We start from the raw sequence: 57671 nt of genomic DNA, 5'->3' as shown, positions 1-57671 counted from the left end.
ATCACCTGCAAAAGGACATTGTAAATATCGGGATGCGCTTTTTCTATCTCATCAAGAAGGAGTACTGACGAAGGATTCTTCCTTATTGCTTCGGTTAAAATACCGCCTTCCTCGTAACCCACATAACCTGCAGGCGAGCCGATGAGTTTTGCTACCGCATGTTTTTCTCCATACTCACTCATATCAAAACGGACAAGTTTAACTCCAAGCTCCATCGCAAGGCGTTTTGCTATCTCGGTCTTACCTACACCTGTGGGCCCGACGAAAAGAAGACTCGCCAGCGGTTTATTCTCCTCGCCAAGACCTGCCTTTGAAAATTTGACGGCATTTACAACCTGTTTTACCGCTTCATCCTGGCCAAAGACCTTGCCCTTTAATCTGTCCTCAAGAGTTGCAAGTCCCGCCATGTCGTCAGTATCCACGGTTTCGATCGGCACACGGCAAATTTTTGTCAGTATCTCATTGATAACATCCTTTCCCACCTTCTGTTCATCCTTATCTGTGGGATGGAGCTTTCTGTAGGAGCCGGCTTCATCTATAATGTCGATTGCCTTATCGGGAAGAAATCTTTCATTTATATACTTGGCACTCATCTTAACGGCATATTCAAGTACGCCCTTGCCATATTTTACGCCGTGATACTTCTCGTATTTTTCCTTTAAGCCTTCAAGAATTTTAATGCTCTCTTCTTCTCCCGGCTCCTTTATTTCAACATTCTGAAAACGTCTTACCAGGCTCTTGTTTTTCTCAAAGTATTTTTTGTACTCCTCAAAGGTGGTGGCACCAATGAATCTGATATGACCATCTGTAAGGTACGGCTTTAGCATATTTGATGCGTCAAAGGATCCCTCACCCACAGCACCTGCTCCTGAAAGATTGTGGATTTCATCTATATAAATAATGGGGCGTTTTTCTTTTCCTATCTCTGAGAGAACTTTTTTGAAACGTTTTTCAAAGTCACCTCTGTACTGGGTTCCTGCGAGCATGCCGCCAAGATCAAGAGCAAAAACCTTTGCCCCCTTAATAGCATCCGGTACCTCGCCGCTTCTAAGACGTTCCACAAGTCCGTAGGTAATTGCAGTTTTGCCCACCCCGGGCTCTCCTATATGAAGTGGATTGTTTTTGTCCTTTCTGCACAGAATCTGAATGGTTCGCTCAAGCTCTACAGTTCTTCCAATAAGAGGATTTACATCCTCTAAGGTATCATTTAAACAGGGAGCAAAAATTTTAAGATTCCCGGTATCTTCCCTGGACTTTTCATAATTGCCTGTTGTAGCACTTCCACCATCAAGAGCACTCTCATCCTCAATGTTTGAAAGCTCCTGCAAAAAATCCGCCTCAGTAAGTCCGTCCTGCTCCATATAGTAAACGCCATAACTGTTATCAAGATTCCAGATAGCATGTATTATGTGCCTTATATAAACCTGTGCACAGCCGCTTCCAAAGGCACTCTGTCCCGCAAAATTAAGCATCTGCTGAGTCCCTGCAGATAAGATCGGGTCTCTGCCATCCACCTTCTCAACGTATTTTTCTATATATTTTTTCAGGCGCTTTTTAAGCGCTTTCTTATCGCCACCGCAGTTCTCGTATGCATCCACAAATGCCTGACTGTGCAGGAGCATAAGCAGAACCATCTCCGGTGTTACACATTCGTAATTTCTTTCGCTTGCATACTCTATTGCACTCTGAAGTACAAGCATTGCCTCTTTTGAAAGATTCATTTTATGCCTCCTCTACACTCATTCTGAATGGAAATCCTTCACTCTTCGCTCTCATAAGCGCTGTGTCCACCCTGGTTCTCGCTATGTCGTATGGATATTTACCGACCACAGCCTGACCGTTTTTATGTACCTTCATCATTATTGATTCGGCAGTAACTTCATCCTTATGAAAAATATCCACCAAAACATCCACCACAAAATCCATGGTGGTAAAGTCGTCGTTGAACATGATGACGTTAAATTGTCTCGGTTCCTTTATCATGTCTTTTGTAAGCTCTTTTGTTGCGCCTTTAGTTGCCATACTATTCTCCTCATCCCTACATTAAAAAGCGAAATATCCTTCTTCTATTTCTTCGATTCCGATTCTCCCCTCAGTCTTTTGGGTAAGTCCGTCGGTAATCCTTCCACAGTCTTCCATTTTTACGGTGATATCATACTCCACCTTATCAGTATAGACTTCATTTTCAAGAGGGATTTCCTCCTGCCTAAGGAAATACTGAATATTGTTTACCAGTGTATAGTCAGCAGTCAGGTGATATCTTTTCCCATATACCATCTCTCCTATATCCGCAGCTGCAAGTCCTGCCTGTGCTGCCTGGGTATAAGCCCTGACCAGTCCGCCGGTCCCCAGAAGTACTCCCCCGAAATACCTTGTTACTATTATAAGTACGTTTGTCACTCCGGATCCTTTTATCACTTCAAGGATTGGTTTTCCGGCAGTACCTGAGGGCTCCCCGTTATCGCTGCACCTTGTTGTCCCGAAATCTGAGCCGATCACAAATGCATAACAGTTATGCCTGGCATCCCAGTACTTTTTCTGAAAAGCGGCTATCTGTTCCTCTGCCTCCTGAACACTTGATACAGATAAAACATTCGCTATAAATCTTGATTTTTTTTCAACTATTTCATCGCATCCCGGCTTAAGGATGACCTTATAATTGTCTGTTTTTCCCATAAATGCTGTTCCAATCGCTTTATCTTAGTCTATTTTTTACTATTTATATTTGTTATAATAGCATGATATAAGCTCGGTTACTATCACTGAGCAATCATGATATTACTTCGTATATTATATGCGCAGGCATTGATATTCGCAGTAACAATATCTTTTCATATCGGAGGAAGTTATGAATTTTGGTAGAAAAGGTATCCGGGACCAGCAGCACAAGCTGACCTCAGGTACTACTAAATGGAGAAAGAAAATTTCCCTCATATCCTTTGAGCTGATACTCATGGCTTGTATCGGACTCTTGGTCATAGGAGTGTGTGCAGGTATCGGTGTATTCCGGGGTATCATTGATACCGCTCCTGACATAGGTAACATAAGTGTTACGCCGACAGGTTATTCCACCTTCGTCTATGACACGGAGGGCAACCAGACTGCAAAGCTTGTCTCCACGGATTCCAACCGTATCCCCGTAAGCTGGGATATGATTCCAGAGAATCTTGCCCACGCTTTCGTAGCTATCGAGGATGAACGTTTTTACACTCACAACGGTATCGATATTCAGGGTATTGTGAGAGCTGCTTTCGTCGGTATCACAAGAAAAGAACTCTCTCAGGGTGCAAGTACCATAACTCAGCAGCTTTTAAAGAACAACGTATTTACAGGATGGACCAGTGAGAATTCCGACATTGCCAAGATAAAACGTAAGATTCAGGAACAGTATCTGGCACTGCAGCTTGAGAAGACAATGACTAAGAACGATATTCTTCTTAATTATCTGAACACCATCAACCTCGGAAGCAATACCCTTGGTGTGCAGGCTGCATCGCTTCGTTATTTTAATAAGCCGGTTACCAATCTTACTCTTTCGGAATGCGCTGTTATCGCAGGCATCACACAGAACCCCAGCCGTTTCAACCCCATCACACACCCTGACAACAATGCGCAGCGTCGTGAGAAGGTTTTGAAAAACATGCTGAAGCAGGGCTACATTTCGCAGATAGAATATGATGAAGCCATTAACGACGATGTATATGCCAGAATCCAGGTCGTTGATGAAGAAACCTCAGATAACAGCGTCAACTCCTACTTTGTTGATGCACTCACAAACCAGCTGATCGATGATCTTATCGATGCAGGTTACAATGAAACTCAGGCCTATACGCTTTTATACAGTGGCGGTCTTAAGATTTATTCCACTCAGGATCCTCACATCCAGTCTATCTGTGATGAGATTTACTCTGATGAGTCCAATTATCCCGAGGGAACAAAGTACCTTCTTGATTACGCACTGACAACCGTTGATACAGAAGGTAACAAGACTAACTACAGTTCTGAGATGATGAAGAGTTATTTCCAGCAGCAGACTAAGAGCTTCAACATGCTGTTTAACTCACAGGAGGATGCACAGGCTGCGATTGATGAATATAAGGCTGCTGTCGTAGGGACAAACACAGTAGACGGTGAATCAATAAACCTCACTCCTCAGCCTCAGGTTTCACTAACCGTTGAGGATCACAAGCTTGGCTATGTAGTTGCTATGATTGGTGGACGCGGAAACAAGACAGCATCCAGAACTCTTAACCGCGCAACCGATACGGTACGTCAGCCCGGTTCCACCTTTAAGGTGCTTTCGACCTACGCTCCCGCTCTTGACAGTGCAGGACTTACACTTGCAACTATATTTAACGATGCACCCTTTAATTATCCTGACGGACGTCCTGTTAATAACTGGTACGGAGAATCCTACAGAGGTCTTACAAGCATCAGAACCGCTATAAAGGATTCCATGAATATCATTGCCGTTAAGACAATGACACTCATTACCCCCCAGCTAGCATTTGATTATCTTAAGAATTTCGGATTTACAACACTTGCCGAAAACGAAGAGATAAACGGTAAGATTTACACCGATGTACAGCTTCCCACAGCACTTGGCGGACTTACCCACGGTGTTACCAACATGGAACTTAACGCAGCTTATGCTGCAATTGCCAACGGAGGCCTTTACATAAAGCCAAAGCTTTATACCAAGGTAGTTGACCACGAAGGCAATACCATCCTCGACAACACCACAGCTGACTCTACAAGAATTCTTAAAGAGTCAACAGCTTATCTTCTTACAAGCGCTATGGAGGATGTAGTAACAAGCGGAACAGGTACAGCCGTTAATTTCGGAACCACGGCTATTGCAGGAAAGACAGGAACAACCTCAGATGAAAACGACGTTTGGTTCGCTGGATACTCAACCTATTACACAGCTACAACCTGGGCCGGATATGACAACAACGTGGATCTTACGACAAAGGATGAGCAGCGTCTTGCAAAAACCATGTGGCGTGCAGTCATGTCAAAAATACATGAAAATCTGCCTTCCACAACTTTTGAAAAGCCCTCATCAGTAATAACCGCAACTGTCTGCTCAAGATCCGGAAAGCTTCCGATCAGTGGCATTTGTGACAGCACTCACCTTTCTGAATACTTTGAAGAGGGAACGGTTCCAACTGACAGCTGTAATGTTCACTATGCAGGAACCATATGTCAGTCAGATCAGTATCCCGCATCAGAGCAGTGTCCGTTCAAGATTACCGGTGTATTTGAGCTTATTCCGCCGGAACCCACGACGCTTCAGGGACAGTCACATTCATCGACTACATCAAACGGATTTACAACCTCCATTGATGAAGCAGGTAATACAATTGTTACTCCTGCCACTACATGTCACCATACACCTGAGTTTATGGCGCAGCCAAACATTCAGGAAATACTTGCGCAGGAGACTGCTCTCATTCAGCAGGGTATTGTAAATACACAGTATCGTACAAACCAGGGCGCAGCACCTGCCGCACAACCTGCCGCTGAACAGCCTGCCGCACAACCCACTGCTGAACAGCCTGCCGCGCAACCCGCCGCAGAACAACCGGCCGCGCAACCCGCCGCAGAACAACCGGCCGCACAGCCCGCTGCCGAGCAGCCACAGCAGGAAGTTACACCGACTGAAACTCCTGCTCCCGAACAGCCTGCTGCACAGCCTGAAGAAGATGATGAAGAAGAGGACGATGAGTAAGAAGACATCAAATATATAATAAGGATTTATGGTATAATCCCCTTGAGTACTATGTACTTAAGGGGATTATTTTATCTTATGCAAATATCTTTTAATTCTTATGGAGCAAGAGAAAAAGCTGCTAAAAAATCCTCACACCAGAATAAACAAAGAAGGACCATTCACAATGAACAACATAAAGAAAAAAAACTTACATTCACCCTTAAAGATCGCATTATTTTACCTTATCTACACAATTATTTTTGCCACAATGTCAGCAGTTATCTATGGAATCTTTTTCAAAAACGGCAAAAACCTGATCTGTCAGGGTGACACCTGGAGACAGCATTTAAAGGCTGCAGCCTACTACTCCAAATGGCTGCGCGGCGTATTTTATCACATATTTCATGACCATAGCTTTTCTCTCCAGACCTTTTCTTTCGGAATAGGCTATGGAAGTGATATGTATCCAACGCTGCAATACTACGCCCTGGGTGACATTCTCAATCTTTTTTCAGCGTTTGTTAAAACAGAATATATTCATATCTATTTTCAGGTTGTAATGATATTGCGTGCATATATTGCCGGTATCACATTTTCAATTTATTCCCGCTATATAAGAAAGGACATATCAAACACTGCACTTTTTGCAGGTATGTTTACCTATAGCTTCGGTTCTTACTTTATGTACCTTGGACTCTGGCATCCTTTCTTTGCAAATCCGCTAATCTATTTTCCGCTGGTTCTTCTCGGCGCTGAAAAGATCCTTAAAGAAAAAAAGCCTGTATTCTTTGCAGTTGCAATATTCCTTGCAGGCACAAACAACTTTTACTTTTTCTATATAATCGTGCTCCTTACAATAGTTTACGTTCTTGTAAGGCTTTTGTTCATATACTTTGGAGACCATGAAAAAGGGATTTTTGGTACAATCCCTACCTTCTTTTTATATGGAATAATCGGAACTCTGATGAGTATGTTTATACTTCTTCCGGTTCTTCTTGCTTTCCCCAATAATCCCAGAGCTGCTTCGGGAATACAGATTCCTCTCCTCTACCCTGCGGATTATTACGAAGAGCTTATAAAAAATGTTTACACCTTTATTTATCATGGTCAAAGCGATACACAGCTTGGCTTTACTCCCATGTTCGTCATGGCTGTAATCTGCCTTGTATTAAGGTGCATCTATCACCTTATTCATTCAAAAAATGAATCTGAAGAAAAAAAAGAAGCACTGCTTCAGGAGGTCGTTATCCTCATCCTTCTTACAGCTTTTTTGTGCTTCCCTTATGTTGGTTACACCTTTGCTGCTTTTTCCTACGCCGTGAACAGATGGGCATTTGCCTGTGCTCTTTTTGCGGGAGTGATCACAGCTGAATTCGTCGACTTTGTTTCAAAGAAATGCTCAGCTTGTCTTTGTGGCAAAAATGTAAATCTGACCACATATATCGCAGAAATCTTCAGTGTTCTGCTCCTTATCGTCACTGTTGGAATGATCATCAAAAACGGTCGTTTAGCCTACTCACCCGAGGAAGGCAACATGATAAGAGACTATATGGACAGATGCTCTCCCGAAGAGATGTACAACCAGCTTCAGAGCACCGAGGTTCAGGTCGTCGAGGAAAATGCCGCACAGTCAGGCCTTGATCCCGCCAATGACTTTTATCGCTATTCAGGCCGTGACCTTGTATGGAATGCTGCGATGCTTGATGGAATCTCCTCTACTCAATTTTTCTTCAGCCTGGCTGATAAGAGCGTTTCCGAATACTTCAAACTCATGGCAAACAACGATCAGCAAAACTTTGCCTACTATGCTCTTGATGACAGAGCAATACTTAATTCCATCGCAGGTGTCCGCTACTATTCTCTTCGCTACAACACCCCCGATCAGCAGGCCTTTGTACCCTACGGATATGCACCATCCTACGAAAAATACAACTTCGGTATTTATGAAAATTCCGATGCCATGCCACTTGGATTTACTTATAAAAGTGCAATTTCAACATCCGAATTTGAAGGGCTGACTCCTATTCAAAGAGAAGAATCTCTTTTGTATGGCATAGTACTCTCCGATGAAGAGGCTGCAAAATATCCTGAGACAGAGACGACTTTCACTTCGGAAAGCATCCCCTATGAACTTTCTTTAGAAGGTGAAATAAAAGAAACAAAGACCGGTTTTAAGGCAAAAGCAGGCTCCTCCGTTCTCCTTACCTTTAGTGGAAACGAAGCTTCAGAAACACTGCTTTACCTTAAGAATCTGCATGTAAAAAGTAAAAACGATGTACCTTCAATTACCATTAGTTCGCAGCTTTCTGACCAAACCGGAATATGGAAAAATATCGATTACAAAACAGAAAACTCCTGGTATTATTCAGGATGGCATGACTACCTTGTAAACCTTGGTTATTCTGCGGATGCCAAAAACCAGATCAGAATTACCTTCAATGAGAAGGGGACCTATACCTTTGATGAGATGACTGTTTATTGCAGATCTCTTGCAACAATGCACGATCAGCTTACCGCATTAAAAGAGCACACTTTGACGAATGTGGATCTGCACAAAAATCCCATCTCCTATGCGACAAACCGTATAACAGGCAGCATTGATACAGATGATAATGAAATACTCTTCCTGTCAATTCCTTATACAAGCGGATGGAAAGCCTATGTAGACGGCAAAAAAGCAAAGCTTCTGCGCGCAGACACCATGTTTAGCGCACTATCTTTGGAAGCCGGACACCACGATATCAAACTGGTATATCATACTCCCGGCTTACTCGCAGGAGTTATTCTCAGTATAATCGGCCTTATTTTGCTGATATGCTTATCCAAACTACACAGAACCAAGGAGTAATTTGATGTATACACTTGCAGAACTTTGCGCAGAACTGTCGATCACACCTGCAACAGGCAGAAACTGGCTAAAGCTTGGAAAAATCAAACCGGAAGGAAAAAAAGGACGTTCCTATTACTTTTCGGATACCTATGTACGCTCATTAAAAGAAGACCTTGAAAGCGGGAAACTTAAATCCCTTCGCAGTAGGCGAAACAAGACCTACGTGTCAGGAAATCTGCTGTATGGCTCTTATATAACAGCTGACTCACCAAATCTTCCTCTTGTTCAAAAGCTGGTTGATGATATCGCCGCTGTAGATAACAATGATTTTCTCCTTCGGAGAGTCCTTAGCGGCTGTGCAGAAGGGATTTTAAAAAAGCGCATAAAGGAAGAAGACCGTGATGCCTACAAGCCCCTTATAGAAGCATTAAAGGGTGAAGAAACAACCGATTTTCATCCGTTTGACGTTGATCCTTTACAAAACCTTTCTGTTCCTTTTACAGCCTTTGAATATATTTCAGGTGAGGATACTCTGGGCCTTATTTATATATCCTTAAAGCATCTGCAATCACGTAAAAGTTCAGGTGCCTATTACACCCCGGGAATCATAGTACAAAGGCTACTTGGACATCTTTTTGAAGCATCCTTTCTTGCGGAAGGACAGGATAAAAAAATACTTGATCCGGGCTGCGGAAGCGGAAACTTTTTATTATGTCTCCCTCCCGGAATCCCTGCAGAGAATATCTATGGCTTCGATACCGATGAAGTAAGCGTACAGATTGCAAGACTGACACTTGCCTTAAAATACAAACTGCCGGATCCTGATTTCTGGGCAAAGCATATTTCATGTACCGATTTTCTTCATGCAGATAAAGGAAGCTCTGCCTTCGATGTAATATTGGGTAATCCCCCCTGGGGTTCTTCCTTTTCTCCCGAAGATAAGGAGTATATTCAGGAAAAATATGTTTGCGCCAGATCAAAGTCACCTGATTCCTATGACCTTTTTATTGAGCAGAGCCTAAATCTTTTAAAAGAGGGAGGTACGCTCTCCTACGTCCTTCCGGAGTCCGTACTGCTTGTAAAATCACATACGGAGATTCGCAAAAAGCTCATTGAAAAATCCACCCTCTCACACCTTGAATATCTGGGGGATGTTTTTGATCACGTTCAATGCCCATCAATTATTTTACAGGCAGAAAAAAATACCGCTCCTAAAAACAATGGCGATTTCCTTCAAAAGCACCCCGTTATCTACGATAGGAATGAATTTTTCAGAATCATGGAAAACAGACATATATCTGAGGAGGGCTTTGATTTTCTGATGTCTGATGAAGAATACCTACTTTTACAGAAATTGTCTTCAGTTCCGGGCGTCAGAACACTTAAAGACAATGCCGAATTCGCTCTCGGAATTGTAACCGGTGCCAATAAAGAAATGCTAAAATCCAGAAAAAGCCCAAAGAACGAAATCATCCTCAAGGGATCCGATATTTTCAAATATGCATTTCACATTCCAAAATGCTACATAACCTTCGTGCCTGAAAAATGCCAGCAGGTAGCACCTCTGCAATTTTACAGAGCACCCGAAAAACTCCTTTACAGATTTATAGGAGGCCGTCTTATATTTGCTTACGACAATAAACAGACCCTCTCTTTAAATAGTTGTAATATCGTAATTCCGAACATTAATGATATGAATATCAAGTACATTTTGGCAGTGTTAAACAGCAGTGTTTCAGAGTACTTTTTCAGGAAAAAATTCCGCTCCGTAAAGGTACTCAGATCCCATATAGAACAGCTCCCCATTCCCTTTGCAAATGAAACTGTTCAAAACGAAATCGTTTCGAAAATAGACAGAATTTTAGTGCTTTGTGATAATAATTCTCCAAATAGCATTTCCTCAAAAAACAATGCTGCTACAGAGGTAAAACAACAGTATGATGAGATAGATAATATCCTATTTAAACTGTATGAATTATCCGAAAAAGATATAGCTCTGATAAAACAAAATTTCAATGATGAAAACCTCTTCCTTCCGGTATAGCATTTACGGAATTTCGTGTTATAATTGATACAATCTTTCTGTAAATATAGAATTGTAATTTTTTAATTTTATATGAGGTTCTTAATGAGTAATAAAAACGAAAAGTTAAAAACCATATCACTGGAAGAACATGCCGACCAGTTATTTGATAAGATTGTTAACACGACTCAGGATTGCATTTTCTGGAAGGATACCGAGCGCAGATTCGTAGGTGTCAATCAGGCCTTTCTGGATTTCTTCGGTTTTGATTCCGTAGACTGCGTTCTCGGAAAGACGGATGAAGATATGAACTGGCACCCCGATCCTCAGCCCTATATGGATGATGAACTGCGGGTTCTTCAGGGTGAGAGTACTCACAACGTTCATGGACAATGCATTATAAAGGGCGAAGTCCGGGAGATTATCGCTTCTAAAACTCCTATATATGACGACGGCGTGATCATCGGCTTTGTCGGCTCATTCATGGATGTTACCGAGGAACAGGAGCGCATAGCAAAAATCGAACGCCTGAACAAAATGAATGATCAGCTCCTTGAAAACGAAAAACGTGCCAATAGGCGAATGTCCGAGTTTCTATCCAGAATGAGTAATGAGATTAAAAATCCCATGAAAGCAATTTCTGCTCTCTCCTATCTTGGCATGAATCAGGAAAACATCGAAGTTTTAAGAAGCGATATGAGGAAAATCTACACCTCCAGTCATTATCTCTCCAGACTGATGAGTGATATTCTGGACATCAATCGTATTGATGGAGGGAACCTTAATCTTGAACCCGAAAGAACTTCTCTTGACGACATTGTGGATGGCATCGAGAATATCACCAAAGCATTTGCGGGAGAAAAGAACATCGATGTTATGGTCAACAGAAATTACAGAGCAAATCCTCAGGTCATCTGTGACCTTGGGCGAACACAGCAGATGGTTACCAACCTGACTTCAAATGCTGTTAAATTCAGTGACAGGGGATCTCTGGTTGAGATAACCGTCACCGCCAAGCGCAAGGATGACGGTTATCATATAAACTTTGTTGTAAAGGATGAAGGCTGCGGTATCGGAGAATCCTTCATGCCCAGTCTGTTCAGAACCTTTTCCCAGGAAAAGAGAAATCCAAGTAAATACGGAAATGGTACGGGCCTTGGACTCTCGGTTGCAAAACGTCTGGCCTGCCTCATGAAAGGTGATATTACCGTAGAAAGCGAAGAAGGACTTGGCAGCGTATTCACAGCAAGCATACAGCTAAATGCCGCGCCCTTGGATTATCAAATATAAATGTAGAAAAATAAAGCAGCAACTACCGATCTTTAAAGAAACTTTTAAAATCAGGCAATTGCTGCTTTTACTTTTAGAGTGGCTTCTTGAATATCCGAAGAAATTCAGGAATTCAAATTTGAAAGAAACTTCTTTGTACGCTCCTCTCGAGGATTATTTATAACCTGCTCGGCAGGACCCTTCTCAAGAATTACTCCGGAGTCCATAAAGATGACTTCATCAGCAACATCTCTTGCAAACGCCATCTCATGGGTAACAATTATCATTGTCGTCTTCTTATCCGCAAGATCCTTTATTACCTTAAGAACCTCGCCCGTAAGCTCTGGATCAAGTGCTGAAGTCGGCTCGTCAAAGCAGAGGATATCCGGCTTAAGAGCAAGTGCCCTGGCGATTGCAACTCTCTGCTGCTGTCCTCCGGAGAGCTGATGCGGATAATTATCCGTTCTGTCCGCAAGTCCCATCTGATCAAGAAGCTCCATCCCCATCGTATGGATCTCCAGATCAGTTTTATCTGTGTGAAGGAGCTTTGGTGCAAGAGTTACATTCTCAAGAGCAGTATACTGCGGAAACAGATTAAACTGCTGGAAAACCATTCCGAAATGTAGTCTTTTCTCACGCAGCTGATCCGGTTTTTCCGGCGGAAGTGATGCATCAAAAAGCTTCTCTCCCCGAACAGTAATCGTTCCTTCATCCGGTCTCTCAAGGAAATTCAGACACCTTAAAAATGTGGTCTTGCCGCTTCCCGATGAGCCTATTATCGAAACAGTCTGCCCCTCTTCCATGCTGAAGGATATTCCCTTAAGAATTTCAGTATTTTCAAATTTCTTTTTTATATTATTAACTTCTAAAATCGGCATAGTTCCTACCCTTATCGTCAAATGTTATCTGAAGTAGCTCAGTTTTTTCTCAATGTAACCAAACAGAAGCGTCAATAATCCGCTAAACAGAAGGTAAAACGCACCCGTATAGAACAAAGGCCAGATAATTCCGCTACTCTTTATAAACGCCTGTCCATTCCAGATAATCTCGTAAACCGCAATTACTCTGGCAAGAGAAGTATCCTTTACAAGAGTAATTACTTCGTTTGAAATCGGAGGAACAATACGCTTAATAACCTGAAGCAATATAACCTTAAAGAAAATCTGCTGCCTTGTAAGTCCGAGAACCTTACCCGCTTCATACTGTCCGACAGGTATGGACTGAATTCCGCCTCTGAATATTTCAGAAAAATAGCAGGCATAGTTGAACACAAAGGCAACGAGCGCAGCAAGAAATCTTCCGTTTCCGCCGGAGCCCCATATATTAAGGCCAAGGAAAATCCCGGGTCCGTAATATATTATAAGGAGCTGCAGCATAAGCGGTGTACCGCGCACTACCCAGATCACGAATCTGATAGGAATACGCACCAGTTTTGTCCTTGTCATGGAGCCAATACTTATGAGAAGTCCCAATGGCAATGAAAACAAAAGTGTCAGTATAAAAAGTTTAAGCGTTCCAAGAAACCCTTCAAGCAGGGAAATAGTTACTGTTAAAAACATAAATGTGAATTCCTTAATCTAATTCAGTAAGTTTAGTCTTATTTCTGGTCAATTACAGCATCCTGAACACCATATGTGCCGGCAATCTCAAGAAGACTTCCGTCATCGTACATAGCCTTAAGCTGGTCATTGATATATGCTGCAAGATCTGAACCCTTTCTGCAGCCAATGCCATATTCCTCTGTTGTGAGTTCAACTGTGTGTGTAAGATCGGGATAGCTTGTACCTTCACCGATCATTGCTCCTGCCATAAGAAGATCGATAATGCATGCACCTGATGTTCCTGCCTGAACCTCCATAAGCGCATCTGCCTGTGAAGTAACTGATATGAAATCAAATCCCTTCTCTGTTGCAACCTGCTCACCTGCAGAGCCTGCTTCAACGGCATAGCTAAGTCCTGCTGCATCTTCTTCAGTCTTAACAGAATCTGCCTGATCTGCAGATACAACAACAACCTGTGCGTTATTAAGATAAGGCTTTGTGCACTCCATTGAATTAGTAACTTCATTGGTAAGTGTCATACCGTTCCAGACAACATCGATTGACTTATTATCAAGCTCAAGAATCTTGTTATCCCAGTCAATTTCAACAAACTCAGCCTCAACACCAAGTGATTCAGCTACCTTCTTTGCAAGATCGGCATCGTATCCAATCCACTCACCGTTATCATCCTTGTAATCCATGGGAGCAAAATCAGTAATACCAACAATGAGCTTCCCCTTATTCTTAATGTATTCAACATCTGAATCTGCTGCAGCTTCTTCTGATGAAGCTTCCTCTGCGTTATCATCTGCTGCCTCTGTTGTCTCAGCAGCTTCTTCAGGAGCTGTTGTTTCTGCATTCTCAGCTGCCCTCTGTCCGCACGCTGTCATCGAAACTGTCATCATCGCTGCAAGAATACCTGCCATAATCTTTTTTTTCATAAATTTTTCCTCCTCGAATTTTTGTTGTTATAAATCTTTTCGTAAATCACAATTTTTATCAAAACGGATATTATATTTTTATCCTTTAACACTTTATCACACTAAACTATTTTGTGCAAATCTTAATATTAATGATATTATTTAAACAAAACAGGAAACGTTGTCCTTTTGCAAATAGGGAAAATCAATGAATAACGAAGAGAAAACCATAAAAAAATATGAATCCATTACAAAGCTTCTTATAAAAAAGAAGCTAACAATAACCACTATGGAAAGCTGCACAGCCGGCATGATAGCGAACCTTTTAACCGATACCGAAGGTTCCTCTGCTATCTTAAAGGGTGCATTTATAACCTATAGTAACGAAGCCAAAATACTTCAGGGTGTTCCTTCAGATATAATAGAAAAGCATGGTGTCTATTCTATCGAGACGGCATCTCATATGGCACTTTCCTGTAAAAAAACCTACACCGCAGATATAGGCATAGGCGTAACAGGCACCATGGGTAACATTGATCCGGCAAATTCAGACAGCATTCCTGGTGAAATATATGCTGCCATAGTAACAGATAATAATATAGAACCCCTTAGTTTTAAGATTACAGAACCTATGCCCACAAGGCACGACTATAAGATTTTTGTGGCAGATAAAATCGCGGATGCAATCCTGCAGATAATTGATACTATCCTATAATACGCAATTTGTTTTTTTATGTTAAAATGTATTTATACATAACTAATTACACCAAAATAAGAAAGGAGCATCCGTTTTTCGGAATAATTTGTAATGACAACAGCCAATATTTTTGAGATCATCGGTTACATCGGTTCCGCTCTGGTTCTGATTTCTTTTATGATGGTATCCGTTTTCAAGCTTCGTATTGTAAACACTTTGGGAAGCCTTTTCTGCGTAGTATATGGATTTCTGATACATGCATATCCCACCGTCATAATGAATATAGCTCTGGTTGCGATAAATGTTTACTATCTGGTAAAAATGATGCGTATCCAAACTGACAATGATTACGATCTGGTCAAGGTTTCCGGTGATGACGGACTCACCAAATACATTATCGACCTGTATAAAGATGACATAGCCAAATATTTTCCCGGAATATCGATGGATTTTAGTACTTCCAATTCAGCTTTTGTCGTTTGCCACAGTGGCAAGCCTGTCGGTATCATGCTTGGAAATCTCAAAGATCACGTTCTTGATATCAAGCTGGACTACTCCATCCCCGAATATCGTGACTTCTCAATCGGAGAATTCCTCATGGGCAACCTTATCCATGAAGACATAGATAAGCTGGTCTACAGAGGAACAGATGAAAACCATAAAGCTTATCTTAAGAAAACAGGATTCGTCAACAAGGGTGATCGCTACGAGAGAACCCTGTGATTATCTCCTTTCTATTGCTGCAAAAGGCTCTCTTATGAGAGCCTTTTGTACGTCATGAAAACAGCATAAATACTGCTTAATACGCTTCCTATAAGTTTTTCTTATGCGAAAAACCGTTGTTTTTATTTGCCTAAAAAAGAAAAGTGGTATATCATACTCACATAAAGAAGCCGAACGAAAAAGGCTATCTTGGAGGAGGAAATAATTATGAGAAGAAAGTTATTAACAAGTATTGTATTATCAACTGCATTGACATTTAGTGCACTTACAGGCTGCGGTTCAACAGGAACAGAAACAGCTACCGAAGCTTCATCAGAAACAGCTGAGACTAGTGAAGAAGCAACTGACAGTGCTGAAACAGCAGAAAGCACTGAAGAGGCTACCGAAGCTGAAAGCACTGAAGAAGCTACAGATGCAGTTACTGCTCCCGCTGACGGAGACAACAAAATTACAGTAGGTGCAACACCCGTACCTCACGCAGAAATTCTTGATAACATCGTTAAGGAAGTTCTTGCAAAAGACGGTTGGGAACTTGAGACCGTTGTTTTCAACGATTACGTTCTTCCCAATACTTCACTTGAAGAGGGCGAGCTTGACGCTAATTACTTCCAGACACTTGGTTACATGAACCAGCAGAACTCTGATGCAGGTCTTCATCTCACAGCCGTAGCAGGTGTTCACATTGAGCCCATGGGCATCTACTCTGAGAAGTATACATCACTTGATGAAATTCCGGACGGTGCTTCAATCGGTATCCCGAACGATCCCGACAACGCTGAGCGTGGAATTGACCTTCTTGTTCAGAAGGGACTTCTCACATCAAAGGGTGACTATGGCACAGACGCTAACTACACAGAGGATTCTCTTTCAAAGGATACAGAAGCTAACCCTCACGGTTATGTGATCACACCTCTTGAGGCTGCTTCACTTCCTCTTTCACTCCCTGATCTTGATGCAGCAACAATCAATGGTAACTATGCTCTTGAAGCAGATCTTCCTAATACACATCCTGCACTTGATATCGAGGAGTTCGATGATGAGACAACTCTTAAGAGAACAAACTTCCTTGTAGTAAAGGAAGGCTCAGAGTCTTCTGACAAGATCAAGGCTCTCGTAAATGCTCTCCAGTCTGACGAAGTTAAGGCTTACATCGAAGACACCTACAAAGGTGCTGTTATCCCTTCTTTCACAGACGCACAGTAATTACTAAAAACGCTTGCAAAGTCCTCCGGATTTCCGGGGGACTTTTTTTATCCAAAACTCACCACTTACCTTGTCATGCTTCACATTCCCGTATGGAAACAGGCTATTTTACTGTGGATAAAAGAACGTATTTATTGTAAAATGTGTAAGTATGCTAAATACACGGTTTTCGGAATTCATGTAATAATTCTGAATCTGAATATAAAAAAATAAGGACATTTTTTCATATGATAAAAATTGATAACGTAACAAAATCCTTTAAGAATACGGATGTACTTAAAGGTGTTTCCATGGAAATCGAAAACCATGAAATTTTCGGTATAATCGGCCAGAGCGGTGCCGGAAAATCTACTCTTCTGCGCTGCATCAACGGACTTGAATCCTATGATTCGGGATATATTACAGTTGATGATCAGGAAGTCAATATTAAGGATAAGAAAGCTCTTCGTCTTATGCAGAAGAAAATGGGAATGATCTTCCAGAGCTTCAACCTTCTTGAGAGACTCGATGTATATCAGAACGTAGCGCTTCCAATGAAATTCTGGGGCATGAAAACAAACACTCCCGAAGCCAAGGAGAAAATTCTTAAACTCATAAAGCTTGTAGGCCTTGAGGAAAAAGTCCATGCAAAGCCAAGAGAACTTTCCGGCGGTCAGAAACAGCGTGTTGCCATAGCAAGAGCTCTGGTCCTAGATCCCGAAATCCTACTCTGTGACGAAGCAACAAGTGCCCTCGATCCCGAGATCACAAAAGGAATCCTTGCTCTTCTTCAGAAGATCAATAAGGAAATGGGCATAACCATAATCATCGTCACTCACCAGATGGAGGTTGTTAAGCAGATCTGCAAAAAGGTTGCTTTTTTGAGCAATGGACAGGTACTCTCCGTAGGTCAGCCCGAGAAGCTTTTCGTATGGCCTAAGGAAAAGGAAATCAGAGATTTCCTTAGAGAAGAAAGTGATAAGCTTCCCAAAACCGGCCTTAATATCAAGCTATTCTTCTACGGTGAGGGCAATCAGCGTCCCATCGTCACCATGATGTCCAGGGAACTTCAGGCGGATTTCAATATCTGCTGGGCCAAGCTTGAAGACTTCAGAGAGGATGTTTACGGCAGCCTTGTTCTTAATATAAATGAAAAAGATTTAGACAGGGTTTGCGCTTTTCTTGATAAAAAAGATGTAACATGGGAGGTTATTAAGTAATGACAGATATCATATTAAAAGCTTTTAACCAGACCCTGTATATGGTTTTCTGGTCCACAATCTTTTCTGTGGTACTTGGTTTTATCCCTGCGATAATCCTTACACTTACTGCACCTGACGGATTAAAGCCAAACAAACTTGTTTATGAGATACTTAGTTTTATAGTGAACGTATTCAGAAGCTTTCCTTTTATCATTTTGCTGGTTATCCTGATTCCGTTTACAAGAATGGTTGTCGGAAAATCAATCGGAACAACTGCTTCAATTGTTCCTCTGACCATTTCCGCAATTCCTTTCATTGCAAGAGTTTTTGAATCAGCTCTTCGTGAGACCAACCCCGGAGTAATCGAAGCCGCAAGGTCATTTGGCGCTTCCAATTTCCAGATTCTCCTCAGAGTCTATGTAAAGGAATCAATTCCGAGAATGCTAAACGGTATAGTCCTTCTTATAATCTCACTTATAGGCTACTCCGCAATGGCTGGAACGGTCGGCGGCGGCGGTATCGGTGACATCGCAATACGTTACGGATATCAGCAGTACAAAACAGACTACCTCATCGTTTGCTCAATCATTCTGATTGCTTTTGTACAGCTTATCCAGATGCTGGGCAACCATTTATATAAAAAAATGTCATAAAACCACTACTTCCCGGGTATATAAGTTTAGCTTAAATCCGATTGCCAAAAGGGCATGACAGATTGAGATTAAACACATATACCCGGTTTTTTTGACTGTATATCAGGTTTACTTTACCGTTAAATTCTCATATAATTTTATTTCGAGGGGAAAAAGTTTTATAAGGGGAAAAGGGGAACTCTATAATGAAGAAAAAATTTAAATCTCGCTTTAGGCTATTATTTTGTATAATAGCTGTCTTTAGTTTGTCTTGCCTGTTTATTCCTAAAACAGCAAAAGCAGCCAATAACGAAAGAACCATCTATTGCATTGATTCAACCGAAACAAGTATCACTGTAGACTGGTCAAGTGCTGCAAATTATTTACTGCAACAGAAAAACAAGGAATGGAAAAACAGCTATTTTGAATACTTCCAGGTAAGTATCTATGATTCAGAGGATAATACATCCCATCCTGTCTCAGGTCCCGGTGGCCCACCTCAAATAAGCGGTTCAACAAGGAGGTATACATTTACGGGGCTCGATCCCGAGAAATCCTATAACGTCTATGTCGGCTACTCTATCACCTCAAGTTCATCAGGCGGATGGAGAAGCTCCAGCTATTTGACGGGAGTAAGATTTTGTCCTGCTTCAAAAACATCCACCATGCCTGTTCTTGGTGTCAGCGGAACCACAGCTACAGTGGATTACAGGAATCTCTTAAAGGAAATAAAAAATGACTATAAGGATTATTCAAGCCTGAACATATCATGTTACCTTGGCTATGCTGATGAGGCTGACGGCAAGGATGCTGCTCTGCAAAAAGCAAAGGATATGATTGGTAAAAAAGAGCTTAAGCTAAACAAATCGCAGGCCAATTACATGTTCCGAGGTCTATCTTCGGACCACTCCTACACCGCTGTAATAGGTGCCAATATACAATATCATGATGGCCAAAAAACAAAATATAAATTCAGGTACTTCATAGCAACAGGAATTAAACCTGAAGGCATTGATGACTCCGCTACCTTCCAAAAGGCTGCGCAATTTGTACCTGCCGACACATCAACAATAGACAAAACCATGCAGGGTAAATACTTTGTTAACGGGCAGTACACGAATTCTGAGCTTTATATTAAGGCTGATTCTACAACAGACTCAATAACAATAGACTGGGGAACTCAGAAAAGCACAACAAAAAAAATCACTCCTGCAAAAGATGAAAGCACTATTGAGCTTATGCTTGTTGAGAATAAGCAATATAACCCGGAATCTGACAAAAGACAATACGGGTATTCCTATAACTACGGCCCCAATCTCAGAGAGGCTGTTAAAAGGATTGACTCATCACCGATAAAAGTAAAGAGTGGTGATACAAGCTACACCTTCAATAATCTTAAAAAGGATTGCAGCTATGGTATAGTGATGAAATGCGGGTATTCGGATACCGACAAATCAAAAGATCTTGTTTATGCCTATCTCAGAGATACAAAGACCTCAGACGGAACAGAAGGCAAGAAGCAAAGCACATACTCAAAGATCACTTCAGAGCTTCAGGGTGCATACATGTTTGATATGAATGTGCTAAGAAACGGAAGCATAGCAATTCTTGACTGGAGCAGCGCTCTGGAAAACTTTTATAATCAGGATGCGTTAAAAGATTTCAATCCACAAAACGGCTATTACTCAAATGATTATGAAAATCTTTTCACAATAGGCTATGCTGAGCTTCCGGAAAGTTGCAGCCAGCCTGACCTTGTTGCAAGCTACAATAAAGCAATAAAAATGGCAGAAGGAACTTCAGGCTATGATGCTCTTTCAGTTGAAAATTCCTATCGGAATTTCAGACTGTATGGCCTTAATCCTGATAAAAAATATATTTTTATCGTTGCCTTTAATCCAATCTGCTACAACTATGGTGACTCCATAAGTCTGTCTCGCCAGACCTTCTGCTATGATGAGAGCGGAATGAATTACTATAAAGCACAAAAGACAGGTGTTTCCTATTACGGATCAGAGCCAAAACCTTCCGGAACCACAAAGGATAAACCTTCGGGATCAAGTGATACCGGTAAGACAGATCCGTCCATGAATCCCGCCCCTTCCGATAAGTCACAGGATTCTACAACTAATAAGAATAACAGCCAAGACTCATCAAATGGTTCCGGCACTTCATCAGCTTCAGGCATACCTGTAAACAGCTGGCCCGGTGACAAAGGCTCAAATGCTGAAACCGAAATTGCCGTGAACAAAAAGGTTCCCGGCAAAGCCTGGATATCTCAGGATAAGGATACAATTGCCGCCTCAACGCTTAAGAAAAAAACACAAACAGTTACACTTACCATAAATAATTCAAAGGGTAAGATTTCTGTTAAGGACATTTCCAAAAAAGGTCTTTTGAAGAATGCTACTGTAAAAATAAAGGGCCGCAAAGTAACTATCAAGTTCAAAAAAGGCAGCAAAAAAGGTACTTACAAATTCAAAGTAACTGTCGGTGCTAAAGGAAAGATCAAAAAAACAACCGAAACAGTAAAAATAAAAGTCAAATAAACAAGCAGCAAAAAGGCACATAGTCTAGGGTAATACCAAAGACTATGTGCCTTTCATTTATAAGCAATTATGATCACTTCAATAATTCCATTATTTCATCATAAGAACTATATGGAATTTTCTCTGTTTCGGTAAGATCCAGATAACCATTATCCAGGCTAACCTTATATCTGACCATATCAGGTGCATCTTGGGCAGCAGAAAGCATAATCATCTCTTCTTCAGGAAAAGCTGCCTTAAGCATCTTAAGGTATTCCTCCTCAGATACCTCTTTGTCATCAACTATGCTATGCACAACCTCATTGTCCTCTTCATCAATCATTTCAAATTGTTCGGCAGCTAAAAACTGAACCGGTTTTGAGTCTACAATTTTGTATAAAACATATCTGTCACCCATTGGTGCACCGGTCTGAACAATAACGTTTTTCTTCTCAAAATAAGAAACAGCATGTCCCTCCATTCCGGGACCGATATCACTTGCAAGAAGAATTGCGTCCTTTCCGTCCGTGGTATATAAAAATACCTGATCTTCATCCCACGAACCTTCAGAATCTACCGCTGCAAGCTCGGGAACACTATCCTCATCCACATTTATAAGTGCAAACATATCTGCCTTTTTTTCGGAAGACAATTCATCAATCAGCTTGGAATAAACTTCCTTGTAGGATGCATCATCATTCTTTTCTGAATTTTCGGTTGTTGTATTAGCTTTGCTTAATATCTTATCTTCTGATTTAGCGGCTACACTTGCAACATTAACAAAGTCATTTTCACTACTGTTTTTCTCACCGCACGCACACAAAGCCATAAGCGCTACACACGCACCGATTAAATAAACTAATCTATTTTTCATATCCTTATTCTCCTTCAAACAATTCTAATAATAAAATCATTTTATGGTAAGCTTTGAAGTCAGCTTTTTGCCCTTTGTTTTTACGATAAAAACATAGCACAGGTATAATGTCTGTCCTTCCGTAAGAGTAATTTTCCCTGTTCTTTTTGGTATAAGATTGGAACCTTGCTTCTTATGAGCAAGCTGAAGTACTGTATTTGTGCCACCTTTTGTCTGAATTTCAACATGCTTAATACTATCTGTACCATCACCTACTTCCATCTCTGTCTGAACACCTCCATATACCTGCTCATTGCCTTTGCATTTAAGATCGCTTAGCGTAATGGTGTAGGTTTTTGTTTTAGGCGCAACAAACTTAAGATAGCCATAATATACACCACCATTTTTTTTCAAGGAAACCTTATATGTTCCGGTTTTCGGAATTGTTGTAGCTACTGTGTTGATATAGGATACATACGGGTCTGATATATCTGCGTGCTTTAAATTTAGTGTTTTGATCTTGGCTGAAACACATACAGGATCAGCCAAAAGAATTACCATTGCTAAAGCAAGCATCATTGACAACAGTTTACGTGTAATCTGCACTACTCTCCTATTCATCTTTTTCCCTCCATAAGAATATAAAAACCAAAACGCTACTCACTGTTAACTTAACATATCTTTTAAAATAAAAATATGCAAAACAGCCTATTTTGTGAAACTAAAATTCACAAAAATAGGCTGTTTATTATGTGCATTTTTATAGGGAGATCATTATTGATTATCCCGATTATTTATTTAAACGTAGCATAAGTACAGAGCATGCAGGAATCTTTACTGTTATACCACTTTCAGTCTTACTGTAGTCCTTGAATGATTCCTCTTTCACCACATCACCGTTCTCAAAGGTATTGTGATCCGCCATCTTACCTGTTACCACAGCTGCCTCTGATACAGTATAGGAAGGTCCATCCTTTGTGAAGGCAATCTCAACATCCTCTGCTGCCTCAAGTGAGTTGTTTGTAAGAGTTATTGTCACATTACCATTTTCATCCTCAGATACAGATTCGAAAATCTTAGGAAGCTCATTCTTATCCTGACCTACTGTACTGTTGTTAACAAGAACACTGTCAAGGAGAGTTGCATTCTGATGATATCTGAACATCTTGAATACATAGTAGGTAGGTGTCTTTATCATCTTCTCACCCTCAGTAAGGATTACGGACTGAAGTACGTTAACCATCTGAGCGATACATGCCATCTTCACACGGTCTGAATGCTTATTGAAAATATTAAGGTTCATACCGGCAACAAGAGCATCACGCATAGTATTCTGCTGATACAGGAAACCGGGATTTGTTCCGGGCTCAACATCAGTCCAAATACCCCATTCATCAACCATAAGGCCAATGCTCTTAGCAGGATCATACTGATCCATTATTGCTCCATGCTTGTTTATAAGCTCTTCCATAAATGCACTTCTCTTAAGTGTCTGATAGAATACTTCCTCAGTAAAATCTGTTGCAGAGCCCTTGAAGTTCCAATCATTCTCTGTCTCGGGAAGTGTATAGTAATGGAGTGAAAGCCCGTCCATAAAGCCATGGAACTGTGAAGGTGTATGGTCAAAACAGGTCTCAAGCACTTTTTGTGTCCAGTTGTAATCATCAACATTTGGTCCACAGCAAATCTTCTTAATAGGCTTAGAACCATCATAATTTCTTACATAAGTCTGATATCTTCTGTACTCGTCGGCATAGTGGGTGGGTCTCATATTTCCGCCGCAGCCCCAGTTTTCATTGCCAACACCAAGATAATCTACTGTCCAGGGCTCCTCATGTCCGTTCTCTTTTCTAAGATCAGCCATAGGTGAAACACCGTTGAAGGTCATATATTCAACCCATTCGCTCATCTCTCTTACTGTGCCTGAGCCGAGGTTAGCATTTACATAAGTCTTACATCCAAGCTGCTTTGTAAGTTCAAAAAATTCGTGTGTACCAAAGCTGTTGTCCTCGATTACTCCGCCCCAGTGGGTGTTGATCATCTTCTTTCTCTTCTCCTTTGGACCAATACCATCCATCCAATGATATTCATCCGCAAAGCATCCGCCGGGCCAGCGAAGGACCGGAATCTTCATTTCCTTAAGTGCCTCCACAACGTCGCTTCTCATACCGTTAACATTGGGAATATCAGAGTTCTCGCCTACATAAAGTCCCTCGTAAATACATCTTCCGAGATGCTCTGAAAAATGTCCGTAAATTTCCGGTGCTATTTTGGATTTCTTGTTTTCATTGTTGATAATAAGCTTTGCCAATGTGTACTCCTCCTCTGTTATTATTAAAAGTTTTTCTTACCACTTCTTTTTGGGACAATGAGCGTTTATACCAAGTGCCCTGAGCTCTACGTAACACCCGCACGCCCCGCAGGTTCCGCTGCTAAGCTTGTCACATTTTGTGCAGACAGACAGCCTGTCCTCGTAGACAGCATCAGATACCCTGTCCTCAGGTTCAATGGCATCTTTGTACTTTTGAATCATTTTCTTCTCTTCGCCTTCAATATCCCTCAGAAGACAATGTCTGCAAACTCTGGTATCCATTATCCGAATCTCTCAATGTGTATTTTAGATATTTCTAAACTATTTTATGATATTATCACATCAAAATCATTTCATCAACCCTTAAATATTACATAAACATATATATCATATTTTTGTGTTGATGGAATATTTTCGATAACACCCTCATCCGTCAGCTAAAGCTGACACCTTCCCCCTTGAAGGGGGGAAGGCTTTAGTATAGGGTTTACCCAGCATTAGTATAGGGGGGGTATCCAGAGGGGAGGGAAGGCTCTAGTATACAATTGAAAAATAGGACAATAAAACACTGCCCCCTGTGTCAAAATGACACAGGGGGCAGCCCCAAGAATAATTATACCAATGTCCACTTAACGCCTTCGCGTGTATCCTTTATCTCCACTCCCTTTGCAAGAAGTTCATCTCTGATCGCATCTGCTGTAGCAAAATCCTTTGCCTTCTTTGCAGCAGCCCTGCGCTCAATAGCATCCTTAATATATGCCTCAAGCTCGGGATCTACATCAGCAGAATCATCTGCCAGCGCATGCCCTATTAAATCAAGTGACAGCACCTTATCAAAGCTGTCCACAACAGCAAGCTTTGTAGCTGCGTTCGTATCTGCCTTAAGTATATCGTAAAGAAGAGTCACTGCCATTGAAGTATTGAGGTCGTTTGAAATAGCATCTGCAAATTTCTCCTCAAATTCCTTTTTAACATTCTCATCGATATCAGCACTACTGTTAACTGCCTCAAGGAACCTTGCAAAGCTCTCTGCATTTCTGTCAGTAATACCTGCACCAGCATTCTCGCTCTTATACTTCTCAGCTGCTGCCTTAATAGCCTCATCTGAGCCGATAAGTGCTTCAACCTTCTTAACCAGGTTATTGTAAGCAGTCACTGTGTTATCAAGTACTTCAAATGAAAATTCAAGCGGCTTTCTGTAATGTGACTGCAGGCAGAAGAATCTGTAAACAAGCGGATCATAGCCCTTCTCCTGAAGCACGGATACTGTGAGAACAGCACCCTTGGATTTGGACATTTTACCGGCTCTGTCATTTAAGTGATTTGAATGGAACCAGTATTTGCACCATCTGTGACCCAGATAACTCTCAGACTGTGCGATCTCGTTTGTGTGGTGCGGGAAAATATTATCAACACCGCCGCAGTGGATGTCTATATATTCCCCAAGATGCTTCATGGAAATGCATGAGCACTCAATGTGCCAGCCGGGATATCCGACTCCCCATGGGCTGTCCCACTTAAGCGCCTGATCTTCAAATTTTGACTTCGTAAACCAGAGAACAAAATCCGTCTTGTTTTTCTTGGCTGTATCCTCTTCCACATCATCACGAACACCAACTGCGAGCTGCTCTTTTTCTATAGCGGATGAAAAAACATAGTAGTCATCAAGCTTGCTGGTATCGAAATACACGTTACCTCCTGCAACATATGCAAAGCCCTTTTCCAGAAGAGTCTCTACCATATGAATAAACTCAGGTATGCAATTGGTTGCAGGCTCAGTGATATCTGGGCGCTTGTTGCCGACAGCATCAAAATCCTTAAAGAATGCCTTTGTATAAAAATCCGCAATCTCCATTACTGTCTTGTGCTCACGCTTAGCACCTGCAAGCATCTTATCTTCGCCTGTATCAGCATCTGATGAAAGGTGTCCCACATCAGTGATATTCATAACACGCTTAACATCGTAGCCACAGTATTCAAGTGCCTTGATAAGAGCATCCTGCATGATGTAGGTTCTGATATTTCCTATATGTGCGAAGTGATAAACAGTAGGTCCACAGGTATACATGGAAACCTTACCCTCTTCGTTTGGTTTAAACTCTTCAATTGTTCTTGAAAGAGTATTATAAAAGCTGAATTTATGTGCCATTTTTGAACTCCTTGATATCTATCGATGTTTCATATAATTACGCATCAAAGCAAATTATATCAGATAAAATGTGTTTTTTACAGTATTTGCATGGTTTGGATATTCAAATTTACTTTCTGAATACCACCCAGTTATGTGACCAGGGCACAGGAAGTCCGAAAAGTGTCCTTACTTTGCCGGTAGCCTTTCTGTACCAGGAATAGTTCCAGCCCGCACCCATGTCCATATACACCGCATTGGTGACTCCAAGCCTTTTAAGCTCAGCCATGAACTCATCAAAATGCGTCATCTTGACCGAATCTATTACACATAGATTTCCGTTCAGTTCAGCAAGAGTTCTATAGCATCTGGCTCTCGGTCTGTCAAAATCCATTACCGCCTTTTTATTATCGATCATTGCAAGCTGCATGAAGCCGTCACCGCCTGCCTCTGCTGCCTTCTTAATTGCCTCCGTCTTATCCTTGAACTCGTATCCGAATTTGCCGTCCGCAAAATAGAAAGCTCCGTCTGCATCCCTGTCATAAGGACTGTCAAAAAATTCTCCGTGGGATGCGTGATCGCCTTCGATGTTATCCTGGGAAAAAGTCAGCTCCACTGCATGCTGAAAAGCCCCTCCGCAGCACCAGGTTATTGACTCATCATTTTTTGAGGGACGTTTTCCGCACTCCATCTCAACGGTTTTATATTCCGGGAAAAACACATAAACCTTATCCGTCTTATAAACAGTAGTCTCATCTCCCGGCAGGATTTCCTCCACTGCCATGTTTCTCGCATCTATGCTCTCAGGAATATCAACATGATACTGGGATATCAGTCCCATGAAAATAAAAATAAATGCCGGAAGTACAAGAAACGAGGTCATATAGCACAGATGATAAACAAGCTTAAAGGGCTTAAACTTTAGCTTTTCAGGGCCCCACAAATAGGTTATGAGCGCTATACTCTGAAAAACAGGAAGCGTCCAGTAAACAATATAGGGTGCTGACATCTGCGCAACAAAGAAGGTCGTATATGCTCCAAAGGAAAGAAGTGCCATGGACATAAGCCACATGCCAGACAAACGTTTTTTAATACTCATCTGTTTTTCCTCCCCTCTCTCTTCTGTTTCAGCAGTTCCTGTCTAAGAACCTTAAAGGAATCAAGCTGGGATTCGATACTGACAATAAGAAGAAGTATGGCAATATCCGTCAGATACCTTAGTCCGTTTTCCCAAAGTATCGATTTTGCAAAATCCAGATTACTGTTTGCTATTATCAGAATAACGTATACCACAAGTTTATAGATTATGGCGATGCGGTTTAAAACAACATTTCCGGGATTGCCGTTTTTGGCATAATTTATTATAAAATGATTGATCGTGATGATGATTGTCATAAGAAAAGACATTCCGGCTGCTGCCAGATAAATACTGCCCTGAACGCCGATGACCAGATATGTATCAAAATCCTCTTCCCCCCAGAGCTGCCCAAGGACCATGTAGGCTTCCTGATACATCAGACAAAACAATACTCCGCCCATCATTCCTTTTGCAACATCCCAGCTGTACTTCTTGTATGCCAGGTACATACAGACTATCGTAACGAGCTTTAACATAACTTCAAACATTGCAAATTTATCATCCTGTGAACGGATAAGAATAGCTGTAATAATGCTGGTTATAACAGCAAACAGACAGGCTGCGAGCATCAGATATTCGTTTAAAAAAATAGACTCTTTTTCTTTTTCTTTTTCCATTTATTCCCCCAAACATCAACCTAAGTATTTATATATTCAATCATCTTCTTCGGGATTATCATACTCCGTTTTTTCTTCCTTAACGATCAGCTTCATAATCCTGCTATGATGAATAACAAACACTCCCGCCAGAAGGAAAATATGCGTATAAAATGCCCCGACTATGTAGTAATTCCTTTCAAGCAAAAATCCCATTCCAAACCCGAAGAAGCACATTCCGCCGCAGAGAATCATGCATAATAAAAGAAGCGGCATCCTTAAAAAAGCATTTTTTATCGCTACAAGAAAATCCATAAATGAGGCATCAAAGTAGACAAATCTACCAACCATAAGTCCAAGGTAATACATCATAACAGGGCTGTACTCACTCTCGTCTCCGATAACATTCAGATAGAGCAGGATAATGATAACGTAGAACATTCCGAGCATCCTGATAGATGCCTTTTCATCCTTGGAAATACGACCAAGAGGAATGACAAGTTTATCAAGAAGTGTATTAAGCACGCAGGATAAGCATATTAAAAGAAGCAAAACAAAATCTTTCCCATCACTCCAGGCACGATAGAACAATCCTGATATCGGTCCTAAGTGACCTGCTCCATCCTGCATCAACACAAAAACATGATTAAACACAACATAAGAACAGGCAAAAGACATAACCGAAGTGCCTGAAATAATCATCTCATAAAAAAGCTGAGTGTATTTATGAAACTTTTCAGGAACTGCATATTTTCTCTCACTCCTTGGCAAAAAGGATACAGAAACCTCCGCTCCTCCCAGCAAAACAAAATTGCAGACAAGGACTCCCAGTAATCCCACAGCAAAAAATAAAAGCTTTTGAATCCAGGTAAAATCAGGATTTAAATATGCATCTATTGTCATATACATGTATCTCCTTTGAAATTTCTTTTCATAAAAGCATATCACATTTTGAAATAAATTATGAATTTTTTACGGTGAGTTAATTGATTATTCATTTTGCGGGTCTTAAGTTAATTATAGTCGGATGAAACACTAACCAAGTTTCTTATGTGTGAGGGAAATGTATTATGAAGAAAAGAAAAGAGAAAAAAGGAAACACCAGGTTACTGAAATTTTTATCCTTATATCTGGTACTGACATTACTAATGACCGGTATAACCTTTATCCCCGGAAATTATGCGATTGCTGTAAAAGCCGCGCGCAGACATCCAACAGGAGACATAGCTCAGGCTACTGTACCAAAAATAAATGAGCCCATTATCTTAGAGGGTAAAGAAGCGAAAAAGCTGCAAAAGCAGCTCCTTGCAAGTCCTGCCTACAAGCTGGGTGAATATGCAAATCTTCTTAGTGATTTTGAGAAGGATCTATACAAGCTTTATGTAAAGACAATCTTCAATGCAGCTCCAAACGGCACAACAGAAAAGGTTGCCAAAGAAAAGTACACTTCTGTTGTAGAAGTTTCTGCAGCTTCTTACAACGCTCTTATGAAAATAATTGATAATGACGATAATTGGGATGTTGAATATCAGCATATATGGGAAGCATCCTATGCTGATTACATCGACAAAGTTGAACCCATAATCTGTGATATTGAAGGAGGTATAACTCCTATTTCCGCAAATGGTAAATACTATTTCCAGGCCTACGGAGTCACAAATTATGCCGCAAACCCGGATACCCTGAATGCAAAGCTGGAAAATGCAGCTAACAGATTCCTTGCAAGTATCAAAAACGGAACATCCGATGCGGAGACGGAATTGCTGATCCATGATGCACTTATCGATAATATTACCTACGATGACGCCGGAGCTAAAGACGGGCTTCTTTGCCACACCGCATATGCTGCCCTTGTGGAGGGGCTTGCTGTATGCGATGGTTACTCCTCAGCCCTTTCATATTTACTTAAGAAAAAAAATATTGATTCCCTTGTTATGTCCGGCATGGCAGGCGGAGGCGGACATGCCTGGAACAGAGTAAAGCTCGGCTCTGACTGGTATGAAGTTGATCTTACCTGGGATGATAGCGATGACCCTAATGCTACAGAGGAAGCCCGTCATGAATTCTTCAATATAACAACCTCTAAGATTGAAAATCTGGGAGACAAGTATAGTCACCTCCGTAAATCACCATATATTGGCGAGCTGATGGATTCTCCCGAAGCAACAGGAACAACCTACAACTATGAATACATGAAGGAGCACTATCCGTATTCATCAGTTAAGGCTACCAAAATTACTACAGATATTACATCAAAAACATTAAAGGTTGGTGAATCAGTTACAGCTACAGCCACTCTTACTCCTTCCGATGCTACAAACAAATATGTAAAGTGGCTGACTTCCGACTCCTCCGTCGCTGATGTTGACGGCGGCGTGATAACAGGAATACATTCAGGTACTGCAACAATAACTGCTGTCGCAGGATCAGATAATAAAGTAATAGCGCCCATACAGATAACCGTTTATCAGCCTGTTACAGGCTTAACGCTTGATAAGACAAATCTTTCATTAAGAGTTGGAGAAACGGCACCCTTAACATCAACAATCATTCCTGCGGATGCAGATGACAAAACTGTTACATGGTCTTCGTCAGATGAAGCCGTTGCTACTGTAGCAAATGGCACTATCACCGCAGTAAAAACCGGAACAGCCACAATTACTGCTACTTCACACTACGATAATTCAATAACCGCTACCTGTAAGGTTACAGTAATTATCCCCGTAGCAGGACTTACGCTCGATAAGAATGCCCTTTCGCTGAAGGTTGGCGAAGCAGCAATCCTGACACCTACTATCACGCCTGAAAACGCAGATGACAAGACCATTATATGGACATCATCAAACGAAGCTGTTGCCACAGTAGCAAACGGAACAGTAACCGCAATCGGCTCAGGTACAGCTGTCATAAAAGCTACATCAAACGAAAACAGTTCTATAGCTGCTACATGCTCTGTTACCGTTTCCAAGGCAGCCGGCGCTGACATAACCACAGGAACCGATAAATCAGCCAACACCTTCAAGGTTATTTCAGGAAGCGATAATAATGTTTCCTATACCGGAAATGGAAATAAGAAGGCTACATCACTAAGCATCCCTTCAACTGTATCCGATGAAAACGGTATCACCTACACTGTAACCGAGATAGGTGCAAAAGCACTTAAGGGCCGCTCAAAGCTTAAGAAGCTCACAATCCCTGCAACCGTTACAACAATCAGATCAAAGGCATTCTCCGGATGCAAAAAGCTTGAAAAAATTACCATTAACGGCAACAACCTTAAGACCATAGAAAGCGGTGCCTTTAGCGGCATTTCGAAAAATGCAAAATTCACAATAAAGACTTCCAGCAAGTCAGCCTATAAGACTCTCGTAAAGAGAATCAAGAAGTGCGGCGGTAAAAACGCCACATTCAAGTGGAAGAAGTCGTAAAAAATAAATTTTTAGCAAGGCATGACTTCTTGAACGCAAAACATTACAATGCGTTCGGAAATCTATAGAATAAAGGGATGTCACTTTAGCAATTTACTAAAGTGCATCCCTTTTTTCAAAATTCTTGTTTGAACTTATTTTACTTTTATTTTTACTGTCTCGGTGGTCTTCTTTATCTTTCCTTTTCCTCCGACAGTAATCCTGAATTTATATGTGCCCTTAGGAGCACCCTTCTTTAGCTTTACTGTAACAATTCTTCCCTTGATTTTTATTGAAGAATTGTGCTTACATTTTCCTGATGAAACATCAACAGCTTTTATCTTGCCCTTTGAATTCTCAATCTTAAACTGAACTTTCTGAGCTTTTTTCTTTAAGTCAGAAGCTGATATTTTGCTGCTATCGCAAAGAATCCATGCCTTGTTCTTCTTTTGCTTATTAACAGCCTTCCATTTATCCAAAGAGCCGGATCAACATTTATGGCATTTTTCATGGCATCATCGGCAGTGCATGGCATTTCACAATATCCAAGCTGGAAGGTTTTAAAATACAGATTATTACAACCTTCTTCCTTATACTCCCTTCTTAAATCATTTACAGCATCTGACCAGTCGATCGTTACTGAATCCTGCGTAGCATCAATTTGATAGATAGTACTGTTGTACGCTTTAACCGTGATTGATTTGCCAAGAACATGCAGACAAAAGATAGCCATTACACAAAGCAACAGCCTTTGAAGATTTTTCCCCATTTTAATTCTCCCTCTTTATTTTTTTCCCCTCAAAAAAGACTCCAGCCATAATGTTGGCCAGAGTCTTTATTATATCGCATTTTAATTTTTTAGAAATAAATTTCAACCAGAACCTCACTCAGTTCTGAATCTGTAGATTCTCGTCTCATAAGGTCTGTACATTCCATGTCTTACAGCATAGGTGCACAGTTCGCTTCTCATAAGGTCATGGAACATATTGTCCTTTCCCGTTTCATTGGGATAATCATGATCAGTTTTTCGGAGCAGGTTCTTGGTGTCAATAATATGCTGGTTTGCAAGTCCCTTTGTTACTGCAGAATTATAAAATTCATTAAACCCTTCCTCATAACTCATGTACTGCTTTCTGTCAGGATAATTGCACAGCATAAGCTGTCCCTTTTTACCGATGTATTTTTCGGGAATACTGACCTTTACCGGAAATCGTGCAAAAGAGCATACAATCAGATAGCTGACCTTTCCGTAAGTTCTCTCATACATGTAAATATTGGGGTCGTTTGGGTAATATTCCTTGTAATCTCCATAAAGCAATGCCTTGGAATTCTTCCTTAGCTCAAGGCATTTCCTGTAAAAGTTGAGAATGCTGAAATCATCCTTTTCCTCAGCAGCCACGTTTATCTTCCTGTAATTGGGATTAACATAAAACCACGGTTTTGCTTTAGAAAAACCTGCATATTTTGAGTCATCCCACTGCACAGGAGTGCGTGCGGAATCTCTGCTGGACAAATGAATTCTCCTAAGTCTCTTCTCCACAGAATCCTTTAAATGATAGGTGTGGTAATTGGTCTTACTGGATACATCCACATACTTGTCGATAGAATTCAGGCGTATATTGGTCATCCCAATCTCCTGCCCCTGATAGATAAAAGGGGTGCCCTGTAAAAAGAGGTAGCTCGCAGCAAGCATCGTACCGCTCTCTCTGTGATAGTGCTCGCTTCCGTAGCGGCTTATGATCCTTGGATGATCATGATTTTCAAGATAAAGTGAATTCCATGCTTTTCCTGAAAGAGCAGTCTGCCATTTGGTAAATGCCTTCTTTAATTTCACAAGAGAAAAAGGTCTGTGAATGTACTCAGTGTATATACAGTCTGCCATCATATGGTCAAAGGAAATCATCATATCAAGTGATTTATTTTCGCCTGTCAGATACTTAAGGGCAGAATTAACGGTTGTCATCGGGCCTTCGCCTATCTGAAAGCAGTCATATTCTTTACATACCTCCCTGAATTCGGCAAGATATTCATGGATATGCGGACCGTCCTTGTAATAGGGCATTCCGTTTACAGCGGGCAAAAAAGGAATTCCGTTCGGAAGTCCTTCCTTTTTCGATATGAAATTTATGACATCCTCTCTAAAGCCATCAACTCCCATATCAAGCCAAAATCGCATTATGGACTTTACCTCCTCACGTACCTTTGGATTGTCCATATTAAGATCAGGCTGCTTTTTTGCAAAAATATGAAGGTAATACTGTCCGCGAAGCTCATCATATTCCCATGCTTTTCCCTCAAAAAGGCTATCCCAGTTATTGGGTTTGTCACGCCAGATATAGTAATCACTGTAGGGATTATCCTTACCTTTACGGGACTCCTTAAACCATGGATGCTCATCTGAAGTATGATTAACAACCAGATCCATGATTACCTTAAGCCCCAGTTTGTGAGCCTTATGAAGTACCTTCTTAAACTGATCCAGTGTTCCGTAATCCGGATGGATATCCTTATAATCAGAAATATCATACCCAAAATCCGCATTCGGAGAAGGGTATAAGGGTGAAAACCAAATACCGTCAACGCCAAGAGCTTTCACATATTCAAGCTTGTCATACACGCCGTAGAGGTCACCTATTCCGTCACCGTTCCCATCCGCAAAGCTTCGAACCCAGATCTGGTAAAAAGCCATTTTCCTGTACCAGTCTTTTTCTCTTACATTTTCATTACCCATATCTGCCCCTTTTAAAATTTATCATATAAGCATAATCGCATTATGACCTTTTGGCACTATCTGTAACTGATGATACGAATTGCTCCGTTTCTTCGAAACTCGCGCAATTCTAAAACATATAAGAGTAACCGGCTGAAAATTCAGCCGGTTACCTGGAAGTCTATATATATTATAACATTATTCAAAACGATAAGAGTCAAAAGTAGATTTTTTTGCCTCCGTTATTTAAAGTTTTTAAGAGGTACAAACTTAACCTCAACGTCACCTTCTGCCTCCATATTGGAAAGGTCCATATTATAATCTTCTTCTGTAATCTCTTCCCAGTTTTCTGCAGCGTCATCGTAGCTGACTGACCACTTATGCTCAGCTGTGTCTGTCTCGTCAAGCTTTATTGCATACTGAGGTATAAACTCAGTTGTATTGCTTGAAAGAATAGATGATTTGATAACACTAACACCTGCGCTTTCAAGAATGTACTCTCTTACTCCGTAGCCGTTCGCCTTGAAATAATCTCTGAAATTTCCTGAAACAACATGAGCGGGCTTTCCGTCCACACTGGCAAACATATCATATATCTGTCCGGTCTCTATATCACCTACAAACATTTCATCCACGCCGTTACTGTTACTGTCGAAGTAAGCAATTCCCATTGTTTCCATAGGATCCTTTGCATCATCCCCCTGAGTTACAGCATAGTATACGGGGCTTAAATCAGCTGCTTCAAGCTCATTTGCATCCTTGGCATTCTCAATTATCCCGACTATTTCTTTTGCTTTATCTGCGAAAATAGTCTCACCCTTTGTGCCTGCACCGTCAACATATTCTCCGCCCTGATCAGGCTCAAGTGTTGCAACTATATCTCTTGCGCCTTCATATAAAGCTCTGTAGGCTTCTGGCATTTCGTCGTTTTTCTCATAATCCCACTGCACATCTGAAGGATACTCTATAAGAACGTTATAAACCTGGCCGTCTTTGTCTGTAAGTTCGCCAATCTTTGTTCTCATTCCGCCGTAATCTTCAAAGCTTGTGGTCACATATATACCAAAACAGAACCCGCCGAATTTAGCATCATAGCTTTCCTTTTCGTAGACATTTATTTCACCGTCCTTGCAGAATGCAATGTATTTTCCCTCAAGCTCCGCAGGCATCGTGATAGACATAAAGCCATTTGAAATCTTGCCATTGGCATCAGGAGCGGTCTCCTCTCCGATAGTAAACTCATCCACAAATCCATCGCCTTCTGCCCCGGCATCTTCTGTATTTTCCTCAGTGCTCTCTGAATCGGTTGCCGTATCCTCTGTTTCTTCAGCGCTTTCCGCATCAGCAGTCTCTGATGCGCTTTCCGTAGCTGCAGGCTCCGCTCCGTTTTCAGCCGGTGTAGTCGCACCCACGCTGCCGCAACCTGCCATAACCAACATGCATCCCATTACCAATACTAAAACTCTGTTCTTCATTTTTCCCTCCTCGCAGAAAAAAACATATTTACAGGCTCTGTTTTCAAAAGCCTCTGCATACATATTTAGTACAGTATCATCCTAACAGTAAAAGTCCAACAAATGTCCAACAATACCGGAATAAATCAGTCTATTTCATTCCATTAATACTGTTGTCCAATCCTTCAAGGACACTTTTTCCGGCAAATTCCATACTCTTAATAACACCGTTCTTAGTCTTTTGGGTCAGTTCCTTTGCATTTTCCGAAAGCTCCTTCACACTTTCGGGGAGTTTTTCCTTGATCTCCTCAAGGTTCTCCTTAACATCCTCCTTGAAGTCATCAAAGTTTTCCTTCATACCTTCATAAAGGTTTCTCGGAATATCAAAAATATGCTCTGTTCCCTTAACGATCAAGGATGCTGATTCAAGGAAATAATCTGAACTCTGCTTTTTCTTTTTCAAAAGAGAACCGTCCCTTACTCTTTCACAGATTATTCCATAGCGTTCATATGCTTCATGAACAGCATCATCCCAGGATATATAGATTTCGTCCATTGCATGCTGTCCAACATCATGTACAGCATCAAGATCTGCCGACACCTCTTTTAAAAGCGCTGCCATTGATTCGGCATTCTCCTCAATGAGATATCCGTTCCTGCCATGAGTTATTCCCTCTGCTGCGCAGGACCCTTTTATCAGTACACTTCCAAGTCCGCAGGCTGCTGCCTCTCTGACAACAATTCCGTTGGTATCGTATACAGACGGAAACAGGAAAAGATCCGCTCTTGTATTCCATGCACGAAGCACATCTCTGTCGTGAATCGGGCCTGTAAAAATAATTTTGCCGGGAGTGCTTCCTTCTGTAATCTGTCCATCCTCAGTAACCATGGAAATGCCATACTCTCTGATCTTATCCTTCATTTCCTCAAGGTCGGCTCCGCCTCCGACAAATACCATTCGGTAATCGGTGCCTCCAACAGACAGCTTTTTCATAGCATCTATAATGATCGGAAGTCCCTTGTACTTCATCATTCTTCCTACAAACAGGAACATGGGAACAGCTTCCGGAAGGTCATATCCTTTTGTTACTTCCATAACCTTATCTTCCGCAACTCTGCCCTTTGCAAAGTCAACTCCGTTATTCATAACATGAAGATCACCCTCATAACCAAGTGACTTCAGATTCTCGCCTGCGCCTTCCGAAACCACCCATACCTCATCACAGGCCTCGATATTCTTAACCATGGCTTTTATGGTTTCCTTTTTAAGAAAGCCTTCTCCCACGGCTCTTGCAATATCAACATCGAACTTGGTGTGATATGTAAAAACAATAGGAGCGCCCGTTTCCATCTGAAGTATTCTCGCCATAACCGTTGAGGCTGCAGGACAATGCGTGTGGATGATATCAGGTCCGAATTCCGCCATCTGCTGAATTTCACGCATGGCAAGTGGATTTCCCGCACGATATCCGGCAACAAAATCCGTTGTATCTATACTGTTATACGGAATTACCCTGTAAGGATAACCTTCATAAACCGCATCAGGATATCTGGGGGTCCCCACTATCACATCTGCCCCGATATCTTTTGTTAGTATTCTTCCGTAATTCATAACCACATTGGCAACACCGTCAATTATCGGTGGAAATGAATCGTTAAGTAAACATATATTCATGCAACGTCCCCTTCGCTATTTTCATATACTCACAAATAATTGTGCTCACGCTTACCTGTTATACTATAACATGCACAAATGTGGTATAATATACTACATTATTTTATAACTTTTGTGGAGGAATGAATAGTGAGTTTTACTGTGTTTGCGGATGGATGTGCCAATCTGCCGAAACAGCTGTTGGACGGAATAACCCTTTTACCCTGTGACTATCTTGTAAATGATGTGCCTGTAACTTATACAGGCGATATAGAAGATTTTGATGGTCATACTTATTATGAAGGTCTAAAAAACGGGGACAAGGTAAAAACAAGCCTTCTTAATACAGCATTATTTTTGGATCATTTTTCACCCATAGCAAGTAAGGGTGGAGATATTATTTATATCGCAATGAGCTCCGGTATCAGCGGAACCTATAATGCCGCCATAGCCGCTGCTTCAGAACTTATGGAGGAATATCCGGACTGTTTCATACATATTGTTGATTCACATGGCTGCGGTTTTGGCAATGGTATTCTGGCATTAAAAGCCGCAAAGCTTAATAAGGAAGGCGTTGATACAAAAGAGGCCGCAAGAATTCTTGACGAGGCTGTTCCTCACGCCTGCCAGTACTTCACCGTAGACGATCTTAATTTCTTAAAAAACACAGGTCGTGTAAGCGGTGTTACAGCACAGATAGGAACTATTCTTAACATAAAACCCATTCTGTTCGGAGACAGCACAGGGCATATCATCTCCTGCGACAAGGTCAGAGGCCGTAAGAACGCTATAAAGGCTATTATTCAAAAATATGCGGAAAAGAGGATGGACACAGACGATCAGACGGTCTGCATTTCCCACGGTGACTGCATTGATGATGCCAATAAGCTCGCTGACATGGTAAGGGAAATAAATCCTGCTGCCAATATCACTATCTGTCAGCACGAACCATTCTCCGGCGCACATGTAGGACCCGGAATGCTCGGACTTTTCTTCTGGGGTAAAGAACGATAAAGAATGACTTTCTGAACGAAAAAAACTGCCACACTTATTATCATTAGTGTGGCAGTTTCTATTTTGCTTATGTCAGATAATTTTACCTGCTACAATAAAGCCTCTCTTCGAGCTTCCGAATCCGGCCTGAACATAATCTATCTGGTTCTGCTTCCAGCTGGAGTATGTTGATGAAGATATCTGTCCGTTTCTAAGCCCTGCGACTCCGACATATACACCTTTAACACCATTCTTCACATACACTTTGTACTCATATTCACAATGATCTCTCCAGTTGAACGAATATGATTTCTTGTTATATTTTACTTTCACTTTATACAGTTTTGAGCTATTCTCTTTATCAAATCCACCTTTCCACTTCACACCCTTAAGATCTCCTCCATTTTTGTTGATAAAAACAGGCGTGAAATCCAGAATACTCGTACGGCCCTTCTTTTTGCAGTCTGCAAAAGTATTCAAAAATCCGTTCTTTGTCAGCTTCGGAGTATCCAATTTTATTCTTACAGAATAAACATCATAACCTTCATCACGATCTGTAATCAGCTCCGAAGTAATTGAATAAGATGCACTGCGAACAGGCCCACCCTGATAATAGATTGCCTTAACACTACCTGAATAGCCAATATCAACCTTTACAGGAGCTGCAGATGCAGTTATCGGTGTAAAAACACAAGCAAGTGTCAGTACCAAAACAAAAGACAGCAGTGATTTAAATCTTTTTCCTATTCTACTTGTCATAAAAACACCCCTCTTATCAAAAGAAACACAATACTATGATTGTATTATATCCTTTTTACTAGAGAAAAAAAAAACTTTTGCACAATTTAATACTTGAATATAGTATTTTTAATGATGTCTTTATAACTGTTTCACAAGAAATTTATATTTACCTTTTTCTTCGTCTCCTGCGAGCCAATATCTTAAGTCCGATGTTTCTTAAAATCAAAAATCCGCTCACAATCATCGCAAAAGAAAAACCCACCGCTCCAAGCACCGGAATCCCGAAAATTCTCGGTTCCATTGATGTAGTACACATAACACTTGACGCTATTAGCAGTGCAGCAACGCCAAGTCCTATGACCATATTTCTGATTGATGAATAAATAAGTTCATCAAATTCCTTGGAGGGATTGATGTTGATATTTACCTTACTCTGTCCGGCAAGGTATTCCTTCATAACCTGGGATGTCAATGCGGGAATCTCTATTCCCCTGTCTGCTGCCCTGTACAACGCTCGTCCGTACTTGGAAAGCTCATCCCTGATATTCAGGTTTTCAACGAAATCATCCATGATCCTGGATGTAGCAATCTGCATCATATTTATATCAGGGCTGATGGTTGCAAGTACTCCCTGAACATGCGCAAGTCCTCTGCAAAGCATTGTCATGCCATGTGGAAGTGCAATTCCGTTTTCCTTCATTATATCCATCAGACACTGAAGTGCTGCGGCGATATCAAGACTACCGAATGCCACAGAACCGTATTGGTCAAGAAAAGCCTTTATTTCAACATATAGCTTATCCCTATCGGGCGTTCCGCTAACATCTCCAAGATCAATTACCGCATTCACTGTCGCCTGAATATCATGCATGGCAATACTTCTGACACCGCGAACCATGAGTCGTCTGTCTCTGTCGGAGAGACGTCCCATCATTCCCATGTCTATCCATATAATCTTGCCTTCACATATTTTGACATTTCCCGGATGAGGATCTGCATGAAAAAATCCGTCATCCATTATCTGCTTGATAAAGCTGTTTACGAATTTGACACCGATCTCATCAAGATCATAACCATGAGTAGTCAGATATTCCACATCGTCTATTGAACATCCGCCAATGTACTCCATTACCAGAGCTTTGTCGGTTGTATATTCGATGTACATGTCGGGACAGCCCACATATTTTATGTCCTTGTTATTCTTTTTAAATTCCGCAATATTGCATGCTTCCTTAAAAAAGTCCATTTCCTCGCGGGCAACCGCCCACATCTCATCAAGGACCATATCTAGATCAACGATATTTTTTATATCTCCGACAGGCGGCATAAGCTTCACCAGTCGATGTAAGAGACTTATATCCCTCGACATAACGTCGAAGACGCCTTTTCTTTGAACCTTTATAATGACGTCCCTGCTCTTGCCGTCAGCAGGCTCCTGCTTAAGGGTTGCTCTGTGAACCTGAGCAATCGACGCGGAGCCGAGAGGCTTTTTATCAATCCACTCAAACACATCGGTATAGGTGCATCCATAGGATTCCTCCAAGACCTCAATAACCTCGGAAAAAGGCATTGGCGGCGCATCAAAATTAAGCTTGGCCAGTTCATCACAATAACGCTTCGGAAGTATGTCTGAATGCATCGACATGATCTGCCCAAGCTTAATGTATGTAGGGCCAAGCTCTTCTAAAATAATACGAAGTTTTTCAGGCGAAATGCCTCTGGTGATCTTATTCCTGGCAAGTACTCCCCGGATTTCCCTGAATCTGGCATTGTCCTCTGCGCTACGATGCCTGTCCTCCTTAGGAGCCTGCCCGGCGGCAGCAGCCTTTTCGGCTTCTGCCTTGTCAGCCTGGGCATCGGCTATTTTTCTGAATTTACTAACAATATCTGTTAAATCTGCCATTATTTATTCTCTGCAGCCGCAATAAGTTCCTTGAGCTTATTAAGCTCTTCGGATGATAATCCCTCAACAACCTTTGAAAGATCCTTCTCCTCGTTCTCCTTCTTACCGGTGCTCTCCTTAACAGTACGCTTTAATTCCTGATTGAGTGCCTTTCCCTGTTCTACAGTGATCTCACCCTTTTCAACCATCTCTTCAAGAATTTCTCCTGCCTTCTCAGCAGTAAGTGCTACCGCTCCAACACCCGCAAGCAGGATTTTTTTAAGTCCGTCTGTAAGATTGTCCATGATTCTCCCTCCTTAAGATAAATAGATTTCCCTATGAAATGATGCTTTATAAAAACAGATTCCATAGCTTTGGAAAAAAGATAATACCACCCATAACTGCTGCAAAAATTGCACTAATAAGAACTGCGCCCGCAGCTGCATCCTTGGCCTTTTTCGCAAGTGGCTTTCTCTCCTCTGTAACCAGGTCAACCACTGCCTCAATTGAAGTATTCACAAGCTCAAGACTCATTACAAGTGCAAACAAAATAATGCAGAAAAACCATTCGAGTAAAGATATCTTAAGAATTATCCCGAATATAACCACCAGTACAGTTACAGCACAGTGGATCTGCATATTGCGCTCATGAAGAATTGTGTTAAAAATCCCTTCAAACGCATATCCAAAACTCTTATAAAGTTTGATTTTCTTGGGTTTCTTATTATCCATATAATAATAGTATATATTTTTATTAGCGATAATTCCAGCTTTTCCGACAAATAGTTAAGCTTACTGTCTTATGCAAAAAAACAGGAGCTGTATAAAACAGTTCCTGTTTCCATAGTCCTATTACATCTGTTCGCTAAGATACAGCGATACTCTGCTCTGAATTATATCCGCAACTTCCTCGGCGCTTTTTTGTCCCTCGTAAAAAGCTTCGGCCTCTTCCTCAATAATCTTTTCTATGCTCTCATCATTGCTTGCAGCCGCAGTTACTGATTTTACAAAGTCCATAACCGTTTCGGTCTCTTCTTTTGAAAGCTCCTCAATCGGAACCTCCACTCCTCCGGCATACCAGACAGAGCTCGTCTCAACCTTGTTTCCCTTTGAGTCAAGATAATATGGTTTCTCCTGTGCCTTTTCAGCAAGGGCTTCAAGCGCACTTTTTTCTACCGGGAAGCCCCACTCGATTTTTTTCTGATATTCATCAGACATAAATGACTTCATAAATTCCCAGACTGCCTGCTTGTTCTTACAGGAGCTGCTCATGGCAACCTGTACGGTAGGATTTATATAGGACTTTCCGTCCGTGCTCGTAGGATAACCGTTAAAAATGATATCCTTTCCAAAATAACCTTTTTTTAGTGCCTGATAATCATCAAAAGAGCTGAACCAGTAATTCATAAGAAGAGATTTGTTTTCTCTGTAGTAAGTTTCATACTTCTCATAATCAATCTCTTCATCACCATCCGGAAGTTCTTTTACAAATTCAAGGAAGTGCACAAAACCTTCAGAGTCAAAACTACAGTTACCTGTCTCGTAATCTATAAATGAATTGGCAATAGCCTGATAAAGCTGTCTGGCATCAGCTCTTGTTACGGTTCCCATTCCAAGGCCGGGATCTATTCCGCATTTCTTACAGATATCGTCGTAGTTCTCAACAGTTACCGTTTTACCTTTAAGGTTATCCTTTGCAGCAACGCAGGTACTGATTGAAAAGCTTGGGATAACTGAATACATACTGTCCTTTATCTTAGTAGCTTCAAGAATATTTTCAAGGTAATCGGAAGTATTGATCTCACTGTCCGCCTCAAAATACGGGTCAAGAGGTTCAACCACACCCTTTAATGCATAGCTTTCAAAGGGCATCTGACTGTCAACAACGATAATATCAGGTGCTTTTCCCGAAGTAATATCAAGGCTGAGTCTGTTAACACCATCTGTATATGCATCACCTGTATCATCTTCTGAAAAATCTGCGTAATCAACTATGTTTATCTTGTACTTATCACTTTTCTTATTGAATTTAACAGCCTGTTTTCTGATCGCATCCTGCATATATACTGTTCCAAGAGTAATGATCTCTTTATCTTCGACAGCTGCCGGATCCACCTTAGTAAGACATCCCAGTGAGCTTCCGCTTTCCTCGTTTGAATAGGAATCGGTTGCCACTACGATTTTTCCGTCAGCAAGCTCTCCTATGAAAGCAGTGTTATCAACGATCATATTGGATGCTGTATAATCAACAACCTCGGTTATCTTTTCGTCACCTATATTAAATCCGTTTATCTCCGAAGTTCCGGCAACGTAGAAATCATAGTTCTTTCCGGGATACATATTGTAGCCGCCGTAAACCTCCTCCGGAAGCTCAATCCCCTCTTCTTCAAAAGTAAGACTTTCCGGATTGAATTTATAGAGCTTTGCTTTATCATCGTTATCGCTTTGGCAAACATATACATCACCGCTCTTTACTCTGAAAAGATAATCCTCATAATAATCGTCGTCATTACCACTTTCTCTCTTTATGAGATTCTTTCCGGCACCGGTCTCACCATCATACAGTGAAAATCCTGCCTCGGTGCAGGTAAGAAGTCCCTTTCCCTTAACATAGGCCATTGATCTGATATATGAATTTGCATCTTCATCGACAATGGGTTTCTCCCAAATGATCTCGCCTTTATCTGATGCCTTTACCACACAGACATTCTCTTCGAATTCACCACCATCGTATTCGGCACCCTCATATTCAGCTATTTCGCTTTCTGCTTCAACTCCTGCATCTTCAGAGCCTCCATCTTCAGAGCCTCCATCTTCAGAGCCTCCATCAGACTCTCCGGAAGCATCTTCAGAAGTCTCATTATCCGCAGTCTCATCCACAGAAGCTTCATCCATGGCCTGGTCATCCTGAGTAAATGAATGCTTAAGGAAATAAATATTCCCATCTTCATCACATGTCATAGTGTCGAAGCTGACATTCTCCTCGTTGTTTTCAGGCAATTTGATTTCTTCAAATTCCCCTGTTGCAAACGGCATTTTAAAAAACACAAAGCTGCTTTCAGCCTCATTATACTGATAGCCCTGAACATACAAGTTATCCTTACTCGTACAAACAGTCTGGATGTGGCAGTCCTCTGCCATGGAAAAATCCAAATCTTCAAAGCTGTAAACATGGTCCTTATCTATCTCAGTAGCAGGTCTGTCTACGCCTTCCGTTATAACATTGCTTTTTTTTCCACAGGCACACAAAAAAGCCATAGAACATACCATGCCTATGGCCAGTCCCTTAACTAATCTCCCTTTTCTCATACATGAGCCTCCTCTATAAACAAACCGTTTATATTTCTAAATGATGTCGGATGTCCGTTTTTGTAATGTCGTGCAAAATACGCACGACAACAAAAAAGGCTCCTCTATAAACAAACCGTTTATATTTCTAAATGATGTCGGATGTCCGTTTTTGTAATGTCGTGCAAAATACGCACGACAACAAAAAAGGCTCCTCTATAAACAAACCGTTTATATTTCTAAATGATGTCGGATGTCCGTTTTTGTAATGTCGTGCAAAATACGCACGACAACAAAAAAGGCTCCTCTATAAACAATAGTTTATATCTCTAATCCCCCTCAACTCACATAAAGTTTTCTACATATTGTCATAAATAGTAATTTATAATACCATATATTGTTGTGCAATCATAGTACTGTGAAAAAAATACACAAAATTTCAGAGCATTTCTCTTATCGTATCCAGCATTTTGTTTACTTCAATGGGTTTTGCTATATGCCCGTTCATTCCGCTTTCCTGTGCGTTCTTTACATCATCGGCAAAAGCATTGGCTGACATGGCAACTATCGGGATACTGTTTAGGTGCGGGTCATCCAGTGCCCTTATATTCCTGGAGGCTGTATATCCATCCATTACGGGCATCTGGATATCCATAAGGATCAGCTGGTAAGTTCCGGGCTTGGAAGAAGCAACCTTCTCCACGGCAATCTGCCCGTTCTCAGCGGTATCGTACATGAATCCGAACTTCTTCAGAAGTCTTGTCGCAATTTCTCTGTTTATAACCTGGTCCTCAACAAGCAGAATCCTGTATTTACTGAAATCTTCCTTCGAATCTTCGATATGATGATGCTTTTTATTATAATCCTCATAATTCATTATCTCGAAAACAACATCAATAACGAATTCCGTTCCGACTCCCTTTTGACTTTCCACTCTGATATTACCATCCATGAGTTCAATAATACTCTTGGTTATGGCCATACCAAGTCCTGTTCCCTGAATTTTGTTAGCCGAATCTTCTCTTGTGTATGCTTCAAAAACCGTTGCCGTAAATTCAGGACTCATTCCCATTCCGGTATCCTTAACGCGGATCTCATATTTACCCTTTCCACCGGATACTCCGTTCTGTTTAAGCGTAACTGTTATAGTCCCGCCTTCGGGCGTGAATTTAAAAGCATTGCTTATCAGATTAAGCAGCACTCTGTTTAAACGGTTTGCATCGCATCTTACATATTTATTCGAAATATCATCTGTATTTACTATATAGTTAATACCTTTACTCTTCATTTGAGGAGTGAAGATAACATTAATCTCCTCTATAGCGGCTGTGATATCTGTATCCTCTATCTCAAGTTCCATCTTGCCACTCTCAATTCTCCCCATATCGAGAATATCATTTATAAGCGAAAGCAGATGCTTCCCGGAATATTCAATCTTTTCAAGATTGGCAACAGCCTCCTTGGGCATATCCTTAATATCCTTGGAAAGCTCTGTATACCCTATAATTGCATTCATGGGAGTTCTAAGGTCATGGCTCATGTTTGAGAGGAATGTACTCTTTGCCTTACTATTTTCCTCTGCCATGATTTTTTGTCTCTCCATTTCACGCTCTCTCTTATGCATGGTGTTATAAACACTGAACATGACATACAACGCAAACAGTATTATTACCATCTGAATAACACTATAGGTCAGGAGCGCATTATTTACATAAGATACCTTATCGGTAATATAATCATCTACAGCAATCTTTTCGATATCATTTAAGCCTATTTTACGGGCAGATATCTGCTCCATATGATAATCATTAAGGTCGTTTAAAGCCTTTTCCGCAACATCATGAGATGCCTCTCTGAACCACAGCATGTTTATGAAAAAAACAAGAAATAACAGCGCAAGAATTGAAGTAGTAGAATGTCCGAATCGTTTTTCGGTATCTCCCTTCAAAATAAAATAAAAAGCTATAAATCCTGCGATACTCCACAAAATAATGATCAGATATGACTGTGGTGTAAGCGCTTCAACACTCCACAAATTAGGAATAAGAAAATACAGTGTAAATATGATAGACAGGACAAATCCTATAACGCCTGTTGCCTGAACAAGTACATTTTTAGTCTCTTTTGCACTCTTAAATGCAGCTATGGAGGTATATGAATACGCCACCGTAGCCCCTATGGTATTTACATCAACTATCCAGCTGATCGCTGTCCTACCAAAAAAGGGGATTACCATTGACACTGCTGTTATGCAGACAATCGCCTTATAAGGTACATTCTTCCCATTAAGTGCACCCACCCATTTCGGGAAAATATTGTCTCTTGCCATGGAATACATAAGCCTTGAGCCTGCGATAAGATTACCGATAAGTCCTGTGAGTATCCCCGCTGCCACGGCAAGGCCAAGAAGTACAAAACCTGTTTTCCCAAGAATGGACGTTGCCGCATTAAAAGTAGGAAGGCCACCAAAGCCCGAATACTTTCCGAGATTCCCTATATATTCAGTCCAGTCGGAAACTCCCTCCGGAACCGTAGATGCAGCTATTAGAGCAAGGAGAGAATAAGCTACCGCCCCTGCAAGAATTGCAAAGAAAAAGACAGGAAGTGTCTTTTTTGTCGAAAAAGTAAATTCTTCTGTCGAATGTGAAATCGACTCAAAACCAACATATGCCCATGGCGCAAGCGCAACAATCTGAAACACCTGAAAGCCCTTTGACTTATCAGGTATAAATGCCGGCTTAAAAGTATCCGCACTGATATTTGACTTCGTCATTATGAGAATCGCGGTAATTACAATTCCCCCAATAAGCACAAATGCCAGAATGCTTTGAATCAAAGAAGAAAGTTTTCCACCACTAAGGCAAATAAGTCCGCATAAGGCAATTATTGTGGAAGATAAAAACGCCTCATAGACATATACATTAAATCCGGCTATGGTATAGCTTGGACCGATTTCGAGAACTCCCGGAAAAAGATTTCTGCATATTATCGGAATGGCAGTTGCATTAGCCCATACTATGGCCATATATACAAGAAGCAGAAACCACGCGCCAAGAAATCCCTGATCAAAGCCAAATACATGCTTTGAAAAAGCATAGGTTCCGCCATCATCCGGGTACATATTCATCATGTAATGAAAATTAACACCAATAAGCAGCATCACCAGACCACCCACAAGCATTCCGATTGCTGTTCCAAAAGGTCCCGCAAGCGGAAGAAAGGTAGTCCCCGGCATAACAAATGAGCCCCAGCCAACACTGCAGCCAAAAGCAAGTGCCCATGCACCAATAGGTGAAAGATATTTTTGAAGATGCGGATTTTCGCTTGAAGTGTTTTCTTTAAACATCAAATTATCCTCAAGTCCTGTATCTGAATCAGGAGCAATTTTGCTGCTCCATCAATCCTGAATCATAAATTCTTTATCCCATTTAAAGGCAAATCCCTCTGCCTCAGGATCCTGATCCCATTTTTCTTTTATTCTTTCGATAGGAACCTCACAGTCTGTTTCCGTAGTTTTCAGGAAAATAGCAAGAACGTTTGCTGCTCCAAACCTGGTCATAACATCACTTCCGCGAAGACAGGACGCTGCAACTTCCATAAAATGATCCGTTACATTCGATATCTTGCTTTCGTCAGCACCTTCAGCTTCTATGCTGAATACAACGAAATGAACATCCCAGGCATAGTTCTTCTGAAACCTCATCATAAATCTGTATATGAGCTTGAACTGATCCATTCCAAGTACATATGCACCGCGTTTAATCTCTCTTTCCCGCAAAAGCATGTGTAGTTCTTCCATACCCTCAGCGGACTTTTCCGGCTTCTTATCTTCGGAATGCATATAAAAGGCATAATTGTGTTTCCCTGCCTGCTTTACCGTGTAAAGTGCCTGATCAGCCTTCTTATACAAAGTTTCATAGTCTGTTCCTTCGTCAGGACATATAGTCGCGCCTACCGAAACTCCGATAGGGATGTTCATATCCTCACCAAGCAGCTCCTTGGTATAATCCAAAAGCTTGCGGTTCATGAACTGTGTTCTCTCGGCGACCATTCTTTCATCCCGGACATTCTGACAAAATGCCACGAACTCATCGCCTCCGACTCTTCCCACAATATCCGAGGATCTCATAATACTGCGGAGAAGCTCCGCAAAATAAATAAGAACCCTGTCGCCCTTTTCATGACCGTACAGATCATTGACCAGTTTAAAGCTGTCCAAATCGATCATCATGAAAATTCCTCTGCCCTTAGCTGCAACAGTATTTACATCTCTTGCTGTCGCCATTTTGTTGAGAAGGCCTGTCATCGGCTCTATCTCTGTCTGTTTTTGCAGACCACTGATCCTATCGAGGTTATTTATTATGTTATTTATTCTATGGAGAAGAACCTCTGCCTTAAAAGGTTTTCTGATATAATCTACAGCTCCTACTTCAAGCCCCTTTGTCTCAGTATCATCGCTTGAATATGCCGTCATGAACATGACCGGAATAACGAAGTTATATGTCTCCCTTAGTTTTTCCATCATTTCAAAGCCGCTCATTTTGGGCATCATAAGATCAGACAGGATGAGGTCCGGCCGCTCTTTTTCATAGAGCTCAATGGCCTCTTGTCCCGATGAGGCAGTTATGACATTATAACTTGGTTTGAGCATTCTGACCGTTATCATTCTCACAAGGTCATCATCATCCACAACCAGTATTTTTTTGTTATTAGTATTGTCTCCCATCAGATTTTCCCAAGTAGCTCCTTTAATCCTCTATATTCATAAAGAACATCGCTTGTATTGTTCCTTATGTATTCCAAATCATTATTCTTTCCGGCTTCTTCCAGAAGTTTTGCCTTTTCTGACAGTCCACTTGCTCCTATAAGTCTCGACGAACTCTTAAGTGCATGAACCTTGATAGTATAGTCCTCGATATTTTCAGCAAAATACAAGCTTTCAATCTCATCTGCCTTTTCATCTATGGTATCTCTGAAAAATCTAAGAGTTTCAGCATAAAGATCTTCGTCTCCTGCATACTCAATACCGGCGTTGATGTCAACGATTCCCGTTTCCTGAAGTTTATTAATCTCTTCATGAACTTCCGGAGAGACGCTGCTTTCATCCTCTATAGCGATAACCTCTTCAGGTTTCTCATTTACAGGTCTTTCTTCACTATCACGCAGCTTATCCTTTGGCAGATACTGCATTAGCATCTCTTCAAGAACCGTACCGCTTACAGGCTTCTCAAGATAGTCATTAAAGCCTACCTTTATATACATTTCCCTTACGCCTTCCCTGACATTCGCAGTAAGCGCTATGCAGATGCAATCTTTATTCTGATTATTGTTGTCTCCTCTTATTCTGTTTAGAAGTTCAATACCGTCCATCCCAGGCATTCTGTGGTCAATAAGCATCAGATCGTATTTATTTTTAGCAATAAGATCAAGAGCTTCCTTTCCGCCAAGTGCCGTATCTATCAGAATTCCTGTTTGTTCAAGAAGTCCCTTTACAACCCTTAAGTTGATCTCCATGTCATCCACTGTAAGTATTCTTACATCAGGCGCGTAAAAACTTGGCTTGTATCCCTTAAGCTCTGCTTCTGCTTTTTCAGCGGTATTTTCGTAATCTCCGACAGGTTCCCAGCTTGAAACCTTTTGCCGCACAACAAATGAAAATACGCTTCCTACACCATAAACACTGTTTATATTAATATTACTTCCCATGGCATCAAGAATTTGTTTTGCAATACTCATTCCAAGTCCGGTACCCTCAACAGAGCTGTTTTTCTTTTCATCAAATCTTTCAAAAGCAAGGAATATCTTGTCAATATCCTCCTTTTTCATTCCTATTCCGGAGTCTTTGACACTTACGCTAAAATCAATCTCCTCATCATTTATTTTTATGAAATCAAGCTCAAGCTTTACGAAGCCTTTATTTGTATATTTAACAGCATTGGTGAGAAGGTTTATGATAACCTGTTTCATTCTTGTTCCGTCACCAATAAGCTGCTCAGGCATATCTTTATTGACATTTACCTCAAAGGACAGTCCCTTTGACTCTGCCCTGTCCTTTATAATGATAATCATATCTGTCAGCATTGTAGACACATGATATTTATCCTCTATGAGTCTTAGCTTGCCCGCTTCGACCCTCGAAAAATCAAGGATATCATTTACAAGTGCCATAAGCGAGGTTGCGGAACTTTTTATACTGTACGCATATTGCACGAGCTTTCTGTCGTTTGTCTGCCTTATTATCATCTCGTCCATACCAAGTATCGCATTGATGGGCGTTCTTATCTCATGTGACATATTTGCAAGGAAAAGTCCCTTTGCATTTGAGGCATCCTCAGCTACCTTTTTCGCAGTTCTGAGTTCGTCACTCTCACGTACTTTAACAGAAGATATTATCAGTAAAACTCCCAGCACCACCGCCATAACACCAAATAGGCAAAACACACTCATTATCGACCACATAAGTGTGTAAAGATCTCCCACAGCATCTTCATAAGGTATCCCTCCTGCCAGAATAAATGGAGTATTTTCTACCTCAGCTGTGTAGAAAAGCATCTCACCTCTTGTAGTATTAACTTTCTCAATGGCAACAGCATCCGTTATCTGGTTCTTTCGTAACCTTTTAAAAACATCCTGCACCGACCTGCTGTAAAAAAAAGCCTCATCTCCTTCTTCTTTTTCCGTAAACTTAAGGACCATGTCACCATCATTAGTCATAAGTGACAGATTCCCCAGGTCTTTTATATTATTCAGGTTATGATATTTTCTTATATACGAGCTTGAGCACACAGCATAAATAGCATAATGAACATTATCTCCATTAAGTACAGAACTTGAAAGAAGAACAGCCCCGGTTTTAAGATAGGATATATCCGAGCCTCCGGTTAAGGTAACAAGAAACCCCTTATATTCGTTCATAGGGATTTTCTCTCCATAGTAGGCATTTCCATCCACATCCATAATTCCCAAAAGGATGCTTGGTTCAGATTGAAAGATACTTTCAATCAGTTCCTTGGCATGCTCCAGATTTTCATCCCACTGTTCAGGATCCGAATCTTTCAGAAGAACGCCTATATGCTCAAGCGTTCTCATTTCCGTCCATACTTCTCTTTCATAATAATCGGCTGCCGCTTCTGCTCTGCTTTCAATTCTCATCTCGGCAATTTGACCTATATGCTTTGCCAAACTCACATATAAATAACTACCAAGTGTAATCATGACCAGTAGTGAAACAGCGAGAATAGCCATTATCTGATTATTGAAATAGCGGAGTGATTTAATCATAGATTTCCACTCCTTCCATATACCAATCCATCTTCCTTAAAAGGGCATCGTCGCTTATTCTTTCACCTTGTCTGCACATTATCCGTCCATCGTTACTTACAAGGTCCCCGTAGAAAACATCATGAATTTCTCTTAGCTTTGTAGCTCTTTCATCAACCCGCTCCAGCACACTCTTAGGTATAAGCGGAGAAAGCTGTTGCAATTCCACAGCATCATACACTATTCCCCACCAGTAATATTTCCCTTCTGAAACACTGCCTTTAAGGAAATCACTTATTATACTCTTATACAGCATATCCCAATGGCATACTATTGATGCAAGGTACTTGTCAGAGTATCCTTCCTTGTAATTGTTATAGCCTATTGAATAAACATTATGCTCTTCCGCAACTTCCACAGCAGAATGAATACTTGCATGATATGCGATAACGTCTGCGCCATCCTCTTCGATCAGTTTTCTTGTTGCTTCCCGTTCTTCCTCAGCATTAGTCCATTCACCTATATATCTGACCTTAACCACTATGTCGGGATTAACCTCTCTGGCCCCAAGTAAAAATGCATTTATTCCTCTGTTTGACTGTGAATTATTTGTAGCAGCAACAAACCCCAATATGTTACTTTGGGTCATACTTGCAGCTATCATTCCGCTAAGTAACCTCATCTGATAAAATCTTGCAAAGTACGTTATGGTGTTGGCGGGTTTGGAATCGGCTGAAATAGTATAAAATATAACATCGCTGTATTTTTCAATAATGGAATATACATTTTTGCCAAAACCATCACTTGTCAGAAAAATGACGTTGCAGCCTTTCTCCACAAGCTCGTCTACTGCCGGCTCACAAGCTTCAAGTGTTTCATCCACATTGGTAACAATTTCAAACTTTAAACCATACTCTTCACAGGCAGCCTTAATTCCTTTGTAATGATTTTCATTCCAACCGCCGTCATCAATGTCATCAATAAAAACCGCGCCTACTTTAGTTTCTTTTTTTTCAGCAGGTCTATACACAGAAATAAGGCCCACAATAAGGCCAATAAGAACTGCAAACATTATGATGAATAATATCATTCCTATGTAGTCTTTTATCCTGGTCATAATTCCTGCCTTCTCATTCGTTCGCAATAAGATACTTTAACGTTGCAGAATCTCCGATAACATAATCAGCACTTCCATTATTTAATGCAATAAGGCAGTCGTGCAAAGTCTGGCATTTAAGCACATTGCACCTGACTCCCTCAAAGTTTTCGACTTGTCCCTCGAGGTACTCTTCACCAGTGGTTTCGGACTCTACTGCTATTGTTACGCTCTTATCAAAACCTTTAAGGATATTCTCCACATCCTCCTTTGTCTTTGCGTAGTCCAGCTCTTTGTTTCCGGTCTTTGTGGCTATACACTGACCTACACGAAAATAAGGTACCGAGAAGTCAACGTACTCTTTTCTCTCGTCATTAATAGTTATTCCGGCTATACAGATATCACATTTACCCTGACTTACCGTTATAAAAAGGATATCGAAATTCATATTCTGCAGGACCAGTTCCTTCCCAAGACTATCCGCAATTGCTTTTACCAGTTCCTTGTCAATTCCGTAGTAAGCATTACCCTCGTCATAATCAAAGGGTTCAAAGTCACCTGTTGTCGCAACCACAAGCTGGTCTTTAGAGCTATCAAGCGTCTCTGAATAAACAGCATGTGGCTCTCCATCGCCAAAGTAATGACCTGTGATCTCATCATAGGTTCCATCGACAAGCCCTTTTTCGATAAAAGCGTTTATCTGTTTCAAAAGCTCAGGTTTATCCTTGCAAACACCAATTCCGTATTCCTCTTCCGTCAACATCACATCGATAATCTTTACTTCGCTGTTATCTTCTTTTGCATCAGAACCAACCAGGTTTTCTTCTCTATTTTTGCAGGATGTCAGCATAATGATACATATGATTACCGGTAACATTGCAGAAATAATTCTCTTAAACATAATTGTTCCCTCAAAAAAGCCTATAAATACGTCATGGTAATAATTATCATAAAATCATTATCGCTTATTCCTATAAAAATATGATAAACAAGACATTAAGTTACGATAAATAATTCATTATAAGTTTTTATGCCGCTTATAAAGCACATCTTCGCAAACAGCGCATATTTTTTATTTAATCAAGACGTAATTTCACACTAAGTTCGTAAGAACCCCCACTAAGTGCTCTACTCAATAAAAAACGCTATATATAAATGCAATACATACATTTACATATAGCGTTATTTTTAATATTATCTAATGCTACAAATTGCTACTTACTCATGTTTTGCGAATCATGAAGCTTTCTTTAATATTTCTTCTTTAGCTTTTCTTTTCCCTGTGCCAAGTATCAGCCCATGCAGTTTTTTAAGAAGTATGGCTGAAGGTACTCCAAATGCGAATACTACAAGTACATACAGGAACACATTTCTGATCGGGAAAGGTGATTTTACTCCCCCGTCAAAGGTGTGATCGCAAAGTTCAACAAACAGTCCGTGGATCAGATAGAACTCAAGCGTGATCGTACCCATAAACTTAAGGAATCTGTTTCCGATCTTTACCTTCATACCAAGTAAAAGTGCAGCAAATACAAAGTCTGTAGTGACAAGTACCTGGCTTAGAAGTGTCAGACGTCTTCTCATTACTTTGTCAGGTGCAAAGAAGTTTTCTCCGTAATAAGAGAAGAAATCCTGTGCAAAGCATGAATACAGATACAGCGGGTAAAGCGCAAGAACTGCTGCTATCGCATATACCCAGTAATACTTTTTGAGATGAGGAATGATCTTGTTTTCATATTTTGCAAAGATAATTCCTATCGGGAACATATGAACACAGTTCCACCACCACTCGCCTCGTATGAGGTAATCATTGTGGTCTATTCTTGTTCCGAGCAGCATGTAAAGCACAACAAAAGCTGTTGTTGAGAAAACTGCAAAGCCGTCCTTTTTGATGAACATAAATGAAAAATAAAATGCCAGATAAAAGAACGGAAGCACGATTACATACCAGGTATTCGGATTGCACAACTTAATGCTTGAAAGATATAAAAGCGCTCCTGGAACATCCATTTTTTCACCCACAAGAAGTCTTGCGATAAAGAAAATCACGGTTGTTGAATAAAGAGCAAGAACCACCGGAAGAACTCTCTTCTTTACAAATCCATTCAGATAGTTTTCCTTCGTGTGGAAGCTCTTGTATGCACCATACCCGTTGAAAAACAGGAAAAATGACACCAGTATGTAGCCTATCGGAACAAAAAATTCCAGTCCCGGAATAATACGGCTCTTGGGAAAAAGCCATGAAGCGCAGGTCTTTTGTCCTATGTGGTGCAGCATGATGCATATTGTCAAAAATCCCTGAAATGCTTTTGTCTGTTCAAGTGAAAGTCCGTCATTCCACTCACCTTTTTTTGCAGGTTTTGCTCCCCACAAAAGCAGTACCGGTAAAATAAAATACACCGAATAAATTAATTGTTTCCCCATAATTTTGTAATACCCTCCTATATGAAATTGTTATTTATTTGAAAAAACCCCAATTACGTTTCCCTTTGTTACCAGATTCTGTAATTTCCGGAAAGGGCAAGTAGTGCAAACATATACAGACAGTTATCGTAATATCTGCGCTCTCCCTTTCTCAAAGGCTGATTCCAAAACCACTCTACCCATTTTTTTGCGGTCTCAAAATCTTCATCTGATACAGCAAGTGACCCCTGCGCCATTGTTGAAAGAAGTCCCAGTGGATGAAGCACCGGTCTTTCAAGCGGTGTTCCGTCAACCTTATAGGCACATCTTACTGCCTCTAGATCAGTACCGAAAAACTTCATCATCCTTAAAGGAACACCAAGCTGTCCCTTATCATCTCCAAACCACACCGCATCAAGCCCTATATTTGCTGCGGTTCTGTAAGCATCACTGAAAAAGTCTCCGAACTGTCCCCAGGGAAGAACCTTATCCATGGGTGTACCGTCAAAGTTACCGTATTCAGGATTAAGTCCCGTTTCTTTGTGGCATGCTTTTACAAGGTATTCTCTGCTTACATCTGCTGCCTTTTTGAAAAACTCTCTGTCCTCTTCGTTTGCCCACAATGCAAAGAGCTCATAGAAGTGAGGAAGATGATATGACGGATCCGTGTGCGGACTTCCGGGCACAAACAGAATCTGTCCGTTTTCCTTATTCCACATAGGGCTTCCCTGTCTTCCGTTTTCTCCCTTGTGAAGGCAAGCACTGAGAATTTCTCTGGCCTGTCTGCTGTACTCAAATATTCCCTCGCCGTCACCCCATCTGTGCGAGGCAAAGAACAGCGCCATAGCATAGAATTCTTCTCCATCAGGCGCAGGTCCATATGCATTCTTGGTTCCATCCGTCTGGCATGACCATGCAAAATAGCCTTCGTTTTCACCCTCGTCCATATACATGTAGGTCTTGGACCATTTCCATATACGATCAAATTCCTCTTTCATGTCGAGCTGGACACACATCATCATGCCATATGACATTCCTTCTGTTCTGGCATCATTGTTTCCCGTGTCGGTAAGATATCCCATGTCCGTACCTGCTTCATGGTATATTCTCTCATTCTCATCATAGAAAAAGGTTTGCACTGCATCCCTGATACGTGCCTTTATCTCTTCATCTGTTTTTCCAATCTCTTTGAAAAGATTTCGGTAGTTACCGGTCTTAAAAGCTCCCATTCCATGTCCTTTCTTCTATTATCTTCTGCCATTCTGTACGACAAAAAAATGTAAATATTATATTTAATAATCCCATTATTTGTATTCTTTGTCTGTCATAATCTTGCTTTTTTCGTTGTTGTTTCTTGCTATTTAGAGGCAAGTACTCTTTTGTTTTCTTCTGAATAAAATGATATATTCATAATATTAGGATTTTTCCTTACTGCTACGAGATTTTTGAAACTGTACTAGTTGAAAGGAATAAGAAAGATGAAAAGAATACTTATTACAAATGATGATGGAATAGATGCAGGCGGAATCCACAGACTTGCACAGGCCGCAAAGGAATTTGGCGAAGTCTGGGTAATTGCTCCGGCTCACCAAAGAAGCGCTGCTTCTCACAGTATTACTCTTCGCGAGCCTATTGATGTTTTCCCACACGCTTTCCCCGTTGAAGGTGTTCATGCTTTTTCCTGCAGCGGAACTCCGGGAGACTGCGTTCGTGTCGGCAGCCTTAATGTCATGCCGAAGAAGCCTCATATTGTTTTATCAGGCATCAATTACGGCTACAATGTAGCGACCGATATCCAGTATTCCGCAACAGCCGGAGCAGCCTTTGAAGCAGCATTTCAGGGTTTTCATGCGGTTGCTTTATCAGAGCATATAGATGACAAACACGAAGTTACAAATGCATATCTGAAGGATATGCTAAAAGAAGCCCTTAATGTAAAACTGGACTACGGACAGATAGTAAACATAAATTTCCCCGGTTGTCCTTTATCGGAATTTAAGGGTGTAAGACGTGAAGTTGCAGTATCACGCAGTGCTTTTTACAAAGACAGATACAAAATAGTTGAGCATTTTGAGGGTGGCGGATTGCGACTTATGGTGGACGGAATCTACAATGAAAAATGCGAAGAAGGCACTGACTTTAAGGCGCTTATCGAAAACTGCATATCTTTTGGCATAGTAAATAATATAGGATGATCTTTAATCCACCCCATATTTTTTTACAAAATCTTCCATGGACATCGGTGATGAGAACAGCATCCCCTGCAGGTAATCACAGCCGATGTCCGTCATTTTTCTTGCCATGTCCTCTGTCTCAATGCCTTCTGCAGTAATACTGAAATTCATTTTCTTAAATGCGCCTACCATCATCGGTACTATATGATCCGGTGCACTGCAATAATCCCATACAACTTCCATATCAAGCTTTACATTTATAAATGGGCTCTTTTTTAGTCTGGACAGATTGGAGTATCCTTTTCCGTAGTCATCGAGCA

45 protein-coding genes (2 of these 45 only partly in view) are annotated in these 57671 nt (G+C 41.0%); 13 read left to right on the top strand and 32 right to left on the bottom strand.

Annotated elements, in window-relative coordinates; all coding sequences use genetic code 11:
- The 3 genes in view from BV60_RS0105885 to BV60_RS0105875 are tightly spaced (at most 21 nt apart) and all read right to left on the bottom strand, a layout consistent with a single transcriptional unit that may run on beyond the window.
- Positions 1-1721, bottom strand: partial view of an AAA family ATPase gene (locus tag BV60_RS0105885; protein ID WP_029320200.1) — the 5' portion only. The gene continues 499 nt to the left of window position 1, outside the view; the window shows 1721 of its 2220 coding nt (coding positions 1-1721); it begins with the start codon at positions 1719-1721; its stop codon lies beyond the left edge, outside the window.
- 1 nt (position 1722) lies between these two features.
- Positions 1723-2022: an ATP-dependent Clp protease adaptor ClpS gene (locus tag BV60_RS0105880; protein ID WP_029320199.1), complete on the bottom strand. Its 300-nt coding sequence runs from the start codon at positions 2020-2022 to the stop codon at positions 1723-1725.
- A 21-nt stretch (positions 2023-2043) separates the two neighbouring features.
- Positions 2044-2676 carry a YigZ family protein gene (locus BV60_RS0105875; protein ID WP_029320198.1) on the bottom strand — a complete coding sequence of 211 codons (633 nt, stop codon included), beginning with the start codon at positions 2674-2676 and terminating at the stop codon, positions 2044-2046.
- Positions 2677-2848: 172 nt separating this feature from the next.
- Here BV60_RS0105875 and BV60_RS0105870 point away from each other — a divergent pair, with 172 nt between their 5' ends.
- The 4 genes from BV60_RS0105870 (at position 2849) to BV60_RS0105855 (ending at position 11859) form a co-directional block, all read left to right on the top strand.
- A complete protein-coding gene (locus BV60_RS0105870; protein WP_081846597.1) occupies positions 2849-5734 on the top strand; it encodes a transglycosylase domain-containing protein in 2886 nt (961 codons plus the stop codon).
- Positions 5735-5834: 100 nt separating this feature from the next.
- Positions 5835-8564 (top strand): YfhO family protein, encoded by a 2730-nt coding sequence (locus tag BV60_RS0105865; protein WP_029320194.1) that lies wholly within the window; start codon positions 5835-5837, stop codon positions 8562-8564.
- A gap of 4 nt (positions 8565-8568) precedes the next feature.
- Positions 8569-10590 (top strand): TaqI-like C-terminal specificity domain-containing protein, encoded by a 2022-nt coding sequence (locus BV60_RS0105860; RefSeq protein ID WP_051656540.1) that lies wholly within the window; start codon positions 8569-8571, stop codon positions 10588-10590.
- An 84-nt stretch (positions 10591-10674) separates the two neighbouring features.
- Entirely contained in the window at positions 10675-11859 is a 1185-nt protein-coding gene (locus tag BV60_RS0105855) for a PAS domain-containing sensor histidine kinase (protein ID WP_029320191.1), read from the top strand.
- Positions 11860-11963: 104 nt separating this feature from the next.
- Here the strand turns inward: BV60_RS0105855 and BV60_RS0105850 are convergent, their stop codons facing one another.
- The 3 genes from BV60_RS0105850 to BV60_RS0105840 are packed head-to-tail and all read right to left on the bottom strand — an operon-like array spanning position 11964 to position 14320.
- A complete protein-coding gene (locus tag BV60_RS0105850; protein WP_029320190.1) occupies positions 11964-12716 on the bottom strand; it encodes an amino acid ABC transporter ATP-binding protein in 753 nt (250 codons plus the stop codon).
- Positions 12717-12740: 24 nt separating this feature from the next.
- The gene (locus BV60_RS0105845; RefSeq protein ID WP_029320188.1) at positions 12741-13397 is read right to left on the bottom strand and encodes an amino acid ABC transporter permease; all 657 of its coding nucleotides are present in this window, start codon (positions 13395-13397) and stop codon (positions 12741-12743) included.
- A gap of 38 nt (positions 13398-13435) precedes the next feature.
- Positions 13436-14320 carry a transporter substrate-binding domain-containing protein gene (locus tag BV60_RS0105840; protein ID WP_029320186.1) on the bottom strand — a complete coding sequence of 295 codons (885 nt, stop codon included), beginning with the start codon at positions 14318-14320 and terminating at the stop codon, positions 13436-13438.
- Positions 14321-14507: 187 nt separating this feature from the next.
- Between BV60_RS0105840 and BV60_RS0105835 the strand changes: the two genes are divergently transcribed.
- From BV60_RS0105835 to BV60_RS0105810, 6 genes are all read left to right on the top strand, one after another.
- On the top strand, positions 14508-15014 hold the full coding sequence (locus BV60_RS0105835; RefSeq protein WP_029320184.1) for a CinA family protein: 507 nt from the start codon (positions 14508-14510) through the stop codon (positions 15012-15014).
- A gap of 93 nt (positions 15015-15107) precedes the next feature.
- Entirely contained in the window at positions 15108-15719 is a 612-nt protein-coding gene (locus BV60_RS0105830) for a hypothetical protein (protein ID WP_029320183.1), read from the top strand.
- 207 nt (positions 15720-15926) lie between these two features.
- The gene (locus tag BV60_RS0105825; protein WP_029320181.1) at positions 15927-16922 is read left to right on the top strand and encodes a MetQ/NlpA family ABC transporter substrate-binding protein; all 996 of its coding nucleotides are present in this window, start codon (positions 15927-15929) and stop codon (positions 16920-16922) included.
- 227 nt (positions 16923-17149) lie between these two features.
- Positions 17150-18121 carry a methionine ABC transporter ATP-binding protein gene (locus BV60_RS0105820; protein ID WP_029320180.1) on the top strand — a complete coding sequence of 324 codons (972 nt, stop codon included), beginning with the start codon at positions 17150-17152 and terminating at the stop codon, positions 18119-18121.
- A complete protein-coding gene (locus BV60_RS0105815) occupies positions 18121-18756 on the top strand; it encodes a methionine ABC transporter permease (protein WP_029320179.1) in 636 nt (211 codons plus the stop codon). The genes BV60_RS0105820 and BV60_RS0105815 overlap by 1 nt, the downstream gene beginning before the upstream one ends.
- 185 nt (positions 18757-18941) lie before the next feature.
- On the top strand, positions 18942-21284 hold the full coding sequence (locus tag BV60_RS0105810; RefSeq protein ID WP_029320178.1) for a fibronectin type III domain-containing protein: 2343 nt from the start codon (positions 18942-18944) through the stop codon (positions 21282-21284).
- A gap of 73 nt (positions 21285-21357) precedes the next feature.
- Here BV60_RS0105810 and BV60_RS0105805 read toward each other — a convergent pair whose 3' ends face one another.
- The 8 genes from BV60_RS0105805 to BV60_RS21735 form a co-directional block, all read right to left on the bottom strand.
- Positions 21358-22137: a hypothetical protein gene (locus BV60_RS0105805; protein ID WP_029320176.1), complete on the bottom strand. Its 780-nt coding sequence runs from the start codon at positions 22135-22137 to the stop codon at positions 21358-21360.
- Between the two features lie 36 nt (positions 22138-22173).
- Positions 22174-22737: a hypothetical protein gene (locus BV60_RS0105800; protein WP_029320174.1), complete on the bottom strand. Its 564-nt coding sequence runs from the start codon at positions 22735-22737 to the stop codon at positions 22174-22176.
- Positions 22738-22906: 169 nt separating this feature from the next.
- A complete protein-coding gene (locus BV60_RS0105795) occupies positions 22907-24427 on the bottom strand; it encodes an alpha-N-arabinofuranosidase (protein WP_029320173.1) in 1521 nt (506 codons plus the stop codon).
- 36 nt (positions 24428-24463) lie between these two features.
- Complete coding sequence (locus BV60_RS0105790) at positions 24464-24709, bottom strand: DUF6171 family protein (protein ID WP_029320172.1); 246 nt, start codon at positions 24707-24709, stop codon at positions 24464-24466.
- Positions 24710-25040: 331 nt separating this feature from the next.
- Positions 25041-26576, bottom strand: coding sequence for a cysteine--tRNA ligase (gene cysS, locus BV60_RS0105785; protein WP_029320171.1), 1536 nt, complete (start codon positions 26574-26576; stop codon positions 25041-25043).
- Positions 26577-26685: 109 nt separating this feature from the next.
- Positions 26686-27654, bottom strand: a complete 969-nt coding sequence (locus BV60_RS0105780; RefSeq protein WP_029320169.1) for a hypothetical protein — start codon at positions 27652-27654, stop codon at positions 26686-26688.
- Positions 27651-28310, bottom strand: a complete 660-nt coding sequence (locus BV60_RS0105775; protein WP_029320168.1) for a hypothetical protein — start codon at positions 28308-28310, stop codon at positions 27651-27653. Before BV60_RS0105775 ends, BV60_RS0105780 begins: the two co-directional genes overlap by 4 nt.
- Positions 28311-28346: 36 nt before the next feature.
- Positions 28347-29192, bottom strand: a complete 846-nt coding sequence (locus BV60_RS21735; protein WP_051656539.1) for a hypothetical protein — start codon at positions 29190-29192, stop codon at positions 28347-28349.
- Positions 29193-29359: 167 nt separating this feature from the next.
- Between BV60_RS21735 and BV60_RS21730 the strand changes: the two genes are divergently transcribed.
- A complete protein-coding gene (locus BV60_RS21730) occupies positions 29360-31717 on the top strand; it encodes an Ig-like domain-containing protein (RefSeq protein ID WP_051656538.1) in 2358 nt (785 codons plus the stop codon).
- 134 nt (positions 31718-31851) lie between these two features.
- On the opposite strand, the gene BV60_RS0105760 is transcribed toward BV60_RS21730, so the two are convergent.
- The 5 genes from BV60_RS0105760 to BV60_RS20950 all read right to left on the bottom strand — a co-directional run bounded on the left by BV60_RS0105760 (position 31852) and on the right by BV60_RS20950 (position 37535).
- Entirely contained in the window at positions 31852-32175 is a 324-nt protein-coding gene (locus tag BV60_RS0105760) for a hypothetical protein (protein WP_029320163.1), read from the bottom strand.
- Positions 32088-32465 (bottom strand): hypothetical protein, encoded by a 378-nt coding sequence (locus BV60_RS20955; RefSeq protein ID WP_035777099.1) that lies wholly within the window; start codon positions 32463-32465, stop codon positions 32088-32090. Before BV60_RS20955 ends, BV60_RS0105760 begins: the two co-directional genes overlap by 88 nt.
- A gap of 114 nt (positions 32466-32579) precedes the next feature.
- Complete coding sequence (locus BV60_RS0105750; protein ID WP_051656537.1) at positions 32580-34427, bottom strand: glycoside hydrolase family 13 protein; 1848 nt, start codon at positions 34425-34427, stop codon at positions 32580-32582.
- A 221-nt stretch (positions 34428-34648) separates the two neighbouring features.
- Positions 34649-35881: a hypothetical protein gene (locus BV60_RS0105745; RefSeq protein WP_156035987.1), complete on the bottom strand. Its 1233-nt coding sequence runs from the start codon at positions 35879-35881 to the stop codon at positions 34649-34651.
- A 130-nt stretch (positions 35882-36011) separates the two neighbouring features.
- Complete coding sequence (locus BV60_RS20950; RefSeq protein ID WP_051656536.1) at positions 36012-37535, bottom strand: glycosyltransferase; 1524 nt, start codon at positions 37533-37535, stop codon at positions 36012-36014.
- Positions 37536-37664: 129 nt separating this feature from the next.
- Here BV60_RS20950 and BV60_RS0105735 point away from each other — a divergent pair, with 129 nt between their 5' ends.
- Positions 37665-38528 carry a DegV family protein gene (locus tag BV60_RS0105735; protein WP_029320157.1) on the top strand — a complete coding sequence of 288 codons (864 nt, stop codon included), beginning with the start codon at positions 37665-37667 and terminating at the stop codon, positions 38526-38528.
- Positions 38529-38600: 72 nt separating this feature from the next.
- On the opposite strand, the gene BV60_RS0105730 is transcribed toward BV60_RS0105735, so the two are convergent.
- From BV60_RS0105730 to BV60_RS0105670, 12 genes are all read right to left on the bottom strand, one after another.
- Positions 38601-39266 carry a hypothetical protein gene (locus BV60_RS0105730; RefSeq protein WP_029320155.1) on the bottom strand — a complete coding sequence of 222 codons (666 nt, stop codon included), beginning with the start codon at positions 39264-39266 and terminating at the stop codon, positions 38601-38603.
- Between the two features lie 148 nt (positions 39267-39414).
- The gene (locus tag BV60_RS0105725; RefSeq protein ID WP_081846594.1) at positions 39415-41151 is read right to left on the bottom strand and encodes an ABC1 kinase family protein; all 1737 of its coding nucleotides are present in this window, start codon (positions 41149-41151) and stop codon (positions 39415-39417) included.
- The gene (locus BV60_RS0105720; protein WP_029320152.1) at positions 41151-41435 is read right to left on the bottom strand and encodes a phasin family protein; all 285 of its coding nucleotides are present in this window, start codon (positions 41433-41435) and stop codon (positions 41151-41153) included. The genes BV60_RS0105725 and BV60_RS0105720 overlap by 1 nt, the downstream gene beginning before the upstream one ends.
- 46 nt (positions 41436-41481) lie before the next feature.
- Positions 41482-41862 carry a diacylglycerol kinase family protein gene (locus BV60_RS0105715; RefSeq protein ID WP_029320151.1) on the bottom strand — a complete coding sequence of 127 codons (381 nt, stop codon included), beginning with the start codon at positions 41860-41862 and terminating at the stop codon, positions 41482-41484.
- Positions 41863-41982: 120 nt separating this feature from the next.
- Positions 41983-44439 carry an ABC transporter substrate-binding protein gene (locus tag BV60_RS0105710; protein WP_029320150.1) on the bottom strand — a complete coding sequence of 819 codons (2457 nt, stop codon included), beginning with the start codon at positions 44437-44439 and terminating at the stop codon, positions 41983-41985.
- A gap of 418 nt (positions 44440-44857) precedes the next feature.
- Positions 44858-47764, bottom strand: a complete 2907-nt coding sequence (locus tag BV60_RS21725) for an ATP-binding response regulator (RefSeq protein ID WP_051656535.1) — start codon at positions 47762-47764, stop codon at positions 44858-44860.
- Positions 47765-47815: 51 nt separating this feature from the next.
- On the bottom strand, positions 47816-49144 hold the full coding sequence (locus tag BV60_RS0105695; RefSeq protein ID WP_029320148.1) for a GGDEF domain-containing response regulator: 1329 nt from the start codon (positions 49142-49144) through the stop codon (positions 47816-47818).
- Positions 49144-51699: a response regulator gene (locus BV60_RS21720; RefSeq protein ID WP_051656534.1), complete on the bottom strand. Its 2556-nt coding sequence runs from the start codon at positions 51697-51699 to the stop codon at positions 49144-49146. The genes BV60_RS0105695 and BV60_RS21720 overlap by 1 nt, the downstream gene beginning before the upstream one ends.
- Complete coding sequence (locus BV60_RS0105685) at positions 51692-52795, bottom strand: BMP family ABC transporter substrate-binding protein (protein WP_029320145.1); 1104 nt, start codon at positions 52793-52795, stop codon at positions 51692-51694. Before BV60_RS0105685 ends, BV60_RS21720 begins: the two co-directional genes overlap by 8 nt.
- A 13-nt stretch (positions 52796-52808) precedes the next feature.
- Positions 52809-53675: a transporter substrate-binding domain-containing protein gene (locus BV60_RS0105680; RefSeq protein WP_029320143.1), complete on the bottom strand. Its 867-nt coding sequence runs from the start codon at positions 53673-53675 to the stop codon at positions 52809-52811.
- Positions 53676-54010: 335 nt separating this feature from the next.
- Complete coding sequence (locus BV60_RS0105675) at positions 54011-55198, bottom strand: acyltransferase family protein (protein WP_029320141.1); 1188 nt, start codon at positions 55196-55198, stop codon at positions 54011-54013.
- A gap of 68 nt (positions 55199-55266) precedes the next feature.
- A complete protein-coding gene (locus BV60_RS0105670; RefSeq protein WP_029320139.1) occupies positions 55267-56406 on the bottom strand; it encodes a glycosyl hydrolase family 8 in 1140 nt (379 codons plus the stop codon).
- 249 nt (positions 56407-56655) lie between these two features.
- Here BV60_RS0105670 and surE point away from each other — a divergent pair, with 249 nt between their 5' ends.
- Entirely contained in the window at positions 56656-57372 is a 717-nt protein-coding gene (gene surE / locus BV60_RS0105665) for a 5'/3'-nucleotidase SurE (RefSeq protein WP_029320138.1), read from the top strand.
- 3 nt (positions 57373-57375) lie between these two features.
- Here the strand turns inward: surE and BV60_RS0105660 are convergent, their stop codons facing one another.
- Positions 57376-57671: the end of an EAL domain-containing protein gene (locus tag BV60_RS0105660; RefSeq protein WP_029320137.1), read on the bottom strand. It continues 1606 nt past the right edge of the window; 296 of the gene's 1902 nt are visible here — the last part of the coding sequence; the start codon falls outside the window, past its right edge — the gene reads right to left on this strand; its stop codon occupies positions 57376-57378.

Origin of the sequence: Butyrivibrio sp. AE3004, from assembly GCF_000703165.1 — a bacterium.
Lineage (GTDB): Bacteria > Bacillota > Clostridia > Lachnospirales > Lachnospiraceae > Butyrivibrio.
The sequence above is the reverse complement of the archived record's forward strand: the minus strand, read 5'-3'. Positions and strand labels throughout refer to the sequence as shown.

Coding starts and splice junctions, on each gene's coding strand:
- BV60_RS0105860 (WP_051656540.1), top strand. CDS start 8,569: ATGTATACACTTGCAGAACTTTGCGCAGAACTGTCGATCACACCTGCA.
- BV60_RS0105830 (WP_029320183.1), top strand. CDS start 15,108: ATGACAACAGCCAATATTTTTGAGATCATCGGTTACATCGGTTCCGCT.
- BV60_RS0105730 (WP_029320155.1), bottom strand. CDS start 39,266: ATGACAAGTAGAATAGGAAAAAGATTTAAATCACTGCTGTCTTTTGTT.
- BV60_RS0105855 (WP_029320191.1), top strand. CDS start 10,675: ATGAGTAATAAAAACGAAAAGTTAAAAACCATATCACTGGAAGAACAT.
- cysS (WP_029320171.1), bottom strand. CDS start 26,576: ATGGCACATAAATTCAGCTTTTATAATACTCTTTCAAGAACAATTGAA.
- BV60_RS0105870 (WP_081846597.1), top strand. CDS start 2,849: ATGAATTTTGGTAGAAAAGGTATCCGGGACCAGCAGCACAAGCTGACC.
- BV60_RS0105845 (WP_029320188.1), bottom strand. CDS start 13,397: ATGTTTTTAACAGTAACTATTTCCCTGCTTGAAGGGTTTCTTGGAACG.
- BV60_RS0105725 (WP_081846594.1), bottom strand. CDS start 41,151: ATGGCAGATTTAACAGATATTGTTAGTAAATTCAGAAAAATAGCCGAT.
- BV60_RS0105820 (WP_029320180.1), top strand. CDS start 17,150: ATGATAAAAATTGATAACGTAACAAAATCCTTTAAGAATACGGATGTA.
- BV60_RS0105880 (WP_029320199.1), bottom strand. CDS start 2,022: ATGGCAACTAAAGGCGCAACAAAAGAGCTTACAAAAGACATGATAAAG.
- BV60_RS0105875 (WP_029320198.1), bottom strand. CDS start 2,676: ATGGGAAAAACAGACAATTATAAGGTCATCCTTAAGCCGGGATGCGAT.
- BV60_RS0105710 (WP_029320150.1), bottom strand. CDS start 44,439: ATGAGAAAAGGGAGATTAGTTAAGGGACTGGCCATAGGCATGGTATGT.
- BV60_RS0105810 (WP_029320178.1), top strand. CDS start 18,942: ATGAAGAAAAAATTTAAATCTCGCTTTAGGCTATTATTTTGTATAATA.
- BV60_RS0105675 (WP_029320141.1), bottom strand. CDS start 55,198: ATGGGGAAACAATTAATTTATTCGGTGTATTTTATTTTACCGGTACTG.
- BV60_RS21730 (WP_051656538.1), top strand. CDS start 29,360: ATGAAGAAAAGAAAAGAGAAAAAAGGAAACACCAGGTTACTGAAATTT.
- BV60_RS0105850 (WP_029320190.1), bottom strand. CDS start 12,716: ATGCCGATTTTAGAAGTTAATAATATAAAAAAGAAATTTGAAAATACT.
- surE (WP_029320138.1), top strand. CDS start 56,656: ATGAAAAGAATACTTATTACAAATGATGATGGAATAGATGCAGGCGGA.
- BV60_RS20950 (WP_051656536.1), bottom strand. CDS start 37,535: ATGAATATATGTTTACTTAACGATTCATTTCCACCGATAATTGACGGT.
- BV60_RS21725 (WP_051656535.1), bottom strand. CDS start 47,764: ATGTTTAAAGAAAACACTTCAAGCGAAAATCCGCATCTTCAAAAATAT.
- BV60_RS0105780 (WP_029320169.1), bottom strand. CDS start 27,654: ATGAGTATTAAAAAACGTTTGTCTGGCATGTGGCTTATGTCCATGGCA.
- BV60_RS0105680 (WP_029320143.1), bottom strand. CDS start 53,675: ATGTTTAAGAGAATTATTTCTGCAATGTTACCGGTAATCATATGTATC.
- BV60_RS21720 (WP_051656534.1), bottom strand. CDS start 51,699: ATGATTAAATCACTCCGCTATTTCAATAATCAGATAATGGCTATTCTC.
- BV60_RS0105670 (WP_029320139.1), bottom strand. CDS start 56,406: ATGGGAGCTTTTAAGACCGGTAACTACCGAAATCTTTTCAAAGAGATT.
- BV60_RS0105825 (WP_029320181.1), top strand. CDS start 15,927: ATGAGAAGAAAGTTATTAACAAGTATTGTATTATCAACTGCATTGACA.
- BV60_RS0105790 (WP_029320172.1), bottom strand. CDS start 24,709: ATGGATACCAGAGTTTGCAGACATTGTCTTCTGAGGGATATTGAAGGC.
- BV60_RS0105745 (WP_156035987.1), bottom strand. CDS start 35,881: ATGAAGAACAGAGTTTTAGTATTGGTAATGGGATGCATGTTGGTTATG.
- BV60_RS0105685 (WP_029320145.1), bottom strand. CDS start 52,795: ATGACCAGGATAAAAGACTACATAGGAATGATATTATTCATCATAATG.
- BV60_RS0105715 (WP_029320151.1), bottom strand. CDS start 41,862: ATGGATAATAAGAAACCCAAGAAAATCAAACTTTATAAGAGTTTTGGA.
- BV60_RS21735 (WP_051656539.1), bottom strand. CDS start 29,192: ATGACAATAGATGCATATTTAAATCCTGATTTTACCTGGATTCAAAAG.
- BV60_RS0105775 (WP_029320168.1), bottom strand. CDS start 28,310: ATGGAAAAAGAAAAAGAAAAAGAGTCTATTTTTTTAAACGAATATCTG.
- BV60_RS0105720 (WP_029320152.1), bottom strand. CDS start 41,435: ATGGACAATCTTACAGACGGACTTAAAAAAATCCTGCTTGCGGGTGTT.
- BV60_RS0105865 (WP_029320194.1), top strand. CDS start 5,835: ATGGAGCAAGAGAAAAAGCTGCTAAAAAATCCTCACACCAGAATAAAC.
- BV60_RS0105805 (WP_029320176.1), bottom strand. CDS start 22,137: ATGAAAAATAGATTAGTTTATTTAATCGGTGCGTGTGTAGCGCTTATG.
- BV60_RS0105695 (WP_029320148.1), bottom strand. CDS start 49,144: ATGGGAGACAATACTAATAACAAAAAAATACTGGTTGTGGATGATGAT.
- BV60_RS0105750 (WP_051656537.1), bottom strand. CDS start 34,427: ATGGGTAATGAAAATGTAAGAGAAAAAGACTGGTACAGGAAAATGGCT.
- BV60_RS20955 (WP_035777099.1), bottom strand. CDS start 32,465: ATGGGGAAAAATCTTCAAAGGCTGTTGCTTTGTGTAATGGCTATCTTT.
- BV60_RS0105800 (WP_029320174.1), bottom strand. CDS start 22,737: ATGAATAGGAGAGTAGTGCAGATTACACGTAAACTGTTGTCAATGATG.
- BV60_RS0105835 (WP_029320184.1), top strand. CDS start 14,508: ATGAATAACGAAGAGAAAACCATAAAAAAATATGAATCCATTACAAAG.
- BV60_RS0105840 (WP_029320186.1), bottom strand. CDS start 14,320: ATGAAAAAAAAGATTATGGCAGGTATTCTTGCAGCGATGATGACAGTT.
- BV60_RS0105815 (WP_029320179.1), top strand. CDS start 18,121: ATGACAGATATCATATTAAAAGCTTTTAACCAGACCCTGTATATGGTT.